Below are 57,671 nucleotides of genomic sequence, written 5' to 3'. Positions count from 1 at the left end.
CGAAGTACTCCACTGGACAGCCTACATCGGTGCTTTCACAGCATTCTATGCTGCCAGTGTAGCCTGTGTGCAAAGCGATATCAAACGTGTACTTGCTTTCTCCACCATTTCACAGATAGGCTTTATGATTGTTGCCTTGGGCGTTTGCACCTCGATGAATCCCCACGAAGGAGGATTGGGCTACATGGCCTCCATGTTCCATCTGTTCACTCACGCCATGTTCAAGGCATTACTCTTCTTGGGGGCAGGATGCATCATTCATGCCGTACACAGCAATGAAATGAGCGCGATGGGCGGGTTGCGCAAATACATGCCTGTCACCCACATCACATTTCTGATAGCCTGCCTTGCCATTTCGGGCATTTGGCCTTTCTCGGGATTCTTCTCCAAAGACGAAATCCTGACCGCCTGCTTCCGGTTCAGCCCGGTCATGGGCTGGATAATGACAGGTATAGCTGCGATGACCGCATTCTATATGTTCCGTCTGTATTATGGCATTTTCTGGGGCACGGAAAACAAAACCCTCCACGCTGCACATACTCCGCATGAAGCACCGCTTACCATGACTTTCCCGTTACTGTTTTTGGCAGCCGTGACCTGTGTGGCGGGATTCATCCCGTTCGGTAATTTAATCAGCAGCAACGGAGAGGCTTATACCATCCACCTGGATATGCAGGTAGCCACAACAAGTATCATTATTGCACTGTTGTCCATCGGTCTTGCCACATGGATGTATGCAGGTCCCAAACAGCCTGTCGCCGACAAGCTGGCACACACCTTCAGCCGTTTGCACACAGCTGCCTATCACCGCTTCTACATGGACGAAGTCTGGATGTTCTTCACCAAGAAGATTATATTCCGGTGTATCAGTACTCCGATAGCATGGTGGGACCGTCACGTCATCGACCAGTTCTTCAACTTCACCGCCTGGAGCACCCACGCCACAGCTGATGAGATACGTGATATGCAAAGCGGAAATGTACAGCAATACAGTATTTGGTTCCTCGCAGGAGCCTTGATACTGACGCTGATACTATTAGTTTAACCAGCCAAACGAATAATTAAGTATACAAATGAACATACTAAGTTTTTTCATCATAGTTCCTTTATTGATGCTCGCGGGGCTTTGGGCTTCGCGCAGCGTCAATCAAGTACGGGGCGTGATGGTTACCGGAGCTTCCCTGCTGCTGGCACTGTCTGTCTACCTCACCATTGATTATATAGGACTCCGCCAAGCCGGTGCCATGGAAGAAATGCTGTTTACCGACAGTATATCCTGGTATGCCCCCTTACATATATGTTACTCCATCGGAGTGGACGGTATCTCCGTAGCCATGTTACTACTGAGCGCTATCATTGTCTTCACCGGAACATTTGCATCATGGAAACTTCAGCCCCTCACCAAAGAGTATTTCCTATGGTTCACACTGCTGAGTTTGGGAGTGTTCGGATTCTTTATCTCAACAGACCTGTTCACCATGTTTATGTTCTATGAAGTAGCGCTTATCCCGATGTACCTGCTGATTGGTATATGGGGAAGCGGCCGTAAAGAATATGCAGCCATGAAACTTACCCTGATGCTGATGGGCGGTTCTGCTTTCCTGCTAATAGGTATTCTGGGTATCTTCTATGGAGCAGGAGGCGAGACAATGAATCTGCTCGAGATAGCCAAACTACATATTCCCGATACGATGCAGCACCTGTTCTTCCCGCTTATTTTCCTGGGATTCGGTGTGCTGGGCGCACTATTCCCATTCCACACATGGAGTCCCGACGGCCATGCATCTGCTCCGACTGCCGTCAGTATGCTTCATGCCGGTGTGCTGATGAAGTTGGGAGGCTACGGCTGTTTTCGTGTTGCCATGTATCTGATGCCCGAAGGAGCAGCCATGTGGGGTGATGTATTCCTCGTGCTGACCACCATTTCTGTGGTTTACGGTGCGTTCAGCGCTGTGGTACAGACCGACTTGAAATATATCAATGCCTATTCATCCGTATCGCATTGCGGACTGGTGCTTTTCGCTCTTCTGATGATGACACGCACCAGTTGTACGGGAGCCATCCTCCAAATGCTGAGCCACGGTCTGATGACAGCTTTGTTCTTTGCCCTGATCGGTATGATTTACGGCCGCACCCATACACGCGATGTACGCCTGATGGGAGGACTGATGAAAATCATGCCATTTCTGGCTGTGGGCTATGTCATTGCGGGTCTTGCCAATCTGGGGTTGCCGGGATTGAGTGGATTTGTGGCAGAAATGACCGTCTTTGTCGGCTCGTTCCAAAACAACGATACCTTCCACCGTGTATGCACGCTGATAGCTACGACAAGTATCGTGATTACTGCGGTTTATATTCTGCGTGTAGTAGGTAAGATTCTATATGGCAAGGTACTGAACCCCGACCATCTGAAACTTACCGATGCAACTTGGGATGAAAGAGTGGCAGTAATCTTCCTGATAGCCTGCGTAGCCGGACTGGGACTTGCCCCATTCTGGATAAGCAACCTGATTAGTAACAGTGTAGAACCGATTATCACTCAATTAATACAATAACATACGATTATGGACATTACATCTATTTTGCAAATGCATCAGGAGCTGAGCCTCACCGCCGTATTTCTGTTGATGTTTGTACTCGACCTTTTCCTTCCCGTGCGTCTTCGCCACTGGTTACGCCCATTGGCCTGCGCCCTGTTGGGAATTGAGTTACTTGCCAATATATGGCCCGATGAAGTCATCCTTTTCGGAGGGATGTATCATTCCACTCCGATGGCCTCCATTATGAAAAGTGTTCTCACTTTGGGCACCATCCTTGTATTCCTGCAATCCACCCATTGGCTGCGTCGTCCGGACACTCGTCACAAAATGGGAGAATTCTATACACTCACACTGAGCACGTTACTGGGAATGTACTTCATGGTGAGCGCAGGTCACTTTCTCCTGTTCTTTTTAGGACTGGAACTGGCTACCGTTCCTATGGCATGCCTCGTTGCCTTCGACAAATACAAAGGTCACAGTGCAGAAGCCGGAGCAAAATTCATTTTATCCGCCCTCTTCTCCAGCGGTATATTCCTCTATGGCATCTCAATGATTTACGGAACCGTAGGTACGCTCTATTTCGAGGACATCCCTGCCGGCATCACCGGAAGCCCGCTTCAAATACTGGCATTGGTATTTTTCTTCTCCGGTATGGCCTTTAAGTTGAGCCTTGTGCCTTTCCATTTGTGGACTGCCGACACCTATCAGGGAGCGCCTACCACAGTTGCCGCTTACCTGTCGGTTATCTCGAAAGGTGCAGCCGCCTTTGCGCTGATGGCCATTTTGGTCAAAGTATTCGGTTCCATGACCGCCCAATGGAGTGAAATGCTGTGCGTGGTCATTGTCGCTACCATCACCATTGCCAACCTGTTTGCCATCCGCCAAAGCAACTTAAAGCGCTTTATGGCATTCAGCAGTATATCACAGGCAGGATATATCATGCTGGCAGTCCTGGCAGGCACTCCGCAGGGAATGGCGTCATTAGTTTATTATATCATTGTATACATTGCAGCCAATCTTGCCGTATTCGGGGTAATCAACGCCATCGAGCAACACACCCACGGAATGGTTGAGCGCGAAGATTACAACGGACTCTACAAAACCAATCCCCGTCTGACAATGGTGATGACACTTGCCCTTTTCTCTTTGGCAGGTATCCCGCCATTTGCCGGGTTCTTCAGTAAATTCTTTGTATTTGCAGCAGCTTTCCAAAGTGGATATTATCTGATAGTGTTTATTGCATTGGTAAACACCATTATTTCACTTTACTATTATCTGCTGATTGTAAAAGCTATGTTCATTACCCCCAATGATGAACCAATCGCCACCTTCAAAACCGGTATCGCCATGCGTACCTGTTTGTTGATTTGTGTGGCAGGAATCTTCATATTGGGCATCGCCAGCAGCATTTACCAACTGCTGAACGATACAGCTGCACTTTATTAAGAAAGAAAAGGGAGTGTGTCAAAACCAAACCGGCCTATCCAATCGTCAACTGTAGAGGCAGGGGTCGCCTGCCCGAAGACACAAAGCAAACTGTTTTCGGGCGAGCGAACCTCGCCCCTACGAACCAGACGATAATATTATCCACGTTTTGACAACCCCATCTTATACCCCCTCAATAATGGGCATTGTTTATGAAGATTGTTACCATTATTTGCTAAAACTCTCTCCATTGTTGATGAAAAATCTCAAGAGGTCTAAAAAACTTCACCAGCTTTTCAGAAAACTTCACCAACTTTTTTGAAAAGACCAAAGTGTTTTGACACGAGCAAAACGCCTTTTGAAAACACTTTCTTCCGAGTTTTCCTACTGATTGAATGAATGAACCGAACCCCGAAAGAAAATTGATAAAACTTCCTTTCACATTTCACAAATATCGGAAACCACCTGTTCATAGGGGTTTCCGCGTGAAAGCAACAAATTTCCTCTTAACAGCTTCTTTCACGCAAAAAGCCGATGAATAAAGGGTTTCAGTGGGTGAAACGTGTGAAAGCAACTTGTTATCAACTTTTTCGTGGAAAACATTTTTGTCTATTTAGACAGGACAAGAAAGCGACTCTCTATGTTTACAAATATATTTGCGCCATACTATCAAATACAGCTTAAACAAAAAAAGAGCACCCCGAAGGATGCCCTTTTATATTAGCTAATCATTAAGATGAATGATTATTTTTTCACAGTCAAAGAAACTTTCTGAGCAGGAAGTTCAACACCCCACTTATCAGTAATGTTCAAGTCGAATGTGATAGTAGCTCCGTTTTGGATAGCTGTGTTCGGTTTAAGAGCAATTGTCCAACCTACCAATTTAGCATCAGCATCTGTATCCTCTGCATTTACAAGCTTACCATCTTCAATCTTCTTATAAACATAAGTTACCTTAAATGCACCTGCATTTTCACCTGTAGCAACCAATTTGATATCATCAATTCTTGTATCTTGTACGTCCTTAGCGGCAGCAGCTGTTTTAACAGTTCCATCAGCATTCAGCACTTCAGCAGTAAATGAGTTCAATAACTTGTATGCCTTGTTGAATGCATCCTTACCGGCAACGTCTGCGCTCAAGAATGAGTCTGAACCGGTTGCAAGGTCAAGAGTAGTCTTGCTAACAGTGATTGTACCATCTTTAATCGGGCTTTGACCTGTGATATAGATAGTTTCAGTAGCAGCATTGTAAGTTGCATTTTCAAAGTGCTTGTAAGAAACTTCAAACTTCTGAGTTTCAGTATACAACTTATCCAGAGGAATATTAACTGTGCTACCATTAACTGTCCATTTATCTTTGTCTGCTTTTGCTGTTACAGTAAAGTCTACTGCTTTATCAGCATTGTTATAAGCTGTTTTTACATCATACAACAGATTTTCTCCGGTCGGAACAGCACCATAAGCAGCCAGCTTATCACCATCAAAGTACATCGGAATTCTGCTTACAGCAGATGCCGGGTTAGTCAATGTCAACTCTACAGTTGCCTTAACATCAATAGATTTCGATTTTCCACTAGCATCTGTACCTGTAATTGTGAATTGAATCAAGCCACTATAAGTATCAGCTGTTACAAACTTATTATTCGCAGTAACTTCAAATGCAAGATAAGCAGCATCCTTCAACTTATCAGCCTCTTCTACTTTATTATCCGCACCAACCTTTGTTGATTTAACCTGTGTCCAATTATTCAAAACATTGTTACCAGGATTACCAGAATAGCTATTTGCAATAGCTAAATAATCCGCAGGATTACCATATTTCTTGCTAGAGATCAATTCAACTTTATTAGCAGGAGAAGCAGAATTACTTTCAATCGTAGCATAGCCGGTTACTTTACCATTATTCCAAATATATTTAGCTTCAGGTTCGGTAATAGAAGCAGCCAAATCAGCTAATGGTAAGAATGCCCATTTCTTTCCTGACTCAATAGATAATTCGTGAGCAGCCTTTAATGTTACTTCAGAAGTAATAGCAGCTTTTTGAACTTTTACAGTAAGAGTCGTTGTTTTAATCTTTTCTTTCTTCAATACTGTTGCATCAGCATACTTAACTGTAAACTTAATAGTTTTACCATACGCAGCTTCATTAGCAATAGTAAAATCCGTACCATTTATAGTTACACCATACAACGCTTTAATATTTTCATCCAAATCCAAAGCTATATCCGATACATGAGAAAGTTCTTCTAAGAACTTCACAGTCTTCACATTAGGATTAGCAGAAGGGTTGCCTTCCAATCCGGCACCAAACAAGCTATAAGTCTCACCCAATTTTACATAGGTAGAATTATTCAATGTTACAACACCTGCCGGACTCTTAGTCAAACCTGAAGCTAAACCTGACTTATATTCAAATGCAGTAGTAGCTTTACCACAAACTACAGCAAGAGCATCGTTTTGACCGATAATCTTATTATCGTTAATATCCTTTACAGTCACACCTTCTTTAAGAGCGAAGTGCAAAGTATAAACTCCTTCCATAGCCGTTCTCTGCAAAGCACCCTTAGGAGTAGAAACTACAGCCTCTTCAAAGATAGTAGCACCTTCAGAATTTACCAAGTTGAACTTCAAATCAGCCAGATCAATATTGCTAGGTGTTACAACTACATTTACAGAAGCACCTTTAGTTCCATCTTTATCTACAGCAGAAACAATAGCTCCCTTTACATTCTTTTCACCGGCCAAATTAATCATTTCCTCAGTATCATTATACACTACATTACCATAGTGAAGCAATACGTCATTAGGATTCAAGTTAGGCACAGCAATAGCAATAGAAGTTACCAATGAAGAAGCAGAAGGAACTTTCACTTCCTGTTTGTTACCGTCTTTATCAAAGATAGTCAGTGTAAATCCATCAGCTTCGCTACCTGCAACGCTAACGCCGGAAACGGGAACACCTGTAGATTTGTAGGTTCCGTCTTCCTGCAATACAGCCCATACACCATCCTGCATAATGATAGATGGTTTTGTTTCGCTTGTGGCAACCTTCAGTTCTTGAGGTTCATCGTTGATATACAAAATACCATCTACAACCTTCACAACATCTCCACTACCTGTTTCGTCATCCAAAGTGATAGTTACAGGATCACCCTGATTGAATGTAAAGGTAATGCCATGTCCGTCAGCTGTTTTTGCAACTGAAGTAACATACTTACCGCTACCAACGAGATCCTGCAAAGCCTTGATTGCATCAGCATTTGCAGTGATTTGTCCCTGCAAGTTCTCGATGTCATCGTCGTAATCCTTACAAGACACAAATGTTCCTGTTGACGAAACCATTAAGGCTCCGAACAGGATTGCACTTAAAAACTTTTTGTTCATAATAGAAAAACTTTAAATTTATAAATTTAAAAAACTAAAATTGGTTATACATATTAGTTATTGATTGGGCACATAAATCCCTCTGTTCATGCAAAAAATAACGTTTGGGAGATTCGCCTGCTATCTTACTAAAAGCTGAATAGAAAGCACTTCGGGAAGTAAACCCACTCTTTTCCGGGACTTTATCCAACGAGCATTTATTACTGCGAAGCAATTCCTTGGCATACTCTACACGGTAAGTATTCAGAAGTTCTTTCAAGTTACACCCAAAATACTTGTTCACTACATTGGAGAGATAAGTCTGATTCGTATCGACCAGCTCGCTCAATTTCTTCAAAGAAAGAGTGGCATCCAAAAACACCTGACGAATTTCCAATTGATAAAGGATACATTTATATATATAGCAATCCACTTTCCTGCCCACTATTCCCTGTCCGGCAAACTGTTCGTCCCAATGACGCTCGGCTGCCTTGAAAAGCAGGTCTTTCTGCCTTTCGGAACGTAGGGTGCTCTTTTTGCGTTTTAGAAACAGGTATTCCATATCTTATCCTTTACTTTTGTCTTAGTTTGCGGGCTCTCGAAACGCGGATTTACAAGCATTTTTATATAGATTCGCGAAACGAAAATCGGTGTATCTCTTAGTAAGAGATACACCGACCTAAGTAAAGCATCAGATTATCAATATATTAAGAACTGTTTTTTAACTTTTAGAATGCTAAAGAATGAAAAAATAAAATCTTTTTTCGAGCTCACACCCATTTTTTTTGCGTAAAAGTGTACTAATTCTCAAAACTTTGCTTATTTTTGCAGCGGAATGGTAGATCTCTTACTAAGAGATACACTTTTAGTTAAAATTTCCAATCATCGTAAATATCCTCATTTCCAATTATTTATATTATCACTTTTCTATCAAAGAAGGTATTCATTAAATTTCATTCACATTTCAACCGACTCTAATTTTGTTTTAATAAGTTGAAAGAGAGAGAAAAAAAGGATATGCAAGATTTTTGAAAAGAAGAACTTATATGAAAGTCCTATGCGGACAGCATTTGGAAAAGCATATACATAGAAAGTCTTTTGTCTCAAATAAAACCGCATTATAACAATCGACAACTAAAAACAAAACACGTATTAGCGCATCATTTGAATATACGCTAATACGTGTTTGGATTACAAACCCGAACGAAACGTTCTGTTATTGTCTATAACGATTTAATACGTTCGATAAGTGAATCAATATCTTCGTCCGTTGTGTCCCAAGAAGTGACTAAACGCATCTCATTCATTGCATCATTCCAAAAATAAAAATGATAAAACTCCTGCAACTTATCCTCTTTCTCACGAGGCATAATAAAGAATAACTGGTTACTTTCCACCGGCTGGGTAAACGTTACATCCGGCATGGCTTGCAAGGCATCAGAAAGTTTTGCAGCCATTTCATTGGCGTGTCGGGCACACCGTAACCATAAGTTATCAGTCAGGAAAGCAGTGAATTGGCAAGATATATACCTCATCTTACTTGCCAACTGACAAGCCTGCTTACGGGCATAACGGGCTTCTTTCATCAGGTCCGGATTAAAAACCACCACACACTCAGCCCCCATCAGACCATTCTTTGTTCCCCCCAAAGTCAGGGTGTCTACTCCGCAAGCTCCCGATATCTCATCCAAACTGACTCCCAATGCTGCGGCAGCATTGGAGATGCGTGCACCGTCCATGTGCAGTAACAAACCATGTTCGTGTGCAAACGTTGTCAAAGCGCGTACTTCGGCAGGAGTATAAACAGTGCCGAGTTCTGTACATTGGCTGATATAAACTGCTCCCGGTTGAGAATGGTGTTCCACACCAAAATTAATCATATAAGGTTTCAGGAGTTCAGGTGTCAGTTTTCCATCGGGAGTGGAGATAGTGCGCATGAAGCATCCGGTCGCCTTGCTTGGCGCTCCACATTCGTCTACTGCAATATGTGCAGTGTCGGCACAAAATATAACATGATAAGGGCGAGTCATCAGTTGCAATGCCATCGTATTGCTACCTGTTCCATTAAAGACGAACAACGGTTCACACGGATGTGTAAACTGTTCTTTTACTTTTCGGGTTGCCTCTTCTGTCCAAGGGTCATCACCATAACCGAAGGCATGGTTTGTGTTTGCCGCCATCAGTGCTTCCATTACTTGAGGATGTACACTGGAATTGTTGTCGGATGCAAAACTTCTCATAATAGTAGAATATTGAATTATAATTTTCGTGCAAAGTTAACTTCTTTCTCTTCAATAGACAATGAAACAGTATTAAAATACATTTGAAAAGAAAGTATTACGCAGCTGTATCATTCATGTAATACCGACAACCGACCTTTGCACTGAATTAAAAAAACAAGCTAAAGAATGATGAATACAAAGAAGAGAGAGTTTGGCCTTATAATCATTTTCTTATTCCTGGCCATATCTATTCAAGCGGCTGTATTACGAGGAAGCGTGACCGATAAAGTGACAAATGAACCACTAATCGGTGCAGTAATACAAATAAGCGGCACTACTACAGGAGCAATCACTGATTTGGACGGTAACTTCGAACTGGCCGGATTAAGAAACGGAACATATAAACTGATGGTATCGTATGTTTCTTATAAAACATTGACTTTAGAGGTATCTGTCAATGGCATGTCAGAAATAAATATAACATTAGCACCTGATAACCAGCAACTGGGAGAAGTTGTGGTAGTGGCAGAAGCCAAGAAGAATACAGAAAATGCCCTGATTACCCGGCAACGCACCAGTCTGGTGATGCAAACCGGTGTCTCCGCACAACAAATTACCAAGACACAAGACAAGGATGCTTCCGAAGTGATTCGCCGTGTGCCGGGCATCAGTATCATTGAAGAAAAGTTCGTAATGGTACGCGGCCTTTCGCAACGTTACAACAATGTGTGGATAAACAATAGTGCCGTGCCCAGTTCGGAAGCCGACGCACGCGCCTTCTCCTTCGATATTATTCCTTCCTCACAACTGGACAATATGCTGGTTGTAAAATCTCCGGCTCCCGAATATCCTGCCGATTTCAGTGGCGGCTTTATTTTAGTTAATACCAAGGATGTTCCGAACAGTAACCTGTTTAACATCTCAGTAGGAGGAAGCATGAATGATCAGACTCATTTTAAAAACTTTCAATACAATAAAGGAAGCGGTACGGACTTTTTGGGATTCGACAACGGATTGCGTAGCTTGAATGGCGGTATCAACGCGACACTGAGACCGATGAATAATGGTTACGACTTGCTCAACAACGGACTGAATAATGATTGGAGCATAAAGAACCGCAAGCCTATTGCCGACCTCAGCCTGAGCATGAACATCGCCCATCGCTGGGTGAGTGAAAGCGGTCGCACTTTAGCTATGCTGGGAGCCGTAAATTATAGCAATACCTACAAAACATATCTGAATATGGATAATAATCTGTATGGTGCCTATGACATCACTCATGACCGTTCCAACTATTTGCGCAAGGGAGTGGATGACCAATATAATCACAATGTACGTGTGGGAGCCATGTTGAACCTCACTTATGTGCCGGCAAGCGGAAATAACCGTTATGAATTCAAGAATATCTTCAACCAATTGGGAAAAGACCGCTATACTTATCGCAAGGGAACGGATGCACAGAGCGATTATGAAGAGAGTGCAGAGTATTACTACCAGAGCCGTACCACCTACAGCGGACAGTTTACGGGAAAACATACATGGAGTGACACGGATAAACTGGATTGGAGTGCCGGATATTCTTATGCCAACCGGAATATGCCCGACCGCCGCCGGTACAACACGGTACTGAACACAGATACCAATCAATTGGAAGTAGAGAATCTGAATGAAATCAATCGTGAGTTCTCGCGTCTGAATGAACACATCCTGTCGGCCAACATCAATTATCAGCATGATTTCGCATTCGGTGATTTCACTCCCACACTCAAGATGGGAGGATATACGGAGTACCGTACACGTGAATACAATACGCGCCTCTTCATTTACAGTTGGAAGAACGGTTTACCTAGTAATTACCGTGTGATGAATGTGCCTGACGAATTGATGCAGGACAAAAATTACGGAGAAGATAAATTATACCTGCTGGAGCAAGTGGACTGGCGAAATAATTATGAAGGAAACAATATGTTGGGAGCAGGCTATGCCGGTGTAAATCTTCCTTTCGGAAAGTGGAACATATACGCAGGCGTCCGTTTCGAACACAGCCGAATGGAATTAATCAGCAATACACAAAAGAACGAAAAGAGTCCGACCAGTGTCTATTACACTTACGATGATTTCTTTCCATCGCTTAATGCCGCCTATCGTCTGAATGAGCAACACCAGTTCAGATTGTCGTATGGGCGTACTGTAAACCGTCCCGAATTCCGGGAAGTCTCTTCTTCGGTGTATTACGACTTTGATTTGGCTAGTAATGTACAAGGCAATTATGACCTGAAAGCAGCTTATATTGATAATATTGACTTGGGATATGAATACTATCCCAGTAACGGTGAGCTGATTTCCGTATCATTATTTTATAAGAGATTCAAGAATCCGATAGAATGGACTTACACCGTAGCCGGAGGTACTGACTTGATTTATTCTTATATCAATGCCAAAGGAGCCGATAATTATGGCGTAGAAGTGGATATACGCAAAAATTTAGATTTCATCGGCATGAAAAACTTCAGCCTCAGCCTGAATGGTGCACTGATAAAAAGTAACGTAAATTTTGAACCCGGTTCTAAAGAAGAAGACCGTCCTATGCAAGGGCAATCGCCCTACCTGGTCAACGCGGGACTCTTCTATCAACAGCCCAAAAACGGATGGAATGCCGCCATACTCTACAACCGCATCGGTAAACGCATTATCGGTGTAGGGCGCAGCCTGGGCAGCGCAGGCAACGAAGTACGTGTGCCCGACTCATATGAAATGCCACGTAATGCCATTGACCTGAGTGCCTCTAAGAAATTCGGCAAACTGGAAGTAAAAGCCGCTATCCGCGATGTACTGGCCGAAAAGGTGTCTTTCAAACAATTTGAAAATACAGAAAATGGTGAAGTGCAGCAAATAACCCGTCAGTTTAAACCGGGACGCAGCTTCAACGTAAACATAAGCTATAATTTTTAAAACAAGAAATATTTCATTCAGTAACTAACCAATAAATGAAAATGAAAACAAACAAGTTTATGACTTATGCTCTCTCGGCCATGATGCTGGGAAGCCTGGCTGCTTGCAGCAGTGATGATTCCGAACCCGACAATGGTGGAAACAGTGGTGGTGAGACAACGGACACACCTTATGTATGGGGAACTGAAGGCTCAATCAAGACGTGTGATCATTTGTTGTTCAATGAGGATAAGTCTGAAAACAAAAAAGGAACAGTAATAGGAAATGGTGACCAGGAATTTGTATTCAAAGGAACCCAGACCCTTGCCAAAGGTACATACCTGTTGAAAGGATGGGTTTATGTGGGAGCAGGTTCTACATTGACCATTGAACCGGGAACTGTCATCAAAGGTGATAAAGACACACAAGCTGCCCTGATTATAGAACCGGGCGGAAAACTGATAGCCGAAGGAAAGCAGGATGCTCCTATCGTATTTACCTCTGAAATGCCGAAAGGACAACGCAAACCCGGTGATTGGGGCGGTTTGATTATCTGTGGTAAGGCAAAGAACAATCAAGGCGTGCTGAATCAGCAGATTGAAGGGGGGCCCCGTACCAAACACGGAGGGGATGATGACTCCGACAATTCCGGTATCATCCGCTATGTACGTGTGGAGTTTGCCGGTTATCCCTTTATGAAAGATAAGGAAATCAACGGCATTACGTTCGGCTCGGTCGGTAGCGGTACTACCATTGACCACTTGCAGGTTTCTTATTCCAACGATGACTCTTATGAATGGTTCGGCGGTTCTGTAAACTGTAAATATCTGGTTGCCTATAATGGTTGGGATGACGAATTCGACACAGACAACGGATTCTCCGGTAAAGTACAATATGGCTTGTCTATCCGCGATCCGAGAATTGCCGATACATCACAATCAAACGGATTTGAATCGGACAACTGTGCCGATGGTTCTCTGGTTTCTCCCTATACAACGGCAGTATTCAGTAACATTACTTTTATCGGCCCGCTCGGACGTGATGCCGGATTTACCAATGATGAAAGCTATATCAATGCCGGCAGCTTCAACCCCAATAACGGTTCAGCTCTCGGGAAGTTCCAGTCAGCGATGCAAATCCGCCGTTCCAGCCGTTTGAATTGCTTCAATTCTGTAGCAGTGGGATATCCTGTCGGTTTGATTATTGACGGCGAGAAAGGAAACACGGTAGAACAAGCACAAGAGGGCATTATCAATTTGCAAAATATTTGGTTTGCCGGTATGACAGTCACCGGTTCGGATGCCAACAAAGTGTATGATGACGTGCTTTATGATGCAGTAAACAAAACTATTATCGATGCCGGTCAGGAGTCCTATTCTTCCAGCTTCTTCAAAGCACAAAAAGGAAATAAAGTACTTGCCGACATGAATGAACTGAACTTTAAAGACGGACGCGGCATCGGTGTAAATTATATGCCGAATGCAAATAGCCCGGTACTGACTGCCGCTTCATTCGACAATGCTCTATTAGACAATGGATTTGATAAGGTAGACTACATCGGGGCATTCGGTATAAATGACAACTGGCTGGACGGTTGGACTAACTTCGACCCTAACAATACAGACTACTAATACACTTTTTTGAAAACACACAAATAGCTAGTGATTTTTACGGAGATTCTATGGGTAAAGTCGTAGAATCTCCGTATTTTTGTATCCAAACCTAAAAACATTTAATATATATACCTATGTATCCATTAAAATTTAACCCCATTCTAAAATCCACCATCTGGGGTGGTGAAAAGATTATCCCGTTCAAACATCTTGCAACCGAACAGGCACAAGTAGGCGAAAGCTGGGAAATCTCGAATGTTCCGGGCGACGAATCAGTAGTTGCCAATGGTACAGACGCAGGCAAAAACCTGAGTGACATGGTAAAAGAATACAAAGGAGCATTAGTAGGTGAAAGCAACTATCAACGTTTCGGAGATAATTTCCCTTTGCTTATCAAATTCATTGATGCATGCGATGATCTTTCCATACAAGTTCACCCCGATGACGAACTTGCCAGGAAACGCCACAACTCAATGGGAAAGACAGAAATGTGGTATGTAATCGATAATGCAGGTGGCAAAGCTCATCTTCGTTCCGGTTTGAAAAAGAAAATCACTCCTGACGAATATGCAGCAATGATTGCAGACAATACAATTTGTGATGCTTTGGCAGACTATACTGTTCAGCCGGGAGACGTATTCTTCCTGCCTGCCGGACGAATCCATAGCATTGGTGCCGGATGCTTTATTGCAGAAATCCAACAAACATCCAATGTAACCTACCGTATCTATGATTTTAACCGCAAAGACAAGAATGGCAATACACGCGAATTGCATACCGAACTGTCGAAAGATGCCATCGATTATACAGTGGAAGAAGACTATCGCACCAGCTATACGCCGGAACAAAACAAACCGATAGAATTGGTAACCTGCCCCTACTTCACCACTTCTGTATACGACCTGACGGAAAATATGACTATGGATTACAGCGAACTGGATTCTTTTGTAATCTATATCTGTATGGAAGGTTCATGCACGGTAACTGATAATGAAGGTCATTCGTTGGAAATTCAGGCAGGAGAGTCTATACTTTTCCCCGCTACCACTAAAGAAGTAAATGTAACGGTAAACGAACATGTGAAATTTCTGGAGACTTATGTATAATCCAATTTCACCGATGCAACTATGACTAAAAAAGAACTTATGCGGAAAGCCATCGAGCTTTCCATTGAGAATGTCGCAAACGGAGGAGGACCTTTCGGAGCCGTCATCGCCAAAAACGGAGAAATAATAGCAACAGGTGTCAACCGGGTAACCGCTTCGTGTGACCCCACCGCCCACGCTGAAGTAAGCGCCATACGCGCCGCCGCTGCCAAGCTGGGAACATTCGACTTAAGCGGATATGAAATCTATACCTCCTGTGAACCCTGTCCTATGTGTTTGGGTGCTATATATTGGGCACGATTGGATAAGATGTATTATGCCAACAATAAAACGGATGCAAAAAATATAGGTTTCGATGATTCATTTATCTATGATGAACTGGAACTGAAACCGGAAAACAGAAAACTTCCTTCTGAAGTTATGTTACGCGAAGAAGCTATTAAAGCATTCGAAGCATGGAGTTCTAAAACAGACAAGATAGAATATTAAAGAAATGGGGGTGTGTCAAACATTGATAATACCATATTTTGCTAGGTTTCAGTTTTGACACATTCCCATTTTCTATACAAATAATATTAATTACACTCTTTATCAAATCCTATTTCTTTCATCAACTTATTATATTCTTCTTCCTCACGGCACAACGGCTTATACCAAGTATATTTCAGTATAACAGTTGTCGCAATCAGTATCAGAACAGATACAATAAAGCCCAGATTTCCGCGCACAACCAAGTACATCGGTACAATAGTCAGACAACACTGCCACACAATACCAATGGTAACATTAAATGCGTCACGCTTAAAATTCTTATTACGAGTCACTTGCGGATAGCGCGCTATTGCCTTGTCGACAATTGGTTTCCACCATCCCCACGGACGAACGCGAATATAGAAATTAATCAGAGTGTCTTCATCTGTCGGAGGAGCAGAATAAGTTCCGACAATACACCCTATCAGCGAAATACCAAATAAAACAGGGAAGAAATAGAGCACCAATCCATCAGGGACTGTAAATTTCATCACAATAGCGGCAACCACACCTGCTGTCATACCCCAAAAATAACCTTCTCCATTGAAACGCCACCAATGCCATTTCAATACATTGGCAGCAATGTAGCCACCAAACAGGGCACCCACAATCCACTGGAATATCTCATTGATATCTTTTAAGAAAAAGCCCATAACCGTGCTGATAATCACAACCAGAACAGAAATCAAATAACTGGCACGAATCTGTGTCTTGACAGTAGCTTTGGGGTTGATATACTTCAAATAGATATCATTTACTACGTATGCCGGAGCTGCATTGACGGTAGATGCAAAAGTAGACATGAACGCTGACAGCAGACCCGCCAATAAAAGTCCTGCCAATCCCACCGGTACATATTTTGTTATCAAATGAGGCAATATGGTCTCAAAATCCGTGTTTGTTGCTGTCATTTGAGACAAACCACCGTCCACTTTAAAGAAGTAAATCGCCAACAGAGCAAACCCCATAATCATCAGATAACGCGGAATCAGCAAAATAACCGGTACGGAACCACTCATCATAGCTGCCTCTTTCGGAGACTTACATGAAAGAATCTTCTGCATATCATAGTTAGGTGCAGGACCTGCCATACTCATAAATATACCTTTCAACAATGCCATCATCACAAAGATACCCATCAAACTATAAGGCTCATTAGCCATTCGTTCCGTCAACAGACTCATTCGCTCACTCCAGTCAATATCAAGTGCCCAGCCGAAGAACGGTGAATCCCATCCTTTGGGAACAAACTCTTGAATCATTTCGGGAGCTACCATATTCATACCGATAACAGCAATGATAATACCTGCCACTGTCATAATCATAAACTGAACCACATCTGTCCATACAATACTGAGCATACCGCCCAACATCACGTAAAAGGTAGCAATTGCCGTAAAGAATATGCCATAAAAATGAGGAACATATTGCAACGGAATATCAAAAGGCACATACTGTGAAACCACCTCCCACGGGAAGAATATCTCCATAAACTTACCAATGCCGATAAAACCGTAACTCAGAAAACCCAATACACTCAGCAGAGCGAAAACAATCACAATAGTATGCGACAAAGTAGCTCCTTTTCCATGTCCGAAACGGGTTTTAATCCATTCGGCACCTGTCAGCACATTACTTCGGCGCAACCATACGGAAAGATACACCATCAGGAATATCTGATTGAACACCGGCCACAGCCAAGGAATCCACAAACTCTTAAAACCATATGCAAAGGCCCAATAAACCATCAACATGGTTCCGGTAATATCAAACATACCCGAAGCATTTGAAAGTCCGAGCATATAAAACGGAAGGGACTTGCCCCCCAAAAAATACGAATCCATATTTTTTGCCGCTTTCTTCTTCAGGAATAGCCCGATAAGAACTATGACAATCAGATAAGCGCAAATAATCAGGATGTCAACAACATGTAATTTCATATATTATTTACTTTAAGATTTTTCTTGTTCAAGCAATTCTGTATGTCAACCGATCTGTACTTCTACCTTCTTCCGTATATCATCCGACTTGACAGACACCACTATGCCACCTATCGTCTTATCAAAAACGGCTTTTACCGATTTACCGTTTACTTTTACTTTTGTTCCTGCCTGGATTCCCGGCAATTCAATACGATAAGCTCTTTTTTGAGGTTGCCCCTTGTACGAGCCTTTTGCCGGATGGATAGTAACAAAGGTCTGTTCTCCTTCCTTACGATAGTTCATTAATGTAGAAGCAGATTCACCTTGCTGATAGGCTGTTGTAATCCCGTCATCTTCATATAGGGTATAAGAGTGATTACATCCTTCGTTGCCCGGATAACAACGGACAATCAACTCGGTAAGCGGAGTCGAACACATACGTTCTGTATAAGGTTGCATAGGTAATGGGTAGCCCCCCTTCACAAATAAAGGAAATTCATCCAACGGACTTTCTACCGTCACTGTCCGGCCCCCTTGATATGCTTTCCCCGTGAAGAAATGGTACCAGTTTTCCCCACCCGGCAACCATACCTCTTGCGAGACCAGCTTCTGTTCTCCTTCTCCCGGCATGGTAACCGGCGCTCCCAACAATAAATCGCCGAATAAGAATTCACCCGGACATTGATATGCTTTCTCGTCCGAGGGGTATTCCAAATATAATCCTCTATTAAGTGGAATCATATCTTCATAACACTGATGGACAGAAGAATAAATATAAGGCATCAACTGCGAACGAAGGTGATAGATGCGTTTCATGGCTTCTTCTTCCTTATCCCCCCACAACCAAGGACGGCGATCGAGTTTCTCATCATATACTGAATGGATGCGGAGAGATGAATTCAATAAACCGAATTGTGTCCAACGAGTATAAAGCTCTGCATCATCTCCTCCATAAAATCCGCCCAAGTCATGCGCCCAGAAAAAGCAACCGGCATTACCGCTCGTTGTAGTCAAATCAATTTCAAAACGCAGCAACTCCCAATTGGCAACGGCATCACCTGAAAACTGGATGGGATGGCGGTGATCTCCCCAACCTGCCCAACGACTGAAACCGGCACCACGAAGATTATTACGGGCAGAATAATCATAATAGATTTTATTCAACCACGGCAAATGCCTCATCGATGTACCTCTGACGTATGGATAAAGATAATCCTGCTGCCAATCCAACCACCAAAAAGCAACGCCCATTTGATCGCTCTCTTGGTGGGCATGTTTCATAAATGCTTTCATATATTCCGGATTCCCTGCATCAAACAAAGGAACTCCGTTTTTCAGCGTATCGGCTCCCAAGTCACGGATAAACATAGGATAAGCATCATCATGCGGACGTAACCCATCGTGCGGATGCTCATTCAATACCACATATACATGGTCATCTTTCAAATCCTGTATCAGTTTGGCGGGGTCTTTTATCAGTTTCCTGTTCCAACTATAACCTGTCCACCCTCTGGTTCCTGCATGGCCCGTACCAACGGTAGCATTCTGAGTATGCCATCCCATATCAAAAACCATGATGTCCAACGGGAAATCATGCTCTTTATATTCACGCACCAACTGACGGTAATCATCATCCGTATAATTCCACCAGCGACAATACCACGAACCATGTACATATTTACGTGGCATAGGTGCCGGACCACTGACAACACGAAGAGAACGTAAAGCCGACTTATAATCGTTTCCATAAACAAACAAATACAAATCCTGTACATGGTCTTTATCACGCGCACTCACCCAACCGTCGCGCAACACTTCTTTGCCCGTATCATTTATCAGATACCAACCGTCACGGCTTAACAAACCTTCCTGACGATCTACCGGACCATCCACTTCATCCAAGGTCGTAAGAGCTCCCAGTAGATTCTTACTTTGCCTGCTGGCTATATACCAATGTTTCTCTTTGGCCTCTTCACCATTCTTAAAATAAACATGCAAATTGGTTTGTCCAAACGGAAATCCGTCCGCGTAATATTCAATCCGCATCACCGGAGTAGACAATACATAATGATCTTTTGACTTTTCCTCTACTTTCACGTCTTTACACTCCGTCGAACGATCAATGGCAAACAAAGTAGGATCATCCAAAAAATGACCATTCTGTGCATATTCCATACGCACCAATTGGTCGGTAATGAAAGTAAAACGGCTATTGCCGATAATAACCGGATTAGCCCAAAGCACCCGGCCGGATAATAAAAAGACAAGTAAAAATAGTAACTTATTAAAATGCTTCATAATAGTACATTTATGGTTTTATCTGTATCGTTGTCAATACATTCACCCCATATTTCCCATCCTTTGAAACCCACCAGTCTACATCACCATTGGCACATCGGACAGCATAACGAGGATTATACTTCAATCGCTCCGACACATCAGGCAACCATAACCCCAAACGATAATTTCCCGGAGAAACAGGTACCTTCCCTGCAAATGAGATTGAGTGAACCAAAGGAGTATAAGTAACATCTCCAGGTTGATATGGCTGGCAGTCGGAAGAACTGAACAATGCCGGCAATTCCATTATTCCTTCCTTTTCGTCAATCAATACAAAATAAGCAGGGCGTTCACTACTGAAACCGGCAAATCCACGATTAATAAACTCCAAATTTAAAGTCAATGCTTCTCCATTCCTTATCGTTTGCGGCATTCCCAATCTCTGCAATTCGATGCGATATCCCAAATGGTCACGAATATAATCAAAAATACTACGTGAAACCAATGTTCCATCCTTTTTTTGAAAATAATGGTCTGATACCGGCATGTGATATTTTCTTAAGGAGTCTGCATTTATCATACTTTTTTTCCACACAATCATCGAATATTCAGGAGCATTCGCCTCATCAAACATCCGATTGGGATGCTGTTCCTTATAATTATGAATAACACTCAATGAGGTATAATGCTGGAGAAAAAAACGACGTGCCGCTCCCATACCATCAATAATCCATCCGGCAGACGGGCTGTCAGGGTCACATCCGGCACTCCAAAAGCCCCACGGCAATTCACCGTCTACAACCAAATAAGGTGATTCTTTTACAATTTGTTCAAAATTGGGTGTACCTTCATGCATATCTCCATCCCAACGATCAGGCTTGATAACAATAAAGTCATCATGAAAAGAAACACGTTTATACAACTCCGGTTTACCTTTCAGAAGATTCTTGAATTCGGGAAGTCTTACTTGTACGTTCTTCTCGGCAGGTACCACTTCCAACAACTTTTCCAATATAGCAATCTTTGCCGTATCGGAATGCTCCAAACCATGAATAGAACTATGCCATTCTCCCCATGCACCGATAACACCCGCCTGAACGACCAGAATCAAATCTCTATTCTTATGCAGAAATGGTTTCAACTGATCAAGATGTGCCAATGCTTCTTTCAATGTAGGTCCTACCGGTTCCTGACGCACAAAATCTTTTTCATAAGCAAAACGCAAGACTGTTTTCTTTCCCAATTGTCGCAACCTGTCAAAATATACCTGCATGGTCTGAAATTCAGTATCAGACAACTTTTTATCTGTCAGGTAAGTCAAATAAAAATAGCTTTGCGAAAGCGATACACTATCCGAAGCATACTTCAACGACAAAGTATCCAATTGCAAGGTAGGGCACTCTTTTTGAGTAACAAGATCGACAGCCGTTTCCAAACGAAACCCGCGTTCGGGATTATACAGTCCCTCACTACCATTCGCATCATCCACAGCAATACCCCGGTAATGAACTATTTTCTCACTATCAGTACAACTGCACACACTTGCCAAGCCAAGCATAAACAACAAACAATGTCCCCAATATTTCATATTCATGTTTCTATTTTCTTTCAACCGAGTCTTTATTTCTCTAAAATCACACTGACCGGATAATGGTCTGAAATCCCCTCATTCTCTTTTCCATTATGTACAGCAGCACTCTTACATTTCTCCATCAATGAGGGAGAAAGCAATATATAATCCAACCGTTCACGACGTTGCGGCAAACGCTTGTCATCCCACTGCCAATCATAAAGGAAAGCAGCCGGAAAACTCATGCGCGCACTTGCCGGATGTACCATCCGTCCGATCGCATCTTCCATTCCTGCCGCAAGAAAAGTAGAAATAACAGAAAAGTCATATCGTCCTTCTCTCAAATTACGATATTTTTTTTGTGATAAATCCCAACGTTGCATATTTGCCAACAATGTATCATGTTTAGCAATCTCATCGGCATCCAATGGGGAATGAGCATTCAAATCACCCGCCACATAATAGTCTTTCAAATGATTTGCCTGAATATAATCCACAATTTGTTGCGCTTCATTCAAGCGGTATTTCCACTCAAAAGGACTAAGATGAGTAGCAATGACATCGACACCGGCTGTCTTAACATGCATCATGCCATGCCAAAATCCTTCTACTTGTTTCTTAATCACTTCTATCGGTTGCTTGGAAAGCACTCCGACAGGATACCCCTCTTCCTTCACAATGGCAGCATACGGATACCCACACACCTGCCCCAATGTTTTCAAATCCTTTTCCTTAAAGCCAACTAATTCTGTCAACACAAAGATATCAGCAGCCTGTTTTTGAGTCCATTCGATAAAACGCGCACGCCTCAACGAGTCTCCTTCAAAACCATTCCAAATATTATAAGAAATAAGTTTCATTTGTTGTCCGGTCTGTCCCCACATGGAAAGAGCAGAGCAAGGAAGCAGCATCAAGAGGATTAATCCTAAAAACTTTTTCATTTATTCAAATATGTTTCGTTTTTATCAATCAGATTATTAATCGCATCTACGGATGTTGCCGAACGTAATCCGTCTGCCGGTGTATGCATACAGTAATCTACCAGTTTATCAATAGTAGAAGTCACCACATGCATACGAGTATCACTGGATGCATAATAGATATATACAGTACCGTCCTCATCTGCAATCCAACCATTAGAGAATAACACATTGGATACATCTCCCACTCTTTCACTGCCCAGTGGAGCCAAGAAATAACCTGCCGGTTCTGCTGTCAGCTTCCAAGGTTCATCCAATGCCGTCATATAAAGATAAAGTACATAGCGCAATCCGGCAGCACAGGCACGCACCCCATGTGCCAAATGCAACCATCCGGCAGATGTTTTGATGGGATGTGGTCCCTCCCCATTCTTTACCTCTTTTATTGTATGATAATAACGATGATTTATAATGATTTCCTCTTTCACTTCTGCCTGTGTTATATCATCTATAAGTGCCCAACCGATACCTCCTCCGTTGCCGGCATTGATAAAATCATCTTGCGGACGGGTATAGAGTGCATATTTTCCATTAACAAACTCAGGATGAAGCACTACGTTCCGCTGCTGACTGTAAGACTTCAGGTCCGGCAAACGTTCCCATTCCACCAAATCCTTGGTACGGACAATACCTGCCTTTGCCACTGCTGACGAAAGGTCGCCGGCCGGTGCACTGTCGTCATGGCATTCACTGCAAAATATTCCATATATCCAGCCGTCTTCATGGGCAGTGAGACGCATATCATATACATTTGTTTCTGCAGGATTAATATCAGGCAATGTTATGGGACGCTTCCAAAAGCGAAAATTATCAATGCCGTTCGGACTCTCTGCTACAGCAAAAAAAGATTTCCGGTCTGCACCTTCCACACGGACAACCAATACGTATTTACCATTCCATTTTATGGCTCCGCTATTCATGGTTGCGTTAAAACCGATACGCTCCATACAATATGGATTGGTAGCCGGATTAAAATCATAGCGCCACTCCAACGGTATATGTTCCCGCGTAACTATCGGATACGTATAACGACAAACAATACCATTCGTTTCTTCCACCGGAAGATTTGACCGCTGCAACAATGCTTCATGTTGCTGCTGCAACAAAGCTATTTTCTGTTCAAAATCTACATTCATATGCCTGTATTTATCATGTATTAACGATTATTTCATCTCTTCTTTTACCATTGCTGCAAATTTCTCAATTAATAGAGTACAAACCTAATAGAATCCAAGCATTAAATGATGAAATCTTATCAATCCGGCAAAAGCAGCTTTCATATATACGCTGTGATTGGTTACGGTGATTCATCCAAGAATCCCCCACAATACGTTGTGCCCCTTTTGCATTCTCAATATAATCAGACAACAATTCAATAAGAAAACTTCAGACACACCGGTCTCGAGGTTTCTATCTTTTCTCCCGTATCGGTCAGCAAACCTGTTTCCTTATTAATCTCAAATATCTGAATCAGGTTACTATCCCTGCAAGCTACCAATAAATAACGGCCATTGGGCGTAATGACAAAGTTACGCGGATGAATACCTGTCAATTCATAACCAATTTTTGTCAATGTCCCTTTATCACTGTCCACAGCAAAAATAGCAATGCCATCTGCTTTCAGACGATTGGAAGCATACAGAAACTTCCCATCGGGAGTGATATGAATATCAGCACTTCCTTTGGCGCCGACCGTATCGGCAGCTATATACTGGATAGCATCCAGTTTTCCTTCATGATAAGAAAAAGCCGTTACTTTACCTGATAGTTCATTAATAAGATAAGCAAATTTCTGATTGGGATGGAAACAGATGTGACGGGGACCCGAACCGGGTTCCACCTTTATGTCGGTCGACTCTCCTTCATTCAGCAAGGAATGGGAAACTCCATCAGAGACCGATTCGCTCACCGGGAAGACATGTATTTGGTCTGTTCCCAAATCATTTGCCAACAGATATTTGTGGTCAGGAGTAAATTCCGCACAATGCAAATGGGGTTGCGACTGCCTTTCTTTGTCGGGACCATCGCCGACAAAGGAAATCAAACGGCTGTCCGACTCCAATCTGCCTTCCTTATTCAGTGGGAAGACAGTGATGCTTCCGCCCATGTAATTAGCCGTCAACACAAACTTACCGGAAGGGCTCAACGTAATGTAACAAGGCGCTCCGCCGTTGGTGGGCTGAGAGTTCAGCAATGTCAACTTGCCGTCCTCCTTATTAAATATAATGGCATTCGCCGTAGAAGTCTGTCCGTCATCCTCGCCTACGGCATACAGTCTTTCACCATCCACAGACGGAGTGAGATAAGAAGGATTCGAGATTCCTTTCAAACCACTGATATAAGTTGCCTTCCCGGTATCTTCGCTAAACCGATAAACCTTGACGCCTTCTTCGTCCGGTGTGGCATAACTGCCTACAAACAAGAACATTTTATCACTATTTTCATCCACTGTAACTATATTCTTCTGTGGCTTTGAAGTGCAAGCACCCAACAACAAACCACTTATACACAACGCTAATATTTTTTTATTCATAATATATTTATATAAAATTTGGGAGCACATAATGCGCTCCCAAATATACTCACTTCTTGGCAAAACACATGCTATAACGACCTAAATTCTTTATTATTCTTTTTTTAATTGATTGATTTTCACCTCAGCCACTCCCAATCCATCCGAATTCAAAAGAATACGCAAGTCACTTGCGGTAGTGCCTTTGAATGTGTAAGACATCCATTCATTAAACTTCGACACGCTGCCCGAATAGACCGTCAGGAACTGTCCTCCACCGCCCGAAAGTTGGATTTCAAAATCCGCCTCGCCGGTATTCTCTTTCTTCCAAGCAATCGACAGACCATCTATTTTTGCACCGTTCTCCAAAGCAAAAGTAATATAGTCCCCCTTGTTCCCTTGCCAGCAAGTCTTCAAATCATTATCGAGTGTCATGCCCACATCTTGCATTTCGGTACTGGCGGAAATAGCATCTCCCTTACTGTTTCCTGTTTCAGACCACACGCCATTCATGCCATATTCCACCACCGCAAACTTATCACTCAGGCGAATATCCTCCGAAGAAGCGCCGGCCATCACTCTGAACTCGCCCGGTTCCACCACCCAGTCATTCTTTGCGTTCAGCAGTTCCATATCTTTACGATCAAGCATAAAACGGACTTCCTTGGTTTCACCCGGCTTCAGATGAAGACGTTCAAAACCCACCAAATTCTTTTCGTAAGTAGTCAGAGAACTGACAACATCCCTTAAATAGAGCTGTACGACTTCATCTCCTGCCCGTTTGCCGGTGTTAGTAACCTTACAGGTGACGGTTACTTTCTGATTTGGTGTAATTACTTTCGGGCTCACCTGCAAATCGGAATATTCAAAAGTAGTATAACTCAATCCGTAACCAAACGGATACAAAGGACCGTTTACACGAGACATATTTCCGGGCATCCCCGGATTCTTCCCGCCATCAATTTGCGAAGAAGGTTTAGCCGGGAAATTTAACGGAATCTGTCCGACACTCTTCGGGAAAGTAACCGTCAGCTTTCCACCCGGATTATAATCTCCAAACAAGGCATCGGCAACGGCTATGCCTCCCATCGAGCCCGGATACCACGCCTCCAGAATGGCAGGGACAAATTTATCCGCCCAATTTATGGAAAGCGGACGGCCATTGATTAATACCAGCACGACCGGTTTCCCGGTGGCGTATACCGCTTTCAATAAATCAAGCTGGCGTCCCGGCAAGTCAAGACTGCTTCTCGACTTATTCTCACCACAAGTACGTTGTCCGCCTCCAAGCACCACGACAGCTACATCCGCCTGCTTAACATCGGCTACCGCTTTATCTATTTCATCCTTTTCCGTCTCCGTCAACGGATAATCAATTAATTCGGACTCAGGCCAATTGTCATCAACCAATTCACAACCTTTGGCATATAGCACCTCCGCTTTACCTTTCACTTTATCCTTAATCCCCTGCAACACAGTAACCACATCTACAGCCAAAGGACCATAGTGAGTCAAAGCATAACCGCTCTCATCCGCATTAGGACCACATACAGCTATTTTCTTTATTGATGAAATATCTAACGGCAATGTATTCCGTTCATTTTTCAGTAACACCAGCGACTCTTTGGAAGACTGAAGAGCCACTTCCAAGTTCTCCTTCTTCTCCACTTCCTTATCGGCACCTTCCAAGTCTGTTTGATAAGGCTCGTCGAACAACCCTACCAAGAACTTGACACGGAGAATATCCCGCACACGGTCGTTTATCAGTTCTTCACTTAATCCCCCTTCTTCAACAAGTTCGCGCAACGGCAACACATACGAGTCCGGAGAACGGAAGGTGCAACGGACATTCAGTCCGGCTTCCACACTCTGCCTCACAGCCTCCTTCATATCCTTTGCCGTTCCATGCTTGGTATACAGATATTCCACCGCATCACTATCCGAAACGACATATCCCCTGAACCCCCATTCACCGCGTAAACGGGTAGTAAGCCAATAAGAACTGCTTTGAATAGGAAAGCCGTCATAATCATTATAAGAACTCATCACTCCCAACAAACCTGCCTCCTTTATCACTCTCCTAAACGGATAAACATGAACCATCTCCACCTCACGAGGAGACATTTGCGGGTCGACACGCGCCATGCCCTCACGCGCACCTTTATTATTACTATAAGCTATAAAATGTTTACCGGTGGCAGCTACCTGATGATTATATTGCATTCCTTTCACCATCTCAATACCTAATTCGGCTACCAGATAGGGGCTCTCACCATACACCTCCTCATAACGCCCCCAGCGCTGGTCACGCCCCACATCGAGAATAGGAGCATACACATTAGTATAGCCCAACATACGTCCCTCACGTCCGGTTATCCTCCCCACTTTATAAATTAAATCACGGTTCCAAGTATGTCCCAATCCGAGTTGCGTCGGGAAATTCGTAGCACGATAACTCTCTACCCCCCGAATGCCTTCGTTGGTAAAATCGACCGGAATTCCAAGACGGGTATCCTCAACAAAAAACCGCTGTACTTCATTCAATGCCCATGCATGCCGGGAAGCCGGCCACACATTCTCATTATCCGAAGGAGGAAGCCCCCATTGCTGAAAACCATTCAAGTGTTCATCAATGGCTCCTATTCCATCTTTCCACAACATATTCTTCCATTCGGAAGTAGGAAGTGCATCCTTCAGCACCCTTTTATAACCGTAGAGCGTCACCATTTGGCAAGTCTTCTCTTCGATATTCATTTGTCCGAGAAGGTCTTCAATACGGTCTTCAATTTTTGCATTCGGATTTTCATAAACATCCATCACACCATTCTTATTAAAGTCAATCCATCCTTTATGGTACATAGATTTCTTGACAGGCTGATAGACTTTCGGTATTTTAATTGTTGCCTGTGCCGAGAGCATCGCAGAACTTCCCAACAGAGCAAAAGTAAGAAACAGGTTCTTCATCATATTCTGATTATTGGATTTAATTATCACTATTTGTCGGGGTAAAGATAAAGAAAACCCCTCAGACAACAGAACAAAATTGTCCATAAGGTTATCCATTTTTGTACAAGAATGCTCACAAACATAGCTTTAAGTCATATTGGCAAAAGATTGATTCACACAGAATATTACTAATAATTGCAAAGGGATGGCATATAATTGAGAAAAAATTATTATGTTTGCAACATCTATCATAGATACCAGTTCGGGCTTGACTGGATTTGACAGCGAGTTGGAGTGGTATGTAAGCATGCAGTGCGTCGGTGATTGGCACTATAATCTCAGTTATCAAAATTTTATCTGGCAACGAAAATTACGCTCTCGCTGCTTAATCGAAGTATAGTAGATTAACTTTATTTCTGCCATAGTGGTAGAAACGAGATGTCACTCAAAAGCTCTTGTTCCGAAGCGTTTGGTAAAGTGGCACAGCAAATTCGGGAATAGTTTGAGACTTTCCTCGCATCTCTCACGAAATTTTAGAGGATAAGGTATAGATTGGTGGCTTCGGTCTTGTCTATACACGAAAATTCAGGCGAAGATAAGCATGTAGAAAGCGTATGGCTTCCTCGTTTGGACGAGGGTTCGACTCCCTCCAGGTCCACTAAAAAGTCTCTGAATATCAGAGGCTTTTTCTTTTTATATATTCCTTCATTTATGGGAGCGCATGGCTCAGTCATTATTCTTGGCGATTTAAAGACAAAGGGAAGAATAAGCCGTTTCCTAAGGTCGGTCAAGGTATTTTAAACGGAAGATTATTACAGTCTGCGGCAATGGACTGTACAGTCCACTGTAGGGACATTCATTAAATATTACAAAATCAGCCAACTAATTCATACACAAATTATTGCGAATTAGTTGGCTTTTTTGTATCTTTAGGTATTCCCCCGAAAATAAGGTTTGACGGCCAAAACGGGGGAAATATCCAAACTAATAAGATATGGCAAAGATAGTGAATATTTCAGAAATTCACCCTACTTTGGGTTTTACAGAATTTGATATTCTGGAAAAATACCGCAAGAGTTTTAATGAGAGTGAGCTTGGCAAGCTTCATTCAGTCTTTCCGTTTGAATGTATGGCAAAAGCCGCAGGCCTGTCGGACCGGCGCCTGGGACGCAGGAACAGATTCAGTCCTTCCGCAAAGATCGCCCTTATGGTCCTGAAGGCATACACCGGATTCTCCGACAGGCAACTGGTGGAACATCTGAACGGGAACATACACTACCAGATTTTCTGTGGAATTATGATTCCCCCGTCCCTTCCCATAACCAACTTCAAGATAGTCAGTGCCATCCGTAATGAGATAGCATCCCGCCTTGACATTGATTCTTTCCAGGAGCTCCTGGCTTCACACTGGAAACCTTATCTTGATAACCTTCACGTCTGCATGACCGATGCCACATGCTATGAAAGCCACATGCGTTTTCCTACGGACATGAAACTCCTTTGGGAAAGCCTCGAATGGCTCTACAGGCATATATGCCGGCATTGCAAGGAGCTGGGCATAAGGCGTCCGCGCAACAAATACAGGAATGTGGCGGAATCCTATCTGTCCTACTGCAAGAAAAGAAAGAGGAGAGCTTCAAGGACAAGAATGCTTAAGCGCCGTATGATCAAGCTTCTTGAAAAGCTCCTCAGTCAAAGGGATGGAATCCATAGCGAGTACGGTGCTTTACTCCGATATACCCAGGATTATCATAAGCGTCTTTCCATCATCAGAAAGGTGCTTGTACAAGAAAAGGAAATGTTTGAAGGGCGGAAAGTCAGTGACCGCATCGTCAGCATTGACCGTCATTATGTACGTCCCATCGTCAGAGGCAAGGAAACCAAGTCCGTCGAGTTTGGTGCAAAGGTCAATAATATACAGATAGACGGCATATCGTTCATAGAACACCTCTCGTTCAAGGCATTCAATGAGGGTATACGCTTGAAGGACTGTATCCGTATGCAGCAGAAGCTTATGAATGTAAGGGTAAGATGTGTGGCTGCCGATTCCATATATGCCAATAATGCCAACAGAAAGTTCTGTACAAAATATGGGATATCCACATCCTTTGTGCGCAAGGGAAGGGCGGCCAAAGATGAGCCTTTGAGGAAGATGCTTAGAAGCGAACTCTCAAAAGAAAGGGCAACACGGCTTGAAGGAAGCTTCGGCACTCAAAAGCAACATTACTCGCTCTCAAGGATAAAGGCCGGAAACAGGAAGACGGAAATACTGTGGATTTTCTTTGGAATACATACGGCAAATGCCATACTGATGATAGAAAAAATCAGAAACAAAACAGCTAAAGCAGCATGATATGATTTTACTCACAGAATCAGAAGAGGTCATCAGACTTCTTCCGGAACGTCATGTCCTGTCGGATAGAATTATGTGAGAAAGCACGGAAAAATGGCAATAAGAATGGCATATGAAGTGATCATGCCCTATCATCTTCATATGCCATCTTATTTTTTAGAGACATTTACTGAATATCCCCACTGTAGCAGACTGTACGGTCCACTGCAACGGACTATACAGTCCGCTGCCGGAGACTGTAGTAATCCGACGGACAGACAGGCATAACCGAAAGGACGGAAACGCCTGGTCCGGCTAATGAAACGGCTTAGGAAACTCAAAAACGCATGCAGGGGGCTGAAGAGCGGAGAAGACAACATCAGGGGACAGGGTTTGCCTGCCCGAAAACACAAAGTAAACTGTTTTCGGGCGAGCGAACCACGCCCCTACGGACTAAACGACAGCATTATCCACGTTTTGACACATTCAACTCCTTATAGAAAAAATTCCGGTGCTATTTTTCAGTACCTTCTTTAGTATATTCAAATTGAATATCCCCACTGCTCTAAAGCGAATTTCCAATTCTCTTCCACTAACCGGACCGTACGGTCGTCATACTTATACTTATTCTTCTTATATCCTTTCTTACCACCTATATAACGGTTGATAGCCGGAGAAGCCTCCTCGAATCCGGGAATAGAAAGAGATTTATAGATATGCTCGGTCATAGCCATTGCATCCGCCTCAAAATCCTCGAACTTCACTTCCATCAAATTTCCTTCAGGAATGAATTGTTTATCCGCCTCATATTTATGATACAGCTTGGTATAAACAGACAAGATATTCTGTTCCAGCGCCTCCGGAGAAATATCCTCCAGTTTCAACGGCTGGATTGTATTGGTGAAGAAATTCCTTGTAGATTCGAATACCGTATACGGATTACGCATCAAATAGATGAATTTGGCATTCGGAAACATCTTGACCAACTCTTTTACACGTCCTGTATGAGGCGGATTCTTACTTAAGAATTGTGTTCCGCCTGTATTCCAAAGAGAAATTTTAATAAGTTTGGTGAATATATCCTCAAACACTTTCAATTCCTCATCACTGATATCATTGAACAACAAGTATTTATCAGCATATTCCTGCTGGTACTTAGGCAGGAACCAAAAGTTATAATAGGTATAGGGCATCATATTGGCCAATGCAAACTCTTCCTCCTGAGGCAAGTCTACAGCCAGTTCCATATTATCCGTCGGACGCTTGTCGGGCATCAGCCAACTCATATTCTTCTTGAAAAAAGGCTGTCCCCACATCATCAGGTGAGGAAACACCGTCTGATAAGTAGTATTATATCCGAAATGTTTGTCACAAGAGAACACATTATGCATAAAGGTAGTCCCGCTACGCCAATGTCCGAGGATAAAGACCGGATCGTGTTCCAAAGGCTTGTCAGCCAACAGTTTCCTGTATCGCTTTTCCTGCAATGGAGCCAAGGTGGAAAGCAAACGGCATACTGCTTTCGTCAAACGGTATTTTCCTCTATACGCCGGATCAATTTCCCTTCCCGCAGTAATCGCCTTGAACGTTTTCCAATCGGCGCCTACCAATGTATTAATCGGCAGCTTGTTGAATTCAAGTAATCCCATTACTTTTCTTTTTTTAATTGTACGCTGTTATTTTTCTATCTTGACTGAAATGCCTTGACGGTCCAATTCTTTCACCACCTTTTCTATGGCTTCATAATGTTCCTCACCAATACCCATAGCTGCCAGATTCAAAGTAGGAACTTCCATGGCATTCAGCATATCTTTGGCTTCCACTCTGTCTATAATCATCCCCACCGCACTGGTGTTATTGGTAATGGGGTCAATCAGAATAAAAGAACCGCAAGCTTTATTCTTTTGATAAGAATCAAAGAAAAGCGGCTTGGCGGTAGTAAATGTCACACGGGCAATCTGATTCAATTGCAAAGGCAGATCCTCCTTTTTCAATTTACCGTTTTCAACAGACAGATGCTCCATCGTATTCACATCCACTTTATACTTAATGCTATCTATACGGGTACGTCCTGTATTGGTGGTATGCTTGATAAAGAAAGATTTATCAAGGTCCATCGCCTCCTCATCCATCCATACCAACATGGCTTCAAAGTTACGATCTATCACAGGCACATTATCGGCATGCACCAACATATCTCCGCGAGACACGTCAATCTCATCCTCCAAAGTCAATGTCACCGCTTGCGGCGGGAAAGCATACTCTAACTCACCATCATAAGTAACAATACTCTTGATATGAGATTTCTTGCCGGAAGGCAAAGCCATCACCTCATCCCCTTTATGGATGACACCGGAAGCAATCTTTCCACAGAAACCGCGGAAATCCAGATTCGGTCTTAATACATACTGAACCGGGAAACGGAAATCAGTCAGATTATGGTCATTCTCGATGGAAACCGTTTCAAGCAATTCCAATAAAGAAGTACCTTTGTACCATGGCGTACGTTCAGATTTCTGCACCACATTGTCACCGTCAAGTGCCGAAAGAGGAATACAAGTCACATCCGGGATTCCCAATGGCTCTACAAACTTCTTATATTCGGTCACGATTTCGTTGAAACGCTCTTCCGAAAACCCGACAAGGTCCATCTTGTTCACCGCCAGCACCACATGCTTTATTCCCAATAAAGATACCAGAAAAGTATGGCGGCAGGTCTGCGTAATCACACCCAAGCGAGCATCTACCAAGATTATGGCAAGATTGGCAGTAGAACCTCCGGTAATCATATTGCGGGTATATTGTTCATGTCCCGGAGTATCGGCTATGATAAATTTACGGTTGTTCGTTGAAAAATAACGGTAAGCTACATCAATCGTAATACCCTGCTCGCGCTCTGCTTTCAACCCGTCGCACAACAAAGCGTAATCTATATGGTCACCTGCATTCCCCACACGTTTGCTGTCACGTTCCAAAGCGGCAAGCTGATCCTCGTACAACTTCTTGCTGTCAAACAACAGACGTCCTATCAGGGTAGACTTTCCATCGTCTACCGAACCGGCTGTCAACAGGCGTAGCAAGTCTTTCTGTTCATCCTTATCCAAATACTCCTTTATATTCAATTTATTCTCCATCACCCATTTCTTCATTTAAAATTCCTACTTATCATTCTAAAAATATCCCTCACGTTTCTTCTGCTCCATACTGGCATCCTGGTCAAAATCAATGACACGGGTGGTACGCTCACTTTTGGTAGTGGTCATCATCTCTTCTACAATCTTCTCAATCGTATCGGCATCACTCTCTACGGCCCCGGTCAAAGGCCAACACCCCAAAGTACGGAAACGCACTTTCTTCATTTCAATACGGTCCCGATATTCTTCGGGCAAGCGGTCATCATCAGCCATAATCAGATTTCCATCTATATTCACCACAGGACGTTCCTTGGCAAAATAAAGCGGCACGATAGGAATATTTTCCAAACGGATGTACTGCCAGATATCCAGTTCAGTCCAATTGCTTAATGGAAACACACGGATACTTTCTCCTTTATGAATCTTAGCATTATAAATATCCCACAACTCGGGACGCTGGTTTTTAGGGTCCCACTGATGAAAACGGTCACGAAAAGAGAATATACGTTCTTTGGCACGTGACTTTTCCTCATCACGACGTGCTCCACCAAAGGCGGCATCAAACCTGTATTTATCCAGTCCGTGAAGCAACGCCTGTGTCTTCATTAAATCGGTATGCACTTTGCTGCCATGCGTAAAAGGCCCTACTCCGGCATTAAAGGCCTCCATATTACTTTCCACTATCAAATTCCATCCATGTTCTTTGGCGTATTGATCACGGAACTCTATCATTTCCCTGAATTTCCATTTAGAATCGATATGCATCAAAGGGAAAGGCACCTTTCCCGGATAGAAAGCCTTCTCTGCCAAACGTACCATGACAGACGAATCTTTACCAATACTATAAAGCATAACAGGATTCTCAAATTCAGCTGCCACTTCACGAATGATATGGATAGACTCCGCTTCCAATTCCCTTAAGTGGCTCAATTTATAATTTTCTTCCATTTTATAATGAATTATATTTTTTCTTCTTTTTTACCAACAATGGGGAGCACCAACTCCAACAAAGTATTGACCGACTCTTCCAAACTCAACTTAGAAGTATCCAAAGATAAGGCAGGATGCTCCGGAGCTTCAAAAGGGGCGGAGATTCCGGTAAAGTTCTTGATTTCACCCCGACGTGCTTTGGCATAAAGTCCTTTCACATCACGTTTCTCACACTCTACCAAAGGAGTGCTGACATAGATTTCCAGGAAATCCTCTATCCCGATAATACGGGCAGCCATCTGCCGAAGCTCATTACCGGGACTGATGAAAGCGGCAATGGTAATGATTCCCGTATCGACAAACAACTTGCCTATTTCGGCTATGCGACGGATGTTTTCCACACGATCCTCTGCCGAAAAGCCCAAATTATTATTGATGCCACTACGAATATTATCCCCGTCCAATATACGGCAGAGCAAACCACGTTTATGTAATTCACGTTCCAAAGCTATGGCAATAGTACTCTTACCGGAACCGCTAAGTCCCGTCAGCCACAGCATAACTCCCCGTTGTCCCAACAGCGCTTCTTTATCCTTCCGGGAAAGCATACGGTCAAATATAGGATATATGTTCTCGTCTTTCATTCTCTATTTTCATTTAATCTTTTACTTTATCAAAAAGGCCATATCATCGGTATCAGAATAACTGAAATTATAAACGTCAATATGTTCAACGGCAAACCGACACGCACAAAATCTGTAAATTTATAGTTTCCGATACCCTGCACAATCAAATTAGTCTGATAACCGATAGGAGTAAAAAAGCTGGCAGATGCAGCGATACAGATGACAACAAAAAAAGGTGTCGGACTTACACCCAACTGATCGGACAAAGACAGGGCAAGCGGAAAAGCCAGTGCAGCAGCGGCATTATTAGTTATCAACTCAGTAAACAGATTGGTGATAATAAATAAAACAGCCAGCAACACATGCGGACTATAATCATCACTCATATCAATAATTCCATGAGCAATGAAACCTGATGCTCCGGAATTTACCATAGCCCGACTGATAGCAAATGCACAGGCAATGGTTATCAAGATATCCCACGAGATGTATTTAGTATATTTACGTGCCGGAAAAAGTTTGGTCCACGCCATTATCACAGTCGTTACAGCCGCAAAAAAGAACATATCAAGCTCAACACCGGGAAATAGTTCTTCCATAAAAGGTAACTCTCCCACTGTCGCTCCCACAATCATCAACACCAACAAAGTCAATGCAAACCAACGTTTTTTCCTGTCACCTTTCGGTTCGGTGTCTTTACCATTAGCCAACAATACAAATACAGAAGAATCCCCCCATGTAGAAATAAATGAATCATCGGCCCATAACACCAATGTATCTCCCTCATGAAACTTCACCCTTGACAGATTATTGGTAATACTAACACCACTTCGCTTTATTTCTTTTACTTCGGCACCATAATGACGGGCAAAGTTAAAATCCCCCACCCGTTTGTTGATACCCGGGAAACGTACACCTATCACCGCCTCAACACGATGATAAGAAGAGGGCTCCGCTTCAACATACTCATCGTCTGCCGTATTCTTCCGAGCCTCAGGCAACAATCCTGAAGAGAAAAACAACAAATAAAGAATACCCGCCAAAGCAATGAAAACGCCTACCCTGCCCAACTCGAACATTCCAAACCCCTTATATCCGGCATCCAAAATCATACCATCCACCACCAAATTAGTAGAAGTCCCGATAAGCGTGCACATTCCACCCAATATGGTAGCGTATGAGATAGGAATCAAAAATTTGGTTGCCGGAATACAGACAGACTCTGCCCATCGTTTGACAATAGGAGCAAAAATCACAACCACCGGTGTATTATTCAAAAAAGCAGAAACAAAGGAAATAACGGGCAGCATACGTGCCTGCGCCTTCATGACCGTTGTTTTCTCCTGAGGCAGAAGTTTCTTTATCAACTGTCCCAATGCTCCCGATTGCCGGACTCCTTCACTGATCAGGAAAAGCAACGCCACAGTAATCATTCCCTTGTTACTAAAACCCTCCAACATCTCTTTCGGTGTCAATATACCAAAACAAAGGAAAAATACAGTTACAGAAAACAAGATCATTCCGGGACGCATCTTATCAAGAAGCAGCGCGGTCACCATCCCTATCAACCCCAGAAATACAATAATCACTTCAAATGTCAGCATCGACTCCGGATATTAGTTTCGTTTAACGATAAACCAAGGATTCAGCAAGTCCGGCTTGTTATACCTCAGCGGTTCTTCTTTTCCCGCCTGATATATTTCTGCTCCTGATGCCTTGGCTATGGCATGCCCGGCAGCCGTATCCCACTCCATGGTAGGAGCAAAACGAGGATATTCATCGGCCAGTCCCTCACACACTTTGCAAATCTTGATGGAACTGCCCACCGATATCAACTCCACATGAGGATATATCTTTCGCTTTTCCTCAATATACTCTTCCGTTTCGACCGACAGATGGGAACGGGAAGCGACCAGAACAAAAGTTTCATGCGTTCCGGCACACGGCATACGAAATGCCGATGCCTTCATTTCTTCCAGTGAACGGTCTGCACGTCCGGTTACTCCTTCCATTTTATAAGCGCCGGTTGCCACTTCACCCCAATAAAGCGTTTCTTTGACAGGAACATAAATCACTCCAAAAACAGGAATTCCTTTCTCTACCAACGCAATATTGACAGTAAACTCTCCATTCTGTTTTATAAATTCCTTTGTGCCATCCAAGGGATCGACTATCCACAGCGTATCCCATTTCGCCCGTACCTCATATGGCAAATGCTTTCCTTCCTCACTCAATACCGGATAGTCTGTTTCCTGCAAATAAGTCATAATGATTTCATGCGCCTTACGGTCTGCAAGAGTCAGTGGAGAATTATCAGCTTTCCTTTCAATCTGAAAATCAGAAGAAGGATCATTATAAACGTTCAGAATCTCCTTACCGGCAGCTAAAGCCGCATCTATCGCTTTTAATATATATTCAGTCTGCATGGTGTTTACTTCCATTAAAATGCTTCTGTCATATTGAAATAGAACAAACTTTGGTCATTGGCAAAATTACGTCCGAAATCCAGACGTACATTCATACGCGGCTGCACCTCGATACGAAGTCCCACACCGGCATTGGGTAACACACCTTCAATCTTACCCATGGTAGGTCCCATAAAACCACAACCTCCCCAAGCAACAAAACCCAAATGATGCAACATACGCTTTACCCATGTACTTTTATCCGTATTGAACATCTGACGATATTCGGCGAGCACCACATGAGAAGATTTATCACGATACTGCCCCATATAATACCCACGAAGATCAAAAGGAGTGCCACTTAAAGCATATTGGTTCATAGGAACATCCCCAAACACATTCTTGGTCTGAGCAGTCCAAGCTATAACTTTTCTATTTCCTACCTTTTTATATTGGCGGTAGTCCACCTCCAAACGGTAGAAATTATTATCTCCTCCCAAGAATTTCTGATACATCAATCCACGAAAATCCAGATAAATACCTTTATAAGCATTAGCAGGAATATCCCGACTGTCGTAAGTCAACAAAAATCCTACTCCCGAATTGAAAGTAGAATATCCGCTGGCGGTACCTCCCAACCTTTTATAATCAGGCTGATTAATTAAATGTTTGGCAGGCTCGGACATTTTATCATAACTCAAGTCAATCTGAGGACCGGCAAAGAAATTACTTTTACCCAAACGGAATAAAAACCACGGATTAATCTGAAAACCGCTATAACGATATTCACTGGTAGAGTCACTGCGCTCATAATGCTTATTGGTGGTATACCCGACTCCATAAAAGTTCTCCAATGTATTCTTGTAAGTGAATTTTCCAAAAATACGGAATTTATCATTCTTGAAAAACAACTGAGGTTTCACCATCAGGTTCAACCCTCCCTCGAACATCACCGCAACGGCCATCGGCAATACAGAACGTTTTTGCAAGGTATCCGACGGATTCATACGAAATGTAACAAGAGCACTCCCTCCTATCAACGCACCAAAGTCCGGAGTATAACTCGGTCCTCCCAATATATTATAATGTATGTTGCGTTTGGCCACCTTCCGGCGTCTTAATTCCTTTTTTGAAAGTTGATGAGCAATGGTGTCCTCAGGATAACAACTCATGTCATTTCCTTGTGCCGCCACATTCCAAGAGCAAAACAGACACAGGAGCAAGCTAAGTAATATTATTTTCATAAATAGTCTATTGTCTGCAGAAAGTTCATTCTCAAAAAACTTTCCTTGATGAATAAGTTTTCAAAAATACAAAAGTCCTATCAATAAATAACAATACATTGAATTTGTTTTAATTTAGTTCAAAATTCTTCACTTACTTTATAATGTATAATGTGCCACGCTATACCCTCATTGTAATTGACACTATTCAATTTCCTGTATTCCTCTTTTCTTTCCCATCTTTAGCTTCCGCCATAATCTCAGTTCATTATGTGTTCAGAGTCAGTATTCCCTAATGAGAATGGCAAACTCCGCAGTCTTTTGCCGAAGTTTGCCATTCTGATTCTCTTCTTTGTATTTTCAATATAGCTATTATTATAAACTCTTGGGTCCCGATCCTGGTATCCATTTCCTTCAGGATTCAATTCTCCTCCAATACGAAGAAATAAGTTACAGATGGCATCAGAACTTAGAAAAATCCACTTCTTCCACACCGCTCAAGTCATGCAAAGTCACCTCTTCCGCACCATTCATTCCCACCACCACGGTATAAGGCGGATCGGTAGTATAAGTATGGCTGATGCCATCGGCGTACTCTTCCGACTTCCCGTCACCCCATTTGATGAGTCCGGTCAAGTCGCTTCCCCGGAACCTGGGAATGCTGAACATACGGTTGGAATGGACAATAGTGATACGTTTTAATGAACTCAATCCTGCCTGCACCACCTCCACCTGCTGTTTTGCCTGTCCGCCTATGATAGTGATAATAGCCGAGCGTGATGCCTCTTCGGGATTGGCTTCCACGACAAAGCTCAATGGATAAGCCGTCAGTCCTCTTCCTTTCAACGCTTTCCTTATCCATGTTTCCGAACATTCCACATCGAAAGTCTCTACATTGGTATTCAGTTCAAATCCCAAGACTCCTCCTTTTTGAGGCATGTCGTATTCTTCCCGTGCCACAAGAACCGCATCTTTCTGCACCTGCACGATATTCACCTTTTCCCTGATTCCTTGCAGTTCGTTGACGAAGTATATTTCTGCCGTTCGTGCGTCATATCCCTCGTTGGGCAACACGGTGATGCGACGCGAATAAGAAGAAAGTGCCTTGGTCTTGACTTCCGTCAACCAATCCACATCGGGCAGCACCATTTCATAATCCACATTGCTACGCAACTCTATGACAATCTCTCCACCACCGCTGGACACCGTATATTCTTCCTTGGAAAGCAACAATAAGCTGCCTCCCTCCTGATAGACCGTGACCGTGCTCTTCAACGCACCGCTGCTGAAGACAATCCGCCCCTGACGGTTCTTGCCTTCTTCATTGGGAGATATGTCGAACTTCACCTCCGAAGTGGTGAGCGCGCGAGGAGCACCGGTACGAGCCGATACAATCCACCCGGCAGCCTCTTCTTCCACCTCGTATTCAAACGTCACATTAGCCTTTACCTCTACCGTTATTTCTCCTCCTTTGGTGGCAACCTCTATCTTGTCAGCTGTCACCGTCAAGGCATCGTTCTGTTTTTGCGTCACAGTAATCTTCTTCTGCACCGTTCCAACCCTTAAAATCAGAGTCGCATTCCGTTCATTGTAATCCTCATTCTTTTCGGCACTTACGGTCACAGTAGCGTTGCCGGCTTTGCCCGAAGCAGGCGACACGATGCACCACGGCTGGTCACTGGTTGCAGTCCAATCCGCTGACGCCTTAAAACCGACCGCAACCATTCCTCCTTCCGCCACAATGACCGGCGGAATTTCAGTATCCAGCGTAATGGAGGGGGCAACCGGCTTTTCCGATTCGTCAGAACTACTGTCCGAACAAGCCACAAGCAACATGAGCGCCCACAAGACGAGAAGTATATTATATCGTGAAGTTTTCATACGAATATTCTTTATGGTATTTATGAATCATTAATCTTATTACCTCTATTGCACAGGAGCTCCCACCTTGAACTTCAATTCCTTGGTCATGTCATGCAGTTGCAAACGCAGCAGGTAGGTGCCGGCAGACAGTTTCCCGGTGTCAATGCTTACCTGCCGTTCCTGCACCTTGCACATCCGGCTGAAATCGCTGCCATCGGCACCAAACACTTGCACCACGGTTTCGGCAGGCACTTGCAGTGTCAGCAATCGGGTCCGGTTGTTATAGGTCAGTGAGGTCTCCTTTTCCAAACTTACCTCCTCACTCAGGATAAAATCCCACACACAGCCGTCTTCCTCGTTTCCTTTAACCCACTCTATCTTTTTTGTCTGCGTATGAGTCCAATAAGCCCTGATACGGTCGCCGGAAGTAATGGGCCGGGTGATAGTCACCTGTACTCCGGGCAACATATAGCCGGAACCGGAAGGTAATTGACTTGCCATTAAAGAATAAAGATCTTCTTTTATATTTCCATTCTTATCGACATGAGCCAAACTGATTTTACCCGTAAAAGGAAGACTACCATAATAGCCAAGGAAACCGATATCCAGCGAGAAAGGCTTATTGACTTCAAACACCTTTTCCGAAGAAGTGATTCCCCGGTAATTCTTACCGTCCGTATAACACATGAAACGAAAATCTTCCACGCCTATACCTCCTTCATCCTTCTTCAATCCGATAAGTGCCGATTGATATTCATTATAGTGGCCGCCGGAAGCGCCTGCTCCCTGTTCAACGGGGTCGAGAGCCGACAAGAGATAGTAGCCGTTTCCCCAGCCGCTCCATCCCCAGTTCACCCGGAAATAGTTTTCAGTGTCATAACCGTCGAGCACAAAGGCATGAGCGCCTTCACTGCTGCCGCCGGTATAAATGACCGGACGCCTTTCATCCAGTTCGCCTTTCATTATCCGCATCCACTCGGCAAAAGAATAATTACTGCGCACTATGTAACGTCCGTCCTTGTCATATCCCATGTAAGTCTGTAGTCCTTTCACTACATCGGTCACATAAGCGCCTGTACCTTCCCCCCCTATCGGGCCAAAATCAGACGAAATCATGAGTGCACAGTCGCGCATCAGAGTGGCTACGGCATTTCCGGCAGTCGAAGAAAAAGATTGCGCGTAGCTGAGCGGCATATTGTCCCAGTCATAGGCATGTCCTAAAGACTGTGCAGCAATGTATCTCTGGTGAGTCCTCGTAGTGTAAGCCGGCAAAGTGCCACTACCCGCCTTGGGCCACTGATGATATCGCATGACAATAGCAGTAGCGGTGGCAGTGCAACCGGTATAGGTCTCCTTGCCGGCAATGTGCGGGCACAGCCAATTGTAAGGATTGGCCTGATCCCATTTAGCCGTCTCCAATTCTACCACCGCTTGTCCGGCACGGACCGTCGTCCAGCGTTGAGCCAGACTGTTGCTTTGCGTCGAACCATACGTCGGAGCACGACGTTTCTCCGCTATCTCTTCACTGATTCCCTGCAACCACAACTTCAGGTTGACAGGCAAATCGGTCTGTGGAAAACTACTGTCGAACGAATAGCCCAACACAGGCATCACCGCATCATCGCCCGCCACAATGACGAAGCCCTCGCTGTCGGTACAGCCAAACACATAATAGGCAGGAGCCTCTCCCACTGCCCGGGCAGACACGGCTTCATCCGTAACAAGCAACCGCAAAGAAGAAAAGGCGGAACGCTGCGGATGTCCCTCCTTGAAAAAGGTAATAGCCAACTCTTGAGCCTTCTCTACCGAAATATTGTCTGCCCACAAGAAAGTAGGCAGCAAACTGAATAAAAACAACAGCAAGTGTCTCATAGAACTAAAATATAAGGCAATGAATACTAAGGCTTACCAATTACTCTCCAACAGAAAAAACCAAGAAAAAGAATAGTCGGCAATCCCGATTACAAATATAAAGAAATCTATTATCTTTTGTGAATTATCGCATTTATTTATGCTCTATCATCAAGAAAAAATATTTGCGAGACACTTCATCAGGGTGGAACGATATCAAGAATCCTCCTTCGTTCTGCAAACTTTTGGATGCATTTACATGCTTTTTATTTCTTATCGTTTCCATCTTGATTAATTAATACTTAAATTTGCCTCGCTAAAAAGACCTAAAACAAATCTAATATGAGAATAAATATATTTTGTATCCTCATTTTCTGTTGTGTTTTCTTTTGCTATGGAAATCATATTCACTTTAAGCACATTAATGTAAAAGACGGTTTGTCGCAAATCACCGTCCTTTCCATTTATCAGGATGAAGTAGGAACATTGTGGTTTGGTTCCAGCGAAGGACTGAACAGATACAATGGCGACAAGATAGATATCTATCGTCCTTCGCAAAACGACAACGGCCTTACCCACAATGAAATCAGCGCCATTTGCGGAGACAAGAGCGGAAGCATCTATATCCGATCCATCTATGATTTGATAAAGTTCGATATAGAAAAAGAAAAGTTTACCTGCATCCTTCCAAATGCAGCCCATACCATGTATTGCTATAAAGATACATTATGGCTCGGGTATCGGAACGAATTGCAATACTATCTGAAAAGTGACGGAAAAATACACCACGCTGCTACCTTGGACAATAAATTCAGTATTGGAAACTCTCTAATTATAGACAAGGATTACATCTGGATGGGACATAAGCAAGGCGTTTCATTAATATCCCGTAAAGATTATAAAACAATCAAGACCATCACGGGCATCTCTCATGTTTCTTCCATCTACAGAGACAGCCGAGGAAATATATGGGCCGGCACTGTGCAGGATGGTCTATACCGTATCAGTCCGCAGGAAGAAATAACACATTACACCGATAGCAACCGTTTATCCAATAATCAGATAAGAACAGTTCAGGAGGATAACAACGGACATATTTGGGTGGGAACTTTCAATGGTCTGAACCATTATAACCCAAATTCCGATACATGGTCCGCCCATCTGCATCAAGATAATATAGACTACGGACTCAGCCATAACTCTATCAACTGCTTATATAAAGACCTGCAAGGAACAATCTGGATAGGAACTTATTTCGGTGGAGTAAATTACTTTAATCCTGATACCAACACGTGTCGGTTTTATGGTTCGGGAGCAACAGGAAACCATTTCCTGAGTTTTCCTTTTGTCGGCAAGATGGTAGAAGACAGGACGGGGAACCTTTGGATATGTACGGAAGGAGGAGGATTGAATCTGTTCAACCGAACTACCCGGACCTTTGAGAAATTCTCTTATCATGCCAATGGACTGCCCGGAACAGCTCATAATAATCCTTAAATCCGCAACTCCATTCCCGAAGTGCTACCTACAAGAGAAATGGACTTTTGATTCGTAAGACAGCCATTAAGTCCTCGCGTCCGTTTCAATGCGCATACTATCCCCTTACCCCATAAAGCGACTTGAGGCAATACGCAATCAGTGGCCATCAAGTGACGTAAATCATCCGGAAGAAGTTTTGAAGGCTTCTGCATATGCATGGTTGTCGGTGTAGATGTTCAGCACACATTGCCTTGCGGTCTTAATCCACTTGGCAGGTACTGAAATGAATTTGAAGACAAACGTCTTGATACGGCTGGTTTCCTTGAGCCCGAACTTCTTCACTTCAATCCTTTGCATGATGGCCTTGTAAAAATTGCGTATCAGTGCCGTCAGGAGCAGGAACACGGTATTTTCCGCCATGAAGGATTTAGGCAGTCTGCCCCATCCAAACCCATTGTTCATGTCATCAAAGATGCGTTCCTTGCCTCCACGCATGTTATAGAACTCCACGATGTCGCTCATGGATGATTCGTAATCGTTGGTCAGGATGCAGCGGTATGTATATTCCCCCTCCCACAGGTCAAGTCCACTGCCCATGCGTCTCTGTCTCTGGATTATCAGGCGATACGGTTTGCCTTTCCACTTCTCAACGAGAATGGAGTTCAACTCAAACACAATGCCGTTTATTTCTTCCCTCTTCCACCCCCTGAGCGCGAAGATGTCATCATAGAGCGAGCAGCAGCGGTTGGCACGTATGTAGAATGTCCTGCAATGCTTCCTGACCTCATCCACAATGTCTTCAGAGCATGAGCCGCAGTCGGCCCTGAAGCGGTTGACTGCCATTTTCTTTTCTTCAAGTCTCCCCAAAATCCTCTTTAGCGTGTCACCCTGGTGAAAGCGTACATTGGTGTTGCCGTCGCTGTTCTCTATGCCGACAATCATGTCGCCGATAACGGCCACACCGGGCCTGTAACCAAGAAATTTCTTGTACGTGGGCTTTGCATCGTACTTCTCCGTCTCAATGAACTGGTGGTCAAAGTCAACGTCATACTCCCCGCCCTCTTTCAACTGCCCTGTGGCCAACAGGCAATTCAGGAGCAATGTGTTGAGTGTGTCTGCCGTATTGAAGTCATAGGACTTTCCGGCATCAGATGTGTATGAGATGTTTTCCCGGGCCAGTTCGTTTATTGCCCTGAGGATGGTGTCGGCGCTACAGGTGCGGAGTGTGGGGTGAAGGGAAAGATGACTCATTAAGTGGGCGGTGACATCCTCAACGCAAGAACCGCCGCAGAAGTAAACGCATAGGAGGGAGCGGATGATTTCGCTGTATTGATAACCATAGAGTTTGCATCTCAACCCAAGTGTTGAGTCAATTGTAGAGGAGAGAAGGGAGGTAAATTGCTCCATGATTGGAAATATGCCTCCAAAAGGAGTGAGTCTTTCGGATTTTATTGCTACATTTGCCATGCTTGTTACGGTTTTCTTTGTCTTTGGATTCGCAACACTAAGGTAAGTGAAAACGCTGACATGGCAAAAACCTGGGCAACAAAATGTTGCTCAGGAACTTATAAAAATAATTATCAATTATGTTGCGGAATTAAGGATAATATGAAATGTATCTATTATGCCAAGGAAAGAAACAAACTATACATAGGTACACATACAGGCGGTCTCGCCGTCTTCGACATTACCCGGAAACAGTTCCGTACGCTAATTCCTTCTCAAAACAACCCGACTTCACAAGCCGGAAATATCGTCAACGAAATACAACCTTATAAAGACAAGCTTATTATACTGACGCAAGCCGGTGTCTACCTTTTCAATCCCGAGCAAGAGGCATTCTCCCCCCTCACCCACAATGAGGACATCAATAAGCTTCTCTTCCGTCCCTATCAATTCGAAACCTTTCTTATTGACAGCAAAGAAAGATTATGGCTGGCCGATTCAAAAGGAGGACTTCTGTGTATCCACATGACGGACAACAGCCTCCATCGCTATTATACCAATGCGCAAGACTCTTCTTCCATCGGCAAATTCAGGATAGTGGATATCATGGAAAACAGCAAAGGCGAGATATACTTTGGTACCATCGGCTCAGGCTTATTCAAATATATCCCCGACAATGATTCCTTCTGTCAATATGGATTAGGCAATAATGCGCTGCCTAGCGATTATTGCTACTATATCTGTGAATCTCCCATTTACCGCCATCTACTGATTCTACACAGCAAAGGATTCTCCCTCTTCGATCCCGAAACCGGTAAAAGCAAGCATACATACAATTTATTTCAAATGGGATATTGCCAGGGGTCAAGCATTTATTTCGCACAAAATGGAGAAACCTTTATCGGCGGAGTAAACGGCATGCTTTCTTTTTTCGAAGAACAACTCTACCACAGCAACAATAATTATCATATCTATTTTGATCAGTTGTGGGTGCATAACACACGCGTACTGCCCGATGATGAAACCGGAATCCTCTCGCAAACACTCTCGCAAGTAAAAGAAATCAAGCTTTCACACGACCAGAACAATCTAATCTTCGAGTTTTGTTCCTCCAATTATACGTTGAACGAAGACATCATTTATGAATACAAATTAGAAGGCTTTTCCGACCATTGGATTCCTACCCATTCACAGTCTATTTCCTACACCAATCTCAGTCCGGGCATGTATCGTTTAACCGTTCGCGAACATCAAGGTACGCACAGTATCAGCCTCAACATCTACATCGCTCCTCCATTCTATGCCACTTACTGGGCATTTATGATATATATATTGTGTGTGATTGGTATCATGTACCTCATCATTTATATCAAAACCAAACAAACCCAACTTCAGACCTCACTCCAATTCGAGCGCAAAGAAAAAGAACGTACAGAAGAGCTAAATCAGGTCAAACTGAGATTCTTCACCAACATTTCACATGAGTTCCGCACCCCTCTCACACTGATTATCGGACAGATTGAAGTGTTATTGCAGTCAAACAAGCTTGCTCCCACCATCTATAATCGTATATTGCATATCTATAAGAACGCGTGGCACATGAGAGATCTCATTTCAGAACTTTTAGACTTCCGCAAACAGGAACAAGGCTACCTGAAACTGAAAATTGAACATAAGGATATCGTCCCTTTTATAAAGGAAATATATATGTCCTTTTATGAATATGCCGCCACCCAGCAAATCAATTACCGGTTTGAATGCCCGGAACAGGAACTCAAACTATGGTTTGACCCGGTACAACTGCAAAAAGTCATATTCAATCTGATTTCAAACGCCTTTAAATATACCCCAAAAGGAGGTAAAATCAATGTGAGCATCAGCAGTACAAACACACAGGCTCATATAAGTATAAAGGATAATGGTTCCGGCATTCCGCAAGAAGCAGTCAACAAAATATTCGAGCGTTTCTACCAACTGGAGAATGGTGCCAACAAATTCACGCTCGGCACAGGAATCGGACTAGCACTTTCCAAAGGAATCATCGACCTGCATCATGGAAACATCCATGTAAAAAGCGAACCTGAACAAGGAAGCGAATTCATTATTGACCTGCTAAAAGGAAATTCCCATTTTTCACCCGAAGACATTGCGCATACCCGCCTGACCACGGATGACAGCAGAGATATCAACAAGCCGCTCGACCTGACAGAAATGCCTGTTGAAGAAGTCCTTCCCGTTGTACCGGATACAGACAGTGGAAAACCTGTGCTCCTCATAGTGGAAGATAATAAAGAAATGCTGGATTTGCTGAAGAGCATATTCGAATCCATGTATGAAGTACACATTGCCCAAAACGGCAAGGAAGGATTACAAATGGCATATCAGGTACATCCCAGCCTCATTATCAGCGATGTGATGATGCCGGAAATGTCGGGTAAGGAATTATGCTACAAAATAAAAAACAGTATCGAACTATCTTATATCCCCGTCATATTGCTCACAGCACAGGTATCTGAACAATATACAATAGAAGGATATATGTTCGGTGCAGACGATTATATCACCAAGCCCTTTAATGTGAAAATTCTCATAGCACGCTGCAGTAACCTTATTAAGACTCGGCAACAAATGCTGGAACGGCTTAAACAGCCTATTGCCAACAAACAAGAAGCCCCGGACACCATTAACATAAACGACCGACAACTATTGGAAAAAGCGACACAAATAATTAAAGAGAATTTTGAAAACCCGGAGTTTGACATGAATCTTCTCGCCTCTGAGCTTGGAATGGGACGCAGCAAACTATATACGAAATTAAAAGAAATAACCGGACTGACTCCCAACGAGTTTACTCTCAAGTTAAAACTGGAAGAAGCCATGCATTTATTAAACAATGCACCTCATCTCAATGTGACGGAAATTTCCTACCAGCTCGGATTCTCTTCGGCCAGGTACTTCAGCAAATGTTTCAAAACATTCTATGGTATTGCTCCTTTGAATGTACGTAAGAATGCTAATCCACCCGCAAAAGAGGAGTAGAAGACAATAGGGGAGAAAATAAATAGGGGTGTATCAAGACGTTCTAATGCTGTCGTTTAGCCCGTAAGGGCGAGGTTCGCTCGCCCGAAAACAGCTTGCTTTGTGTATTCGGGCAGGCAAACCCTCCCCCTACAGTTGACAATTTAATAGACCGTTTTAGTTTTGACACACCCCAAACCTAACCGTAATCCAACCTTTTACCTCAACAATTAAGATATTTGTTTAATCCCATCCCGGATTCTGTGTTATCTCTTTGTTCTTACCAATCACATTAACAGGTATAGGATGATAATAATGCTTATTTTCATCAAACGAGCGATTTTCCCAGTCGGTGCCGGCAAACACATCAATATAATGTTTTCCGTTCAATTCAAACAGCTTCACACGTTCAGGATCAGCCTTGCCTTCTGACGGATTAAAACGAGGATTATCAAAATCTGACGGTTCAAAACGCATACCCAGTACACGATTTGCCAAACGCTTGCCCCATTTCCAACGCATCAAATCCTGATAGCGAGTATCTTCAAAACACAGTTCAACACGACGTTCACGACGAATTTCAATAATAAGGGAAGACAAACCTTCAGCCGCATATTTCGGGTCCATTACAGGATTCAGGGTCAAGTGAGGCATTCCGGCACGGTCACGAATCACATTGACAGTCCGGTCTAAATCAGACTGTGTAATTGTTCCCAATTCAGCTTTTGCCTCTGCCAAATTCAATAAGACTTCAGCATAGCGCAACAATGGAGCGTCATGTGTCTCGTTACCGTAACCTTTCATATCTTGCTCGGCAATATAATACTTAATAACATGATAACCTGTAGCCGATTCCCAACCTGTCATTCCCGCTACCCGAGGGAAGATAAACTTGTCTTTATTGTACAGAATTTCTTTTGAGTGGCGAGGATCAAGTACAATCTGAGTCAAACGCGGGTCACGGTTATCCAAAACATTCTCATACTCATCATCATTAAAAGTCTCACTCAAAGCAACAGGTTTAGCACTTCCATCCGGTTCGATGCAAAGGAAGTCGTCTACAAAATCCTTTGTAGCACCATTACCCGAAGCAACCAAATAACCGCACAAACGATGTCCCAACAAACCGGCTACATACTTTCTAAACAGAATCACTTCTTTATTATCAGTCAAATCATCACTGGTAAATAAAGTGGCATAGTCTCTATCCGGATTTCCGGTATTATAGATTTCATATTTCTTCATTGCCATCAACGCTTCAGATGCTTTCACAGCTTCCTGCAAGAAGTTTTCATAATCACCCAGTCCATGGTATTTTCTATAAGTACCTTCGTAAAGGCAAATACGTGATTTTAATGCCAATGCTGCACCTTTTGTCACACGCACCCCTTTATTACCCCAGTCTTCCGGCAAATAGTCGCAAGCCTTATTGATATCTTCCAGAACATGGTCCATCACTTCCTTGCGGGGAGTACGCGGCCCATACAGTTCTTCAGAATCCGTAGTCAAAGGAGTAGTGATATAAGGGACATCACCATACATCTGCACTTTATCCAAATAGAACCATGCACGAAAGAAATAAGCCTCACCTGCATACTTGTTTCTGATATTTTCTGCTATTCCCACTTTCTCATAATTAGCAAAGAAAGTATTGATGCGGCGCAGCAAAGTCCAATACCACCCTCCGGCAGTCGGGTCATTGGGAACCGTCTCTTTCCCGGCAGCAATCTTTGTATACGAAGTATGGTTTGAGTTACTCTTCGAAACATAGTTATCAGTCTGTACATCCTTCCAGAAATAATCCGCATAACTACTATTCCATGCACCCAGGGTATGTCCTACCATAAAACGGTAATAACTGTCATTTCCGGCTTCATTGTAAATACCGTTATTATAGACTTCAAGGTCACTTTCGGTCTTCCAATAGCTATTGTCATTCAAGTCGTGTGTCGGATTTCTATCCAAAAAGGAGTCATTACAAGAAACACACATCAATGATACAGCCGCTAAAGCTGCTATATTTAATATTATTTTTTTCATCTTGTCTACTAAATTTAGAATGTTACGTTTAACCCGAATGAATAAGTACGCTGGAACGGATATACCATAGTACCATTCTTACCTGCCGCTTCAGGATCGTAAGCTCCCTTCACATTGGTGAATTCAAACAAGTTCTCAGCACTAAAATAAACACCTGCCTTTGCAACGTGCAGGAAGCTCAACCATGATTTCGGGAAGTCATATCCTACTGTCAGATTCTTCAGACGACAGTAAGAAGCATCCTGCAAATACTTGGTCTGCTTTTGTTGGTTCTTTGTTTCGCGTGCAATAGGACGTGCAAAATATGCATCACGATTATCTTCAGACCATGAGTCCGTAACAAACCATTTCTGAGTATTATAATACTGTGTTGCCACCGGCCAGAAAGGTTGTGAACTCGGCCAGAAATCACGTTTGCCGATACCCTGGAAGAAGACATTCAAATATACATTCTTATAAGACATATTAGCAGTGATACCGTATTGGTAACGCGGAGTAGTGTTACCGATTACTTTCAAGTCACCATGGTCGTCTAATGTATTCGAGCCGTTGTTTATCTTCTTATTTCCATCCAGATCTTTATACATGATATCACCGGGAGCCCAGTTAGCACCTAACTTAGACTGGTCTGCATGGTTTTGCACATCAGTGTCCGACTGATAGAAACCTTCTGTTTCATATCCCCATATTTCACCAATCTTCTGACCTACATAATAGTCACTTAATGTTCCACTCGGATTTTCATATTTAGTAATTTCAGCCTGTGAATCCGAAAGGATAAAGCCTAAATCATAAGAGAAGTCATTGCCAATACGGTCATTCCATTTAACGGATACTTCCCAACCGCGAGTGCGTAGCTCCGCTTTGTTGGCAGGAGGAGCTGTTGTTCCCAATACTTCAGGATATTCCACTTTAACAAGCATATCCGATGTTGTTCTCTGATACCAGTCAAAAGAGAAGTCCAAACGTTGGTTCAACATTGTAAAATCAAGACCAATATTAAAGGTAGAAGCTTTTTCCCAAGTCAAGTCGCTGGATACCAAGCCTGCCGGATTGATATACAAAGATTTCTCACCGTCTACAAACAGCCAGTTTCCTGCTGTACCCGAAGCCATAAAGGGGATATACGGATAATATTTAGTGTTACCCGACCAACTGCTGGCCGTCAACAACTGATTACCCAAGATACCGTATGAAGCACGTACCTTCAAGTTATCCAACCAAGAACGGGTAGATTCCATGAAAGCTTCTTCCGAAACACGCCATGCTCCCGAGAATGAAGGCAGGAATACAAAACGATTATCGGACGGGAAGCGGGAAGTTCCGTCATAACGGCCGTTCACTTCAAATAGATAACGGTTATTATAGATATAATTCAAACGGAAGAAACCGCCGCGTAATGCCCATTCATAACCGCTTTCACTAACAGTTTGCATACCGGTACCCAAGCTCATTGAAGGTAAATCCTGAGATATAAGGTTCTGACGGGTAGCAGTAGTTGTATTATACTTAGTCAATTCCTGATTGAAACCTAACATGGCTTTTACATAATGCTTTTCTGCAAAAGTGTGTTCGTAGTCTGTATAAGCATTGAAAGAATAATAATCTTTATTACCGTTCACCCACGAATAACTGTTGTTATTGGTATTACCTTCCGTCTCAACAAAAGCATTGGTAATCATATCCACTTTTTTACGATGTTCGGCACTGCGGCTGTAATTCAGGTTATAAGTAAAATCCACACGTGCATGCCAATCTTTCGTAAAAGTAAAATCCGCACTACCTGTCAACCAGATATCATGTACTTTCTTCTTGTCACGACCTCCTTGTTCCAGCAAAGAAATAGGATTCTGGTCATCGAAATATTTACCGGCATATTGGTCAAGTTCCGGATAACGTGCATCACCTCCCCACGGACGAGCCATACGTGTCGGAGTTGAAAATACCATCTGCTGCCAAACATCATCTTTATATTTATGAGGCTTATCGGTAGTAGTATAGTTATACAATACTTTAGCCCCCAGCTTCATCCATGGAGTCGTTTGATTATCTACAGACAAACGAGTATTCAAACGCTGATAGCTGTCTTCCCCCACTTTATACATCCCAGATTGATTTACATAACCTACAGAAGTATAAAATTTAGTCTTTTCATTACCTCCCGAAATATTTATATTATGGCGATGAGAAGGAGTATATTTCTTCAGCATTAAATCGGTCCAATCAGAATGACCATAATAATACATAGTACCGTTCAGCACTTCATATTCAGGATTATTAGCCGGATCATTAGCATAATTCTTCATTTTTTCCACTGTATCCGGATTATACATCACATCCAAATTAGCATTTGTCATTGCCCGATTTACAAATTCGGCATGTTCCCAACTTGTGTCGACCATCTCCGGCAATACAGTCGGTTTAGAGAATGCCACGTTACCGGAATAAGATACAGTAGTCTTCATATCCGAACCTGCATTTTTCGTAGTTACCAAAATAACACCATAAGCAGCACGTACACCATAGATGGCAGATGCAGCCGCATCCTTCAAGACCGTAACGTTGGCAATATCATTCGGATTAATCATGTCAAGATCCATTTCCACACCGTCAACCAATACCAATGGGCTGCCACCATTTATAGAAGTAGTACCACGCACATTCAGTGTTGCTCCGGTACCCGGCTCACCACTACTCGGCGTAATCTGCAAGTTAGGTATAGTCCCCTGCAATGCACTGGTAGACGAAGTGATGGGACGTGATTGCAAAACTTTTGCATCAACAGTTCCCACAGAACCTGTCAAATTCACTTTCTTTTGCGAACCATACCCCACAACCACTACTTCATCCAAAGCCTGGCTGTCTTCTTTCAATTTGATAGTAAAGCTAGTTTGATTTCCAACTTTAATCTCCATACTCTGATAACCGATATAAGAGATTTGCAGAATAGCTCCTTCAGGTACATTGCTCAGGGTAAACTTTCCTTCAAAATCGGTTATCGTACCGTTTGTCGTACCTTTTACCATCACATTTGCACCGATAATAGACTCTTGTGAATCCATCACCACACCGGTAATAGTCTTACCTTGTTGCGCAACAATGGCCACTGATGCCACATCCGATTTAGCCGGCAGCAAAGATGTCTTCGCTGCATCCGGACTTGCAAATACACTCACATTTGCCAACAGCATTGATGTAGTGCACATGAAGAATCCTTTCTTTCGTAAAAGCAAAGAAATCCGTTTCGATGTTTTTTTCATAATAATAGCTTAAAATTCGTTAGTAGTAAACTTTTTAACAGTACAAAAATAGGGTATGCCCTTCACTAGAGCATACCCTTTTTTTGAGTTCTTTGTACATAAATTAACCGAACGGACTATTTTATACATAACTATGGACGCGAAGGATACATTATCAGCCGGACACTACCGCTTTGCAACGGTTTCTTCAGACGAATACCGATACGCGTATAAGCAGGAGAGTTCACTTCAACAGTCTCCGAATCAAATTCTACCACACCCGGAGCTTCAATATCCACCGTCATTTTTTCTCCTCCCAGCACCAACTCCAAACGATTATTTCCTATCATCTTCCAGTCGGCACGAGTAGTAATAGCTGTTTCAAAAGAAATTCCTGACACTGCTTCAAAACGGTCTTCAATCACGAACGTTCCTTCTCCGGCACGATTATAAGTAAAGGTACGTATCAGCTTTTCCAGTTCAGGTACCGCAGTAGCATAAGCAGATGTATAATCAATCTGAAAGATATCTGTGCCGCCAGTCAGTTCTTTCTTCAACACCACTCCCTGAGCCTTCTTGCCCGACACCTGACATTGTCCGTTGATAAAGGGAACGGGATGACCAAATGAATTTTTAATAGGATATTTATAAGCATTTCCACTGAAATAGTCACCGGGATAAGAGAAAGGTCCACCCATATCGCCTGCCATCGTCTGACTACCCATCACTACTGCATAAGAACCCACATCATTATGATTATGGTTTTCCGCGTTATGCCCTCCCTTTACAGATACGCCCAAACGACAAGTCGAACCGGTAGCAGGGCGGCTAATAATAATGCCTGCTTCATCATAACAAGAATGAAGTTCATCAGCCTCGGCCTTCAATACCTCTTGTATTTCGGGAGTCATTTCCACTTTCCAAGCCTGATGGGGGAACATGCCGATGGTGTGCAATGAAAGATTATCCATACCGGGTATTTCATATTTTTCTTCATAAGGAGCTGTACCCAACACATTATCACAATAGTTTGTAATAAACCAAGAAGGTGAAACACCTGCACGACAGTCGGCGTAGGCAGGGCAAACCTGATTCATGATCTGAATCTTCTTTCCATATTGTGCAATACGGGCAAACTTAGGAGTACGGAAGAAATCAATCTTCCCTTTCGTAGCACGACAAATTTCTTCACGCAACAAGATAAACGAGCAAAAACCATAATTATAATATCCTACCCCCTCACTGCAATATCCGTCATCACTATATCCCTTCATTCCATATACATAATACTTCTCAGCAGCAGCCACAAAGTAAGCACGCTCTTCCTTGTCCTGCAACAAAGCAAGTGCAGCTCCTGTCACGCCGGCCAAGCACACCGAGTTCCAGTTATTCGTGACAGTAAACCAATAAAAAGGTTTTGTTTCTTCCAAACAACGGTAGATAGGGCGGAACACCTTCTCACGGAAAGCACACATCGCCAAAGCTTTCGTTTCGGCCGGCAAGCGGTCATCCAATAAATAAATACATTGCGCCAATGTATTTCCGGCAGTAGCAACAACCAAATCCACATAATAATCAGTTCCATGATAGTTATGCAAGTTACGGTCATGTGCAGGAATTGACCAAGGCTTCTGGCGACAGAGCTCTTCCACCCCTTCACAAATCGCCGGAATAAACCGTCGCTTATTTTCCAAACATTCCGCCAATACCAATCGCCACAAATATTGATAACGGGCATTCATCATGTTCTCTCCCGGCAGACGAATCTCGGTCTTATTAAGATGCAAATAAAGCGAATCTACAAAAGGCGGCATTCCGTCCTTCAGGCTGGTATGAGCCTCTTCAATTAATTTTCGAGCTTCAGGAGTATTCTTCATCTTATCCCAATAAGTACGATCTTTATAAGTTACTCCGATACCTTCCGGTTTTTCCGGTAACATGTCGGCTATCTCACGAATACGTTCTGCCGAAATATTATTTCCATGTATCTCGTCTTTTGCCATCCGGTAAACCTCTGTCCCTGCCAGCAAAAATGCACCCGGGCCATACACCTCTGTCATTTCACGGGTTACTTTTTTGGGGTCAGCACCAATAGGCTGCACATAGCCCAATTTACCATCTTCCTCTACTGCCCCTACCAAAGCTTTCCAGCCCTTTTCCACTATGGGAAGGAATTCTTCTTTCGACAACAATCCTTCGTTGATGCCGTATGCCAAAGCATAGACAAAGAAACCGGAACAACTGGTTTCCGGAGAAGAATAAGAATGAGGGTCCAGCATACTGGCTCTCCAAAAGCCGTCAGACTGTTGCAAGGTGGCTACACGAGTAGCCAGTTCCACAAACAGGTTCTCATAAAAAGTTCTGTATTTATTTCCCGCAGGAAGTTCACGAAGAATTTCGACCAGTCCACCCAATACCCATCCGTTTCCTCTCCCCCAAAACACCTTCTCACCATTGGCCTCTTTTTGAGTAAAGTAACGATGGTCTCTATAAAACAAACGGGCATCCTTATCATAAAGGAACTCATAAGTCTCTTTATACTCCTTATCCATAAAACGGAGAAATTTCTTATCACCGGTAATGTTATACAAACGGGCATAAACCGGCGGAGCCATAAATAATGCATCGCACCATGTCCATTTTTCTAAAGTGGAAGCATCACCATAATCCAATAAGAAAGATCCTTTAGAAGGATGCTCCATCACCCATTCAGTACGGGCCTTCGTAGGAATCAGCATCTCTTCTTTTCCATATTTACGATAAAGATCCAAATATGTTTGTGCAACACAGATATCATCTGCATGATACATCCGTTTATCCACTTGCCAATAATTGCGTGCCCCCAAGCGCCGCAACCACTTAAAATAAAAATCATCCTGATTTTCCTGCTCCGCCACGGATGCCCATTTAGACAAGCCCAGATAAAACGTAGCATTTACCCAATTCAACGGATCATAGGTAACTTCTTTCATGTGGGCAATTTGCCAGTCGGCAACACGCCTCATTGTTTGTCTTACTTCATGTTTTGAAAAAGAATTTTGTGCATAAGAGCAACATACCACCCAGCACAAAGACAACAAAAATGCTATTCGTTTATTCATAATAATATTTATAGTTTTTTTATTGCTACAAAATTAAAGCTTCAGGTATTCTTTATGTAGCAATATTGTCCTGAGTATATACATTTATAGTACTCAAATAGCATTTTCACCCCTTCCAAGTCGGAAACTCAGTATAAACACAAAAAAAAGCCTCCGAGTCAGTCAAATGACTCGGAGGCTTTCATCAAAAACGGCGGCTACCTACTCTCCCACTGTTACGCAGTACCATCGGCGTGACAAGGCTTAACTTCTCTGTTCGGAATGGGAAGAGGTGGAACCCTTGTGCTATAGCCACCTGAAGAAGGTTGACATATTGATAAGCTGTAACCGTAATTTCATTTCATAGCAACCGCTAAACGTATACAACATCCGGCATATAAAGAAAGTGAACGGGCAATTAGTAATGCTCGGCTTTGATGTCTCCATCTTTACACCTGCATCCTATCAACGTTGTAGTCTACAACGACCCTGAGAAATCTAATCTTGTGGCCGGCTTCGTACTTAGATGCTTTCAGCACTTATCCGATCCAGACTTAGATACCCGGCAATGCACCTGGCGGCACAACCGGTAAACCAGAGGTCTGTCCAACACGGTCCTCTCGTACTAGTGTCAGAGCCACGCAAATTTCATACGCCCACGATAGATAGAGACCGAACTGTCTCACGACGTTCTGAACCCAGCTCGCGTGCCACTTTAATGGGCGAACAGCCCAACCCTTGGGACCTTCTCCAGCCCCAGGATGTGACGAGCCGACATCGAGGTGCCAAACCACTCCGTCGATATGAGCTCTTGGGAGGGATCAGCCTGTTATCCCCGGAGTACCTTTTATCCTTTGAGCGATGTCCCTTCCATGCGGAAACACCGGATCACTATGCTCTAGTTTCCTACCTGCTCGACTTGTTAGTCTCCCAGTCAAGCGCCCTTATGCCATTACACTCTGAGACCGGTTACCAATCGGTCTGAGGGCACCTTTAGAAGCCTCCGTTACACTTTTGGAGGCGACCACCCCAGTCAAACTACCCACCAATCAGTGTCCTCGTAT

At 43.2% G+C, this 57,671-nt stretch carries 32 protein-coding genes, 1 rRNA gene, 1 other RNA gene, 1 pseudogene and 3 other annotated features (1 of these 38 running past the window's edge); of the genes and pseudogenes, 11 read left to right on the top strand and 24 right to left on the bottom strand.

The genetic code is table 11. The features are described 5' to 3' along the window. The 3 genes in view from nuoL to HMPREF1534_RS03865 are tightly spaced (at most 28 nt apart) and all read left to right on the top strand, a layout consistent with a single transcriptional unit that may run on beyond the window. Positions 1–1,045: the 3' portion of an NADH-quinone oxidoreductase subunit L gene (nuoL, locus tag HMPREF1534_RS03855; protein ID WP_005943159.1), read on the top strand. It extends 842 nt beyond the left edge of the window; only the last 1,045 of its 1,887 coding nucleotides appear in the window; the start codon falls outside the window, past its left edge; it ends in the stop codon at positions 1,043–1,045. Between the two features lie 28 nt (positions 1,046–1,073). Continuing rightward, the gene (locus tag HMPREF1534_RS03860; protein ID WP_005943157.1) at positions 1,074–2,555 is read left to right on the top strand and encodes a complex I subunit 4 family protein; all 1,482 of its coding nucleotides are present in this window, start codon (positions 1,074–1,076) and stop codon (positions 2,553–2,555) included. Positions 2,556–2,561: 6 nt separating this feature from the next. Beyond that, entirely contained in the window at positions 2,562–3,986 is a 1,425-nt protein-coding gene (locus HMPREF1534_RS03865) for an NADH-quinone oxidoreductase subunit N (RefSeq protein ID WP_025066898.1), read from the top strand. Between the two features lie 723 nt (positions 3,987–4,709). Here HMPREF1534_RS03865 and HMPREF1534_RS03870 read toward each other — a convergent pair. From HMPREF1534_RS03870 to HMPREF1534_RS03880, 3 genes are all read right to left on the bottom strand, one after another. Next, a complete protein-coding gene (locus HMPREF1534_RS03870) occupies positions 4,710–7,349 on the bottom strand; it encodes a hypothetical protein (protein WP_005943152.1) in 2,640 nt (879 codons plus the stop codon). 34 nt (positions 7,350–7,383) lie between these two features. Continuing rightward, a complete protein-coding gene (locus HMPREF1534_RS03875) occupies positions 7,384–7,890 on the bottom strand; it encodes a helix-turn-helix domain-containing protein (RefSeq protein ID WP_005943151.1) in 507 nt (168 codons plus the stop codon). A gap of 661 nt (positions 7,891–8,551) precedes the next feature. Beyond that, entirely contained in the window at positions 8,552–9,568 is a 1,017-nt protein-coding gene (locus tag HMPREF1534_RS03880; RefSeq protein WP_018452297.1) for a threonine aldolase family protein, read from the bottom strand. 168 nt (positions 9,569–9,736) lie between these two features. Here HMPREF1534_RS03880 and HMPREF1534_RS03885 point away from each other — a divergent pair, with 168 nt between their 5' ends. The 4 genes from HMPREF1534_RS03885 to HMPREF1534_RS03900 all read left to right on the top strand — a co-directional run bounded on the left by HMPREF1534_RS03885 (position 9,737) and on the right by HMPREF1534_RS03900 (position 15,689). Beyond that, complete coding sequence (locus tag HMPREF1534_RS03885; RefSeq protein WP_005943149.1) at positions 9,737–12,502, top strand: TonB-dependent receptor; 2,766 nt, start codon at positions 9,737–9,739, stop codon at positions 12,500–12,502. A 35-nt stretch (positions 12,503–12,537) separates the two neighbouring features. Next, positions 12,538–14,112: a hypothetical protein gene (locus HMPREF1534_RS03890; protein WP_005943148.1), complete on the top strand. Its 1,575-nt coding sequence runs from the start codon at positions 12,538–12,540 to the stop codon at positions 14,110–14,112. A 116-nt stretch (positions 14,113–14,228) separates the two neighbouring features. Then, positions 14,229–15,200: a type I phosphomannose isomerase catalytic subunit gene (locus tag HMPREF1534_RS03895; RefSeq protein ID WP_005943146.1), complete on the top strand. Its 972-nt coding sequence runs from the start codon at positions 14,229–14,231 to the stop codon at positions 15,198–15,200. 21 nt (positions 15,201–15,221) lie between these two features. Beyond that, positions 15,222–15,689 (top strand): nucleoside deaminase, encoded by a 468-nt coding sequence (locus HMPREF1534_RS03900; RefSeq protein WP_018452296.1) that lies wholly within the window; start codon positions 15,222–15,224, stop codon positions 15,687–15,689. An 86-nt stretch (positions 15,690–15,775) separates the two neighbouring features. Here the strand turns inward: HMPREF1534_RS03900 and HMPREF1534_RS03905 are convergent, their stop codons facing one another. The 7 genes from HMPREF1534_RS03905 to HMPREF1534_RS03935 form a co-directional block, all read right to left on the bottom strand. After that, complete coding sequence (locus HMPREF1534_RS03905) at positions 15,776–17,671, bottom strand: sodium:solute symporter family protein (RefSeq protein WP_005943142.1); 1,896 nt, start codon at positions 17,669–17,671, stop codon at positions 15,776–15,778. Between the two features lie 45 nt (positions 17,672–17,716). Further along, on the bottom strand, positions 17,717–19,828 hold the full coding sequence (locus HMPREF1534_RS03910; protein ID WP_372588039.1) for a glycoside hydrolase family 31 protein: 2,112 nt from the start codon (positions 19,826–19,828) through the stop codon (positions 17,717–17,719). Positions 19,829–19,961: 133 nt separating this feature from the next. Beyond that, positions 19,962–21,527, bottom strand: a complete 1,566-nt coding sequence (locus HMPREF1534_RS03915; protein ID WP_018452294.1) for a DUF4874 domain-containing protein — start codon at positions 21,525–21,527, stop codon at positions 19,962–19,964. 26 nt (positions 21,528–21,553) lie between these two features. Beyond that, complete coding sequence (locus HMPREF1534_RS03920) at positions 21,554–22,444, bottom strand: endonuclease/exonuclease/phosphatase family protein (RefSeq protein ID WP_005943135.1); 891 nt, start codon at positions 22,442–22,444, stop codon at positions 21,554–21,556. Continuing rightward, positions 22,441–23,619 (bottom strand): glycoside hydrolase family 130 protein, encoded by a 1,179-nt coding sequence (locus HMPREF1534_RS03925; protein ID WP_005943133.1) that lies wholly within the window; start codon positions 23,617–23,619, stop codon positions 22,441–22,443. The genes HMPREF1534_RS03920 and HMPREF1534_RS03925 overlap by 4 nt, the downstream gene beginning before the upstream one ends. Positions 23,620–23,855: 236 nt before the next feature. After that, positions 23,856–25,016 (bottom strand): lactonase family protein, encoded by a 1,161-nt coding sequence (locus tag HMPREF1534_RS03930; protein ID WP_005943131.1) that lies wholly within the window; start codon positions 25,014–25,016, stop codon positions 23,856–23,858. Positions 25,017–25,109: 93 nt separating this feature from the next. Continuing rightward, positions 25,110–27,959 (bottom strand): glycoside hydrolase family 3 N-terminal domain-containing protein, encoded by a 2,850-nt coding sequence (locus HMPREF1534_RS03935; protein WP_025066922.1) that lies wholly within the window; start codon positions 27,957–27,959, stop codon positions 25,110–25,112. Between the two features lie 246 nt (positions 27,960–28,205). Between HMPREF1534_RS03935 and ssrA the strand changes: the two genes are divergently transcribed. Next, positions 28,206–28,602: a transfer-messenger RNA gene (gene ssrA, locus HMPREF1534_RS20010) on the top strand. A 333-nt stretch (positions 28,603–28,935) separates the two neighbouring features. Next, entirely contained in the window at positions 28,936–30,294 is a 1,359-nt protein-coding gene (locus HMPREF1534_RS03940) for a transposase (RefSeq protein WP_005935559.1), read from the top strand. Between the two features lie 521 nt (positions 30,295–30,815). Here the strand turns inward: HMPREF1534_RS03940 and HMPREF1534_RS03945 are convergent. The 9 genes from HMPREF1534_RS03945 to HMPREF1534_RS03985 form a co-directional block, all read right to left on the bottom strand. After that, positions 30,816–31,922: a sulfotransferase family protein gene (locus tag HMPREF1534_RS03945; protein ID WP_005943121.1), complete on the bottom strand. Its 1,107-nt coding sequence runs from the start codon at positions 31,920–31,922 to the stop codon at positions 30,816–30,818. Positions 31,923–31,949: 27 nt separating this feature from the next. Then, positions 31,950–33,407, bottom strand: a complete 1,458-nt coding sequence (gene cysN / locus HMPREF1534_RS03950; protein ID WP_005943118.1) for a sulfate adenylyltransferase subunit CysN — start codon at positions 33,405–33,407, stop codon at positions 31,950–31,952. A 36-nt stretch (positions 33,408–33,443) separates the two neighbouring features. Beyond that, entirely contained in the window at positions 33,444–34,355 is a 912-nt protein-coding gene (gene cysD / locus HMPREF1534_RS03955) for a sulfate adenylyltransferase subunit CysD (RefSeq protein ID WP_005840186.1), read from the bottom strand. A gap of 11 nt (positions 34,356–34,366) precedes the next feature. Then, positions 34,367–34,981, bottom strand: a complete 615-nt coding sequence (gene cysC, locus HMPREF1534_RS03960; RefSeq protein ID WP_005943115.1) for an adenylyl-sulfate kinase — start codon at positions 34,979–34,981, stop codon at positions 34,367–34,369. Positions 34,982–35,010: 29 nt separating this feature from the next. After that, a complete protein-coding gene (locus HMPREF1534_RS03965) occupies positions 35,011–36,564 on the bottom strand; it encodes an SLC13 family permease (protein ID WP_025066942.1) in 1,554 nt (517 codons plus the stop codon). Positions 36,565–36,579: 15 nt separating this feature from the next. Next, entirely contained in the window at positions 36,580–37,389 is an 810-nt protein-coding gene (gene cysQ / locus HMPREF1534_RS03970) for a 3'(2'),5'-bisphosphate nucleotidase CysQ (RefSeq protein WP_005943110.1), read from the bottom strand. 14 nt (positions 37,390–37,403) lie between these two features. After that, a complete protein-coding gene (locus tag HMPREF1534_RS03975; protein WP_025066941.1) occupies positions 37,404–38,612 on the bottom strand; it encodes a BamA/TamA family outer membrane protein in 1,209 nt (402 codons plus the stop codon). A gap of 441 nt (positions 38,613–39,053) precedes the next feature. After that, on the bottom strand, positions 39,054–40,472 hold the full coding sequence (locus tag HMPREF1534_RS03980; protein WP_005943106.1) for a BACON domain-containing protein: 1,419 nt from the start codon (positions 40,470–40,472) through the stop codon (positions 39,054–39,056). Between the two features lie 45 nt (positions 40,473–40,517). Then, a complete protein-coding gene (locus tag HMPREF1534_RS03985) occupies positions 40,518–42,326 on the bottom strand; it encodes a C10 family peptidase (protein ID WP_005943103.1) in 1,809 nt (602 codons plus the stop codon). Positions 42,327–42,647: 321 nt separating this feature from the next. Here HMPREF1534_RS03985 and HMPREF1534_RS03990 point away from each other — a divergent pair, with 321 nt between their 5' ends. Continuing rightward, on the top strand, positions 42,648–43,802 hold the full coding sequence (locus tag HMPREF1534_RS03990) for a ligand-binding sensor domain-containing protein (RefSeq protein WP_005943101.1): 1,155 nt from the start codon (positions 42,648–42,650) through the stop codon (positions 43,800–43,802). Between the two features lie 162 nt (positions 43,803–43,964). Here the strand turns inward: HMPREF1534_RS03990 and HMPREF1534_RS03995 are convergent, their stop codons facing one another. Further along, positions 43,965–45,251 carry an IS1380 family transposase gene (locus HMPREF1534_RS03995; RefSeq protein WP_005936349.1) on the bottom strand — a complete coding sequence of 429 codons (1,287 nt, stop codon included), beginning with the start codon at positions 45,249–45,251 and terminating at the stop codon, positions 43,965–43,967. A gap of 141 nt (positions 45,252–45,392) precedes the next feature. Between HMPREF1534_RS03995 and HMPREF1534_RS04000 the strand changes: the two genes are divergently transcribed. Then, complete coding sequence (locus tag HMPREF1534_RS04000) at positions 45,393–48,269, top strand: hybrid sensor histidine kinase/response regulator transcription factor (protein WP_187327030.1); 2,877 nt, start codon at positions 45,393–45,395, stop codon at positions 48,267–48,269. 222 nt (positions 48,270–48,491) lie between these two features. Here the strand turns inward: HMPREF1534_RS04000 and HMPREF1534_RS04005 are convergent, their stop codons facing one another. The 4 genes and pseudogenes from HMPREF1534_RS04005 to rrf all read right to left on the bottom strand — a co-directional run bounded on the left by HMPREF1534_RS04005 (position 48,492) and on the right by rrf (position 56,927). Continuing rightward, complete coding sequence (locus HMPREF1534_RS04005; RefSeq protein ID WP_005943096.1) at positions 48,492–50,288, bottom strand: RagB/SusD family nutrient uptake outer membrane protein; 1,797 nt, start codon at positions 50,286–50,288, stop codon at positions 48,492–48,494. Positions 50,289–50,302: 14 nt separating this feature from the next. Beyond that, entirely contained in the window at positions 50,303–53,548 is a 3,246-nt protein-coding gene (locus tag HMPREF1534_RS04010; RefSeq protein ID WP_005943093.1) for a SusC/RagA family TonB-linked outer membrane protein, read from the bottom strand. 1,973 nt (positions 53,549–55,521) lie between these two features. After that, positions 55,522–56,628: pseudogene (locus HMPREF1534_RS21275) on the bottom strand (glycoside hydrolase family 88/105 protein); the annotation flags it as partial. Between the two features lie 188 nt (positions 56,629–56,816). Then, positions 56,817–56,927 (bottom strand): 5S ribosomal RNA (gene rrf / locus HMPREF1534_RS04020). Positions 56,928–57,018: 91 nt separating this feature from the next. Next, positions 57,019–57,262: a sequence feature (23S ribosomal RNA rRNA prediction is too short), on the bottom strand. A gap of 19 nt (positions 57,263–57,281) precedes the next feature. Further along, positions 57,282–57,441, bottom strand: a sequence feature (23S ribosomal RNA rRNA prediction is too short). 19 nt (positions 57,442–57,460) lie between these two features. Further along, positions 57,461–57,629 (bottom strand) — a sequence feature (23S ribosomal RNA rRNA prediction is too short). Positions 57,630–57,671: the final 42 nt, after the last annotated feature.

Origin of the sequence: Phocaeicola massiliensis B84634 = Timone 84634 = DSM 17679 = JCM 13223, assembly GCF_000382445.1 — a bacterium.
GTDB classification, from domain to species: domain Bacteria; phylum Bacteroidota; class Bacteroidia; order Bacteroidales; family Bacteroidaceae; genus Phocaeicola; species Phocaeicola massiliensis.
This window is presented reverse-complemented; position numbering and strand designations above follow the sequence as displayed.

Excerpts from the sequence above, each read along its gene's own strand:
- cysC (WP_005943115.1), bottom strand. The coding sequence starts at position 34,981 with ATGAAAGACGAGAACATATATCCTATATTTGACCGTATGCTTTCCCGG.
- cysD (WP_005840186.1), bottom strand. The coding sequence starts at position 34,355 with ATGGAAGAAAATTATAAATTGAGCCACTTAAGGGAATTGGAAGCGGAG.
- HMPREF1534_RS03990 (WP_005943101.1), top strand. The coding sequence starts at position 42,648 with ATGAGAATAAATATATTTTGTATCCTCATTTTCTGTTGTGTTTTCTTT.
- HMPREF1534_RS03975 (WP_025066941.1), bottom strand. The coding sequence starts at position 38,612 with ATGAAAATAATATTACTTAGCTTGCTCCTGTGTCTGTTTTGCTCTTGG.
- cysQ (WP_005943110.1), bottom strand. The coding sequence starts at position 37,389 with ATGCAGACTGAATATATATTAAAAGCGATAGATGCGGCTTTAGCTGCC.
- HMPREF1534_RS03880 (WP_018452297.1), bottom strand. The coding sequence starts at position 9,568 with ATGAGAAGTTTTGCATCCGACAACAATTCCAGTGTACATCCTCAAGTA.
- HMPREF1534_RS03925 (WP_005943133.1), bottom strand. The coding sequence starts at position 23,619 with ATGAATGTAGATTTTGAACAGAAAATAGCTTTGTTGCAGCAGCAACAT.
- HMPREF1534_RS03895 (WP_005943146.1), top strand. The coding sequence starts at position 14,229 with ATGTATCCATTAAAATTTAACCCCATTCTAAAATCCACCATCTGGGGT.
- HMPREF1534_RS03905 (WP_005943142.1), bottom strand. The coding sequence starts at position 17,671 with ATGAAATTACATGTTGTTGACATCCTGATTATTTGCGCTTATCTGATT.
- HMPREF1534_RS03920 (WP_005943135.1), bottom strand. The coding sequence starts at position 22,444 with ATGAAAAAGTTTTTAGGATTAATCCTCTTGATGCTGCTTCCTTGCTCT.
- HMPREF1534_RS03940 (WP_005935559.1), top strand. The coding sequence starts at position 28,936 with ATGGCAAAGATAGTGAATATTTCAGAAATTCACCCTACTTTGGGTTTT.
- HMPREF1534_RS03860 (WP_005943157.1), top strand. The coding sequence starts at position 1,074 with ATGAACATACTAAGTTTTTTCATCATAGTTCCTTTATTGATGCTCGCG.
- HMPREF1534_RS03985 (WP_005943103.1), bottom strand. The coding sequence starts at position 42,326 with ATGAGACACTTGCTGTTGTTTTTATTCAGTTTGCTGCCTACTTTCTTG.
- HMPREF1534_RS04005 (WP_005943096.1), bottom strand. The coding sequence starts at position 50,288 with ATGAAAAAAATAATATTAAATATAGCAGCTTTAGCGGCTGTATCATTG.
- HMPREF1534_RS03885 (WP_005943149.1), top strand. The coding sequence starts at position 9,737 with ATGATGAATACAAAGAAGAGAGAGTTTGGCCTTATAATCATTTTCTTA.
- HMPREF1534_RS03930 (WP_005943131.1), bottom strand. The coding sequence starts at position 25,016 with ATGAATAAAAAAATATTAGCGTTGTGTATAAGTGGTTTGTTGTTGGGT.
- HMPREF1534_RS03875 (WP_005943151.1), bottom strand. The coding sequence starts at position 7,890 with ATGGAATACCTGTTTCTAAAACGCAAAAAGAGCACCCTACGTTCCGAA.
- HMPREF1534_RS03995 (WP_005936349.1), bottom strand. The coding sequence starts at position 45,251 with ATGGCAAATGTAGCAATAAAATCCGAAAGACTCACTCCTTTTGGAGGC.
- HMPREF1534_RS03900 (WP_018452296.1), top strand. The coding sequence starts at position 15,222 with ATGACTAAAAAAGAACTTATGCGGAAAGCCATCGAGCTTTCCATTGAG.
- HMPREF1534_RS03980 (WP_005943106.1), bottom strand. The coding sequence starts at position 40,472 with ATGAAAACTTCACGATATAATATACTTCTCGTCTTGTGGGCGCTCATG.
- HMPREF1534_RS03910 (WP_372588039.1), bottom strand. The coding sequence starts at position 19,828 with ATGGAATATGCACAGAATGGTCATTTTTTGGATGATCCTACTTTGTTT.
- HMPREF1534_RS03945 (WP_005943121.1), bottom strand. The coding sequence starts at position 31,922 with ATGGGATTACTTGAATTCAACAAGCTGCCGATTAATACATTGGTAGGC.
- HMPREF1534_RS04000 (WP_187327030.1), top strand. The coding sequence starts at position 45,393 with ATGAAATGTATCTATTATGCCAAGGAAAGAAACAAACTATACATAGGT.
- cysN (WP_005943118.1), bottom strand. The coding sequence starts at position 33,407 with ATGGAGAATAAATTGAATATAAAGGAGTATTTGGATAAGGATGAACAG.
- HMPREF1534_RS03915 (WP_018452294.1), bottom strand. The coding sequence starts at position 21,527 with ATGAATATGAAATATTGGGGACATTGTTTGTTGTTTATGCTTGGCTTG.
- HMPREF1534_RS03870 (WP_005943152.1), bottom strand. The coding sequence starts at position 7,349 with ATGAACAAAAAGTTTTTAAGTGCAATCCTGTTCGGAGCCTTAATGGTT.
- HMPREF1534_RS03890 (WP_005943148.1), top strand. The coding sequence starts at position 12,538 with ATGAAAATGAAAACAAACAAGTTTATGACTTATGCTCTCTCGGCCATG.
- HMPREF1534_RS04010 (WP_005943093.1), bottom strand. The coding sequence starts at position 53,548 with ATGAAAAAAACATCGAAACGGATTTCTTTGCTTTTACGAAAGAAAGGA.
- HMPREF1534_RS03935 (WP_025066922.1), bottom strand. The coding sequence starts at position 27,959 with ATGAAGAACCTGTTTCTTACTTTTGCTCTGTTGGGAAGTTCTGCGATG.